Source organism: Streptomyces sp. SD15 (assembly GCF_054462255.1).
On sequence record NZ_JBTLMO010000007.1, the window covers coordinates 55,480 to 112,160 of the forward strand.

The 56,681-nt window shown below is 71.1% G+C and carries 51 protein-coding genes, 1 tRNA gene and 2 pseudogenes (1 of these 54 running past the window's edge); 31 read left to right on the forward strand and 23 right to left on the reverse strand.

Going from position 1 to position 56,681, the window contains the following annotated elements; translation table 11 throughout:
* From ACX28W_RS09250 to ACX28W_RS09260, 3 genes are all read left to right on the forward strand, one after another.
* Positions 1-429: the 3' end of a hypothetical protein gene (locus ACX28W_RS09250; protein WP_458998280.1), read on the forward strand. 1,050 nt of this gene lie to the left of the window's left edge; the window shows 429 of its 1,479 coding nt (coding positions 1,051-1,479); the start codon falls outside the window, past its left edge; the stop codon is at positions 427-429.
* Between the two features lie 14 nt (positions 430-443).
* Positions 444-1,457, forward strand: coding sequence for a glutamate ABC transporter substrate-binding protein (locus ACX28W_RS09255; RefSeq protein ID WP_458998281.1), 1,014 nt, complete (start codon positions 444-446; stop codon positions 1,455-1,457).
* A gap of 115 nt (positions 1,458-1,572) precedes the next feature.
* Positions 1,573-2,913 carry a zinc ribbon domain-containing protein gene (locus ACX28W_RS09260; protein WP_458998282.1) on the forward strand — a complete coding sequence of 447 codons (1,341 nt, stop codon included), beginning with the start codon at positions 1,573-1,575 and terminating at the stop codon, positions 2,911-2,913.
* Between the two features lie 31 nt (positions 2,914-2,944).
* Here ACX28W_RS09260 and ACX28W_RS09265 read toward each other — a convergent pair whose 3' ends face one another.
* Entirely contained in the window at positions 2,945-3,262 is a 318-nt protein-coding gene (locus ACX28W_RS09265; RefSeq protein ID WP_458998283.1) for a hypothetical protein, read from the reverse strand.
* Positions 3,263-3,305: 43 nt separating this feature from the next.
* Between ACX28W_RS09265 and ACX28W_RS09270 the strand changes: the two genes are divergently transcribed.
* The 4 genes from ACX28W_RS09270 to ACX28W_RS09285 all read left to right on the forward strand — a co-directional run bounded on the left by ACX28W_RS09270 (position 3,306) and on the right by ACX28W_RS09285 (position 10,006).
* Positions 3,306-5,702 carry a serine/threonine-protein kinase gene (locus ACX28W_RS09270; protein WP_458998284.1) on the forward strand — a complete coding sequence of 799 codons (2,397 nt, stop codon included), beginning with the start codon at positions 3,306-3,308 and terminating at the stop codon, positions 5,700-5,702.
* Positions 5,703-7,043 carry a PP2C family serine/threonine-protein phosphatase gene (locus ACX28W_RS09275; protein WP_458998285.1) on the forward strand — a complete coding sequence of 447 codons (1,341 nt, stop codon included), beginning with the start codon at positions 5,703-5,705 and terminating at the stop codon, positions 7,041-7,043.
* 97 nt (positions 7,044-7,140) lie between these two features.
* The gene (locus ACX28W_RS09280) at positions 7,141-8,487 is read left to right on the forward strand and encodes a vWA domain-containing protein (protein ID WP_458998286.1); all 1,347 of its coding nucleotides are present in this window, start codon (positions 7,141-7,143) and stop codon (positions 8,485-8,487) included.
* Between the two features lie 73 nt (positions 8,488-8,560).
* Positions 8,561-10,006: an FHA domain-containing protein gene (locus tag ACX28W_RS09285; protein ID WP_458998287.1), complete on the forward strand. Its 1,446-nt coding sequence runs from the start codon at positions 8,561-8,563 to the stop codon at positions 10,004-10,006.
* Positions 10,007-10,015: 9 nt separating this feature from the next.
* On the opposite strand, the gene ACX28W_RS09290 is transcribed toward ACX28W_RS09285, so the two are convergent.
* A complete protein-coding gene (locus ACX28W_RS09290) occupies positions 10,016-11,005 on the reverse strand; it encodes a methyltransferase domain-containing protein (protein WP_458998288.1) in 990 nt (329 codons plus the stop codon).
* A gap of 498 nt (positions 11,006-11,503) precedes the next feature.
* Between ACX28W_RS09290 and ACX28W_RS09295 the strand changes: the two genes are divergently transcribed.
* From ACX28W_RS09295 to ACX28W_RS09320, 6 genes are all read left to right on the forward strand, one after another.
* Positions 11,504-11,917 carry a globin gene (locus tag ACX28W_RS09295; RefSeq protein WP_458998289.1) on the forward strand — a complete coding sequence of 138 codons (414 nt, stop codon included), beginning with the start codon at positions 11,504-11,506 and terminating at the stop codon, positions 11,915-11,917.
* 261 nt (positions 11,918-12,178) lie between these two features.
* Entirely contained in the window at positions 12,179-12,880 is a 702-nt protein-coding gene (locus ACX28W_RS09300) for a FadR/GntR family transcriptional regulator (RefSeq protein WP_458998290.1), read from the forward strand.
* A gap of 164 nt (positions 12,881-13,044) precedes the next feature.
* Entirely contained in the window at positions 13,045-14,487 is a 1,443-nt protein-coding gene (locus ACX28W_RS09305; RefSeq protein WP_458998291.1) for a four-carbon acid sugar kinase family protein, read from the forward strand.
* The gene (locus tag ACX28W_RS09310; RefSeq protein ID WP_458998292.1) at positions 14,487-15,344 is read left to right on the forward strand and encodes a class II fructose-bisphosphate aldolase; all 858 of its coding nucleotides are present in this window, start codon (positions 14,487-14,489) and stop codon (positions 15,342-15,344) included. The genes ACX28W_RS09305 and ACX28W_RS09310 overlap by 1 nt, the downstream gene beginning before the upstream one ends.
* A gap of 181 nt (positions 15,345-15,525) precedes the next feature.
* Positions 15,526-16,470 (forward strand): NAD(P)-dependent oxidoreductase, encoded by a 945-nt coding sequence (locus ACX28W_RS09315; protein WP_458998293.1) that lies wholly within the window; start codon positions 15,526-15,528, stop codon positions 16,468-16,470.
* Entirely contained in the window at positions 16,467-17,930 is a 1,464-nt protein-coding gene (locus ACX28W_RS09320) for a GntT/GntP/DsdX family permease (protein WP_458998294.1), read from the forward strand. Before ACX28W_RS09315 ends, ACX28W_RS09320 begins: the two co-directional genes overlap by 4 nt.
* 51 nt (positions 17,931-17,981) lie before the next feature.
* Here the strand turns inward: ACX28W_RS09320 and ACX28W_RS09325 are convergent, their stop codons facing one another.
* From ACX28W_RS09325 to ettA, 3 genes are read right to left on the reverse strand one after another with little or no spacing between them, the layout of a single operon-like run.
* The gene (locus tag ACX28W_RS09325; protein ID WP_458998295.1) at positions 17,982-18,671 is read right to left on the reverse strand and encodes a hypothetical protein; all 690 of its coding nucleotides are present in this window, start codon (positions 18,669-18,671) and stop codon (positions 17,982-17,984) included.
* Positions 18,668-19,078: an acyl-CoA thioesterase gene (locus ACX28W_RS09330; protein WP_458998296.1), complete on the reverse strand. Its 411-nt coding sequence runs from the start codon at positions 19,076-19,078 to the stop codon at positions 18,668-18,670. The genes ACX28W_RS09325 and ACX28W_RS09330 overlap by 4 nt, the downstream gene beginning before the upstream one ends.
* Before the next feature lie 2 nt (positions 19,079-19,080).
* Entirely contained in the window at positions 19,081-20,745 is a 1,665-nt protein-coding gene (ettA, locus tag ACX28W_RS09335) for an energy-dependent translational throttle protein EttA (protein ID WP_458998297.1), read from the reverse strand.
* 381 nt (positions 20,746-21,126) lie between these two features.
* Here ettA and ACX28W_RS09340 point away from each other — a divergent pair, with 381 nt between their 5' ends.
* Both ACX28W_RS09340 and ACX28W_RS09345 read left to right on the forward strand, forming a co-directional pair.
* Entirely contained in the window at positions 21,127-21,450 is a 324-nt protein-coding gene (locus ACX28W_RS09340) for a DUF1876 domain-containing protein (RefSeq protein ID WP_458998298.1), read from the forward strand.
* A gap of 119 nt (positions 21,451-21,569) precedes the next feature.
* On the forward strand, positions 21,570-22,256 hold the full coding sequence (locus ACX28W_RS09345; protein WP_458998299.1) for an SDR family oxidoreductase: 687 nt from the start codon (positions 21,570-21,572) through the stop codon (positions 22,254-22,256).
* Between the two features lie 58 nt (positions 22,257-22,314).
* On the opposite strand, the gene ACX28W_RS09350 is transcribed toward ACX28W_RS09345, so the two are convergent.
* Positions 22,315-23,163, reverse strand: a complete 849-nt coding sequence (locus ACX28W_RS09350; RefSeq protein WP_458998300.1) for a helix-turn-helix transcriptional regulator — start codon at positions 23,161-23,163, stop codon at positions 22,315-22,317.
* Between the two features lie 115 nt (positions 23,164-23,278).
* Positions 23,279-23,354: transfer RNA gene (locus ACX28W_RS09355), tRNA-Arg, on the reverse strand.
* 310 nt (positions 23,355-23,664) lie between these two features.
* Here ACX28W_RS09355 and ACX28W_RS09360 point away from each other — a divergent pair.
* From ACX28W_RS09360 to ACX28W_RS09375, 4 genes are all read left to right on the forward strand, one after another.
* The gene (locus tag ACX28W_RS09360; RefSeq protein WP_458998301.1) at positions 23,665-25,272 is read left to right on the forward strand and encodes a dynamin family protein; all 1,608 of its coding nucleotides are present in this window, start codon (positions 23,665-23,667) and stop codon (positions 25,270-25,272) included.
* Entirely contained in the window at positions 25,269-27,374 is a 2,106-nt protein-coding gene (locus ACX28W_RS09365; protein WP_458998302.1) for a YfjP family GTPase, read from the forward strand. Before ACX28W_RS09360 ends, ACX28W_RS09365 begins: the two co-directional genes overlap by 4 nt.
* Before the next feature lie 272 nt (positions 27,375-27,646).
* Positions 27,647-28,114, forward strand: coding sequence for a single-stranded DNA-binding protein (locus tag ACX28W_RS09370; protein ID WP_458998303.1), 468 nt, complete (start codon positions 27,647-27,649; stop codon positions 28,112-28,114).
* A 274-nt stretch (positions 28,115-28,388) separates the two neighbouring features.
* Positions 28,389-29,798 (forward strand): Cys-Gln thioester bond-forming surface protein, encoded by a 1,410-nt coding sequence (locus ACX28W_RS09375; protein ID WP_458998304.1) that lies wholly within the window; start codon positions 28,389-28,391, stop codon positions 29,796-29,798.
* Positions 29,799-29,926: 128 nt separating this feature from the next.
* Here ACX28W_RS09375 and ACX28W_RS09380 read toward each other — a convergent pair whose 3' ends face one another.
* The 4 genes from ACX28W_RS09380 to ACX28W_RS09395 all read right to left on the reverse strand — a co-directional run bounded on the left by ACX28W_RS09380 (position 29,927) and on the right by ACX28W_RS09395 (position 33,033).
* A complete protein-coding gene (locus ACX28W_RS09380; protein ID WP_458998305.1) occupies positions 29,927-30,541 on the reverse strand; it encodes a sigma-70 family RNA polymerase sigma factor in 615 nt (204 codons plus the stop codon).
* Positions 30,542-30,656: 115 nt separating this feature from the next.
* Positions 30,657-31,427: a hypothetical protein gene (locus ACX28W_RS09385; RefSeq protein WP_458998306.1), complete on the reverse strand. Its 771-nt coding sequence runs from the start codon at positions 31,425-31,427 to the stop codon at positions 30,657-30,659.
* A gap of 247 nt (positions 31,428-31,674) precedes the next feature.
* A complete protein-coding gene (locus tag ACX28W_RS09390; protein ID WP_458998307.1) occupies positions 31,675-32,415 on the reverse strand; it encodes a YcnI family copper-binding membrane protein in 741 nt (246 codons plus the stop codon).
* 30 nt (positions 32,416-32,445) lie between these two features.
* Positions 32,446-33,033, reverse strand: coding sequence for a hypothetical protein (locus ACX28W_RS09395; protein ID WP_458998308.1), 588 nt, complete (start codon positions 33,031-33,033; stop codon positions 32,446-32,448).
* A 128-nt stretch (positions 33,034-33,161) separates the two neighbouring features.
* Between ACX28W_RS09395 and ACX28W_RS09400 the strand changes: the two are divergent.
* Positions 33,162-33,715 (forward strand): annotated as a pseudogene (locus ACX28W_RS09400) (Rossmann-fold NAD(P)-binding domain-containing protein).
* 46 nt (positions 33,716-33,761) lie between these two features.
* Here the strand turns inward: ACX28W_RS09400 and ACX28W_RS09405 are convergent.
* The 10 genes from ACX28W_RS09405 to ACX28W_RS09450 all read right to left on the reverse strand — a co-directional run bounded on the left by ACX28W_RS09405 (position 33,762) and on the right by ACX28W_RS09450 (position 40,476).
* Complete coding sequence (locus ACX28W_RS09405) at positions 33,762-34,391, reverse strand: vitamin K epoxide reductase family protein (RefSeq protein WP_458998309.1); 630 nt, start codon at positions 34,389-34,391, stop codon at positions 33,762-33,764.
* Positions 34,391-34,888 (reverse strand): DUF5949 family protein, encoded by a 498-nt coding sequence (locus ACX28W_RS09410; RefSeq protein WP_458998310.1) that lies wholly within the window; start codon positions 34,886-34,888, stop codon positions 34,391-34,393. The genes ACX28W_RS09405 and ACX28W_RS09410 overlap by 1 nt, the downstream gene beginning before the upstream one ends.
* Positions 34,889-35,255: 367 nt before the next feature.
* A complete protein-coding gene (locus ACX28W_RS09415) occupies positions 35,256-35,531 on the reverse strand; it encodes a hypothetical protein (RefSeq protein ID WP_458998311.1) in 276 nt (91 codons plus the stop codon).
* 142 nt (positions 35,532-35,673) lie between these two features.
* Positions 35,674-35,958: a hypothetical protein gene (locus ACX28W_RS09420; protein ID WP_458998312.1), complete on the reverse strand. Its 285-nt coding sequence runs from the start codon at positions 35,956-35,958 to the stop codon at positions 35,674-35,676.
* A 477-nt stretch (positions 35,959-36,435) separates the two neighbouring features.
* Entirely contained in the window at positions 36,436-36,702 is a 267-nt protein-coding gene (locus tag ACX28W_RS09425) for a hypothetical protein (protein ID WP_458998313.1), read from the reverse strand.
* A gap of 446 nt (positions 36,703-37,148) precedes the next feature.
* Positions 37,149-37,415, reverse strand: coding sequence for a hypothetical protein (locus ACX28W_RS09430; protein WP_458998314.1), 267 nt, complete (start codon positions 37,413-37,415; stop codon positions 37,149-37,151).
* Between the two features lie 431 nt (positions 37,416-37,846).
* Positions 37,847-38,113 (reverse strand): hypothetical protein, encoded by a 267-nt coding sequence (locus ACX28W_RS09435; RefSeq protein WP_458998315.1) that lies wholly within the window; start codon positions 38,111-38,113, stop codon positions 37,847-37,849.
* Between the two features lie 673 nt (positions 38,114-38,786).
* The gene (locus tag ACX28W_RS09440) at positions 38,787-39,653 is read right to left on the reverse strand and encodes a tyrosinase family protein (RefSeq protein ID WP_458998316.1); all 867 of its coding nucleotides are present in this window, start codon (positions 39,651-39,653) and stop codon (positions 38,787-38,789) included.
* Positions 39,637-40,140 (reverse strand): tyrosinase family oxidase copper chaperone, encoded by a 504-nt coding sequence (locus tag ACX28W_RS09445; RefSeq protein WP_458998317.1) that lies wholly within the window; start codon positions 40,138-40,140, stop codon positions 39,637-39,639. The genes ACX28W_RS09440 and ACX28W_RS09445 overlap by 17 nt, the downstream gene beginning before the upstream one ends.
* Positions 40,141-40,353: 213 nt before the next feature.
* A complete protein-coding gene (locus tag ACX28W_RS09450; protein WP_362086001.1) occupies positions 40,354-40,476 on the reverse strand; it encodes a hypothetical protein in 123 nt (40 codons plus the stop codon).
* Between the two features lie 797 nt (positions 40,477-41,273).
* Here ACX28W_RS09450 and ACX28W_RS09455 point away from each other — a divergent pair.
* Positions 41,274-41,947: pseudogene (locus ACX28W_RS09455) on the forward strand (IS110 family transposase); the annotation flags it as partial.
* 10 nt (positions 41,948-41,957) lie between these two features.
* On the opposite strand, the gene ACX28W_RS09460 reads toward ACX28W_RS09455, so the two are convergent.
* Positions 41,958-42,635 carry a hypothetical protein gene (locus tag ACX28W_RS09460; protein ID WP_458998318.1) on the reverse strand — a complete coding sequence of 226 codons (678 nt, stop codon included), beginning with the start codon at positions 42,633-42,635 and terminating at the stop codon, positions 41,958-41,960.
* A gap of 360 nt (positions 42,636-42,995) precedes the next feature.
* On the opposite strand from ACX28W_RS09460, the gene ACX28W_RS09465 reads away from it, so the two are divergent.
* From ACX28W_RS09465 to ACX28W_RS09500, 8 genes are read left to right on the forward strand one after another with little or no spacing between them, the layout of a single operon-like run.
* Complete coding sequence (locus ACX28W_RS09465; protein ID WP_458998319.1) at positions 42,996-44,072, forward strand: DUF3344 domain-containing protein; 1,077 nt, start codon at positions 42,996-42,998, stop codon at positions 44,070-44,072.
* Positions 44,073-44,122: 50 nt separating this feature from the next.
* Complete coding sequence (locus ACX28W_RS09470; protein WP_458998320.1) at positions 44,123-45,448, forward strand: glycosyltransferase family 4 protein; 1,326 nt, start codon at positions 44,123-44,125, stop codon at positions 45,446-45,448.
* A complete protein-coding gene (locus tag ACX28W_RS09475; RefSeq protein ID WP_458998321.1) occupies positions 45,445-46,872 on the forward strand; it encodes an exopolysaccharide biosynthesis polyprenyl glycosylphosphotransferase in 1,428 nt (475 codons plus the stop codon). Before ACX28W_RS09470 ends, ACX28W_RS09475 begins: the two co-directional genes overlap by 4 nt.
* Positions 46,873-46,877: 5 nt before the next feature.
* Positions 46,878-48,212, forward strand: coding sequence for an O-antigen ligase family protein (locus ACX28W_RS09480; protein WP_458998322.1), 1,335 nt, complete (start codon positions 46,878-46,880; stop codon positions 48,210-48,212).
* Complete coding sequence (gene murJ, locus ACX28W_RS09485) at positions 48,209-49,897, forward strand: murein biosynthesis integral membrane protein MurJ (protein WP_458998323.1); 1,689 nt, start codon at positions 48,209-48,211, stop codon at positions 49,895-49,897. Before ACX28W_RS09480 ends, murJ begins: the two co-directional genes overlap by 4 nt.
* Positions 49,881-50,645 carry a polysaccharide deacetylase family protein gene (locus ACX28W_RS09490; protein ID WP_458998324.1) on the forward strand — a complete coding sequence of 255 codons (765 nt, stop codon included), beginning with the start codon at positions 49,881-49,883 and terminating at the stop codon, positions 50,643-50,645. Before murJ ends, ACX28W_RS09490 begins: the two co-directional genes overlap by 17 nt.
* A 1-nt stretch (position 50,646) precedes the next feature.
* Positions 50,647-51,801 carry a glycosyltransferase gene (locus ACX28W_RS09495; RefSeq protein WP_458998325.1) on the forward strand — a complete coding sequence of 385 codons (1,155 nt, stop codon included), beginning with the start codon at positions 50,647-50,649 and terminating at the stop codon, positions 51,799-51,801.
* The gene (locus ACX28W_RS09500) at positions 51,798-52,454 is read left to right on the forward strand and encodes a YveK family protein (protein WP_458998326.1); all 657 of its coding nucleotides are present in this window, start codon (positions 51,798-51,800) and stop codon (positions 52,452-52,454) included. Before ACX28W_RS09495 ends, ACX28W_RS09500 begins: the two co-directional genes overlap by 4 nt.
* A 149-nt stretch (positions 52,455-52,603) precedes the next feature.
* Here the strand turns inward: ACX28W_RS09500 and ACX28W_RS09505 are convergent, their stop codons facing one another.
* Entirely contained in the window at positions 52,604-53,791 is a 1,188-nt protein-coding gene (locus ACX28W_RS09505) for a glycoside hydrolase family 26 protein (protein WP_458998327.1), read from the reverse strand.
* 168 nt (positions 53,792-53,959) lie between these two features.
* Here ACX28W_RS09505 and ACX28W_RS09510 point away from each other — a divergent pair, with 168 nt between their 5' ends.
* Both ACX28W_RS09510 and ACX28W_RS09515 read left to right on the forward strand, forming a co-directional pair.
* Positions 53,960-55,213, forward strand: a complete 1,254-nt coding sequence (locus ACX28W_RS09510; RefSeq protein WP_458998328.1) for a carboxylate--amine ligase — start codon at positions 53,960-53,962, stop codon at positions 55,211-55,213.
* A gap of 2 nt (positions 55,214-55,215) precedes the next feature.
* On the forward strand, positions 55,216-56,481 hold the full coding sequence (locus ACX28W_RS09515) for an NAD(P)-binding domain-containing protein (protein ID WP_458998329.1): 1,266 nt from the start codon (positions 55,216-55,218) through the stop codon (positions 56,479-56,481).
* The last annotated feature ends 200 nt before the right edge of the window (positions 56,482-56,681 follow it).

Sequence of the window (56,681 nt, forward strand, 5' to 3'; positions counted from 1 at the left end):
GAGACCGAGGTCATGGACCTCTACGACTACGACTACCAGCAGGACATGAAGACGCTGACCAAGGGCCTGGCCCTGGCGGCGGACCTCGCCGACGACAAGGCGGGCGAGCAGGCCGTGACGGCGGCGACCGGCAACATGAAGGTCTGGAAGACCCGTCACCTGGAGGCTCGCGAGGCCGACGACGACGGCGACTACCAGGGTGCGTTGGACAAGGTGATCGGTGCCAAGGGCGCGACGGGCGAGTGCTTCGACGGCGTCGACACGAACCTGGCGGCGGCGCTGACGCACGAGGAGAGCGAGTTCAAGCAGGCGGCGACCGACGGCCGGGACGCGATGACCGGCCTCACGGTGGGCGCGGCGGTCCTCGCGGTGCTGGCCGCCGCGGGCGCACTGCTGGGCATCGGGCGCAGGCTTTCGGAGTACCGGTGAAAGGGGGATGGGCGATGAGCGCACGACGTCTGAGGGCGAGCCTGCGGGGCTGGGGCGGCGTGGGAGCGATGGGCGTCGTCCTGGCCGTCACCGCGGTGTTCGCCCTGCTGCTGCCGCTGTACACCGTCCAGGAGGACGGCAGTACGGGCATCGGCGGCCAGGGAGTCGCCCAGGGCACGCAGGCGAAGGCCGACGACACGTGCACCGCCCCGCAGGACCAGAGCCCCGCCCCGTCCGGTGACGAGAGCGGCAGGACGATCACGGCCATCAAGGAGCGCGGCTATCTGTCGGTCGGCGTCGACCAGAACAGTTATCGCTGGGGCTACCGCGATCCGAACAACACCGAGAAGAGCAGCGACCTCGAGGGCTTCGACATCGATCTCGCGCACGAGATCGCGAAGGAGATCCTCGGCGACCCGGCCGCCGTGCGGTTCCACGCCATCCCCACCAACCAGCGCATCCCCGCGATCAAAGCCGGCCAGGTCGACATGGTGGTGCGCACCATGACGATCACCTGTGCCCGCCTCGAGGAAGTCGCGTTCTCCGCCCCCTACTTCCGGACCGGACAGCAGGTGCTGGCCCCCAAGACCTCGGACATCGAGGGGTACGACGGGACGCTGGCGAAGAAGAAGATCTGCTCGGCGTCGGGTTCCACCGCCTACGACAAGCTGGACGCCGACAAGAAGGCGGGCACGCTCGCCGCCTCCGCCGACATCTCCACCACGGTGCCCAACCAACTCGACTGCCTGGTGCGGCTCCAGCTGGGTCAGGTCGACGCGGTGGTGACGGACGGCGCACTCGCCGCGAGCCAGGCCGCGCAGGACCCGACGGTCGAGCTGAAGGGCAAGACCTTCACGACCGAGTACTACGGCGTGGCGATGAAGTTGGGCGCCGACGATCTGGTACGCCGGGTCAACCAGGTGCTCGTGGACTACCGCCAGAGCGGCGGCTGGCAGGCCTCGTACGACGAGTGGCTGTCCGCCACGCTGGGCGCGGACTCGCCGTCGTCGAAGCCGCCCACGACCTAGGACGAGCAGAGCGGCGGAAGCGGCCGACCTGATACGACTGGCTTGACACGACTGGAGTGTTACCCCGGCGCACCGGACAGGAGCGCGGGGAACGACCGAGAGCGAGAGGTGATCGATGGGCGTCACGGGACCCCCCGGGCCGGTGATGGACCGGGACGAGGTGGACCGTGCGCTGGCGCGGCTCGGCGCGGAGCACGAGGCCATCGAGTCCTCGCTCCTCGCCCTGCAGGACCACGCGGGCCGCAGACTCCTCGAAGGCGCCGAGCTCACGGGTACGACCAAGGAGCGCTGGACGACCGCGGACGCGTCGATCACGCTGCTGTGGGCGTACTTCGACGCGTACACGGACGCCCTGCGCAGCGCCCGCGACATCCGTTCGCGCCGGCGCTGGTCGAGCCGTGAGGACCTGGTCGAGCTGACCGAGCTGCTGCGCGGCGCGAGCATCACGGTCGCCGGCTCGACCACCGCCGCGGCGAACGCGCCGACGCTCACCGGCACCGGCAGGCTCAGCGAGCAGTTCTCGCTGTCCGCGCTGGTGGAGCGGATGAACGAGCTGTACGCGTCCTCGCTGGACATGGTCGTCGTCGCGGACGCCGTCTGGTCCGCGCTGCCCGCCCGGATCGATTTACTGGCCGCGGAGCTCCAGCGCACCCGTCGGCTCGCGCACTCCGTCGGTGTCCGCCCCGGTGAGCACCCGGCGGGCGACGACCTGGAGCGGATCACCCGGACGCTGACGACGCTGCGCGAGCGCGTGGTGTCCGACCCACTGGCCTTCTGGGTGCCCGCGCAGGGGAGTTCGGCCCCTGGCGGCGGGCGCCCGGACACGACGACGTACGACCGCGAGGCGCGCGCCCTGGAGGACGTACGCCGGGAGATCGACGCGGTGCTGACCGTGCGGCAGGACGCGGAGGCGCGGCTCGTCGCACTGCGGGACGTGCTGAGCCGCGCGGACCGCACGCTCGCGGAGGCGCGGAGCGCCCGCGGTGAGGTGCTGGCGAAGATCGCCGCGTCGGAGGTGCCGGCCGTCAGCGGCCCGCCGACGGCGTTGCAGGAGCAGTTGGCGACGGCCGCGGAGTACCGCAGACACGCCCAGTGGCACCGCCTGTCGCCGCTCCTGGAGGCGCTGGAGGAGAAGGCCGAGGACGAACTGCTGCGCGCCCGCGACTCGTTGACCGCGGTCACCCAGCCCCTGGCGGTCCGCGCGGAGCTGCGCGGCCGCCTCGACGCGTACAAGGCGAAAGTCGCCCGGCACGGCCTCGCGGAGGACCCGCTCCTCATCGAGCGCTACGACGCGGCGCGGCGCATGTTGTGGAGCGCGCCCTGCGATCTACGGGTCGCGGAGGAGGCGGTGCTGCGCTATCAGCGGGCGGTCGCCGACCTGCTGAACCCGCGGGTGCCTGAGCAGGGCGGGCCCCGTGATCGTGTGGACCGGACGGACCGGAGGGGGGAATCGTGAGTCAGCAGCCTGTGGGTCAGCAGCAGAACTGTCAGCGGCCCGGTTGCTCGGGGTCGTACGAGGACGTGGGCGACGGCGAGCTGTACTGCGACACGTGCGGCCTGGCGCCGGTCGTCTCGGCGAGCGGCGCGTTGAGCTCGCCCCCGACGGGGATCACTGCGGGCGGCAGAGGCTCACGCGGGTCCAGCAGCAGTAGCGTCCGCAGCAGTTCCCGCGCGAGTTCCCGTACGTCGTCGCGCTCCTCGCAGTCGCGGCGCTCGGTCTCCGGGCGCCTCTCGCGCTCGCTGTCGGGCACGTCGACCGGCCGCTCGGTGTCGGTGCGCAGCTCCGGTTCGGCGGCCGGTTCCACCGGGCGCGGCCGGCTCGGTGCCGGTCTGGTGGAGGTGCCGGACGTGCCGCGGCCCGACCCGCGCGCGATGGTGCTGGAGAACCCGGAGGTGCCCGAGCGCAAGCGGTTCTGCTCGCGCTCCGACTGCGGGGCTCCGGTGGGGCGTTCGCGCGGTGAGCGGACCGGTCGCACCGAGGGGTTCTGCACGAAGTGCGGCCACCCGTACTCGTTCGTGCCGAAGCTCGCCGCGGGCGACATCGTGCACGGTCAGTACGAGGTGGTGGGCTGCCTCGCGCACGGCGGCCTCGGCTGGGTCTACCTCGCCGTGGACCGCGCGGTCTCCGACCGCTGGGTGGTCCTCAAGGGCCTGCTCGACACCGGTGACCAGGACGCGATGGCGGCCGCGATCTCCGAGCGGCGCTTCCTCGCGGAGATCGAGCACGCCAACATCGTGCGGATCTACAACTTCGTGGAGCACCTGGACCAGCGGACGGGTTCGCTTGACGGGTACATCGTCATGGAGTACGTCGGCGGCAAGTCGCTGAAGGAGATCGCCAACGAGCGCCGGACGGCGGACGGGACGCGCGACCCGCTGCCGGTCGAGCAGGCCTGCGCGTACGGCATCGAGGCGCTGGAGGCCCTCGGGCATCTGCACAGCCGCAATCTGTTGTACTGCGACTTCAAGGTCGACAACGCCATCCAGACCGAGGACCAGCTCAAGCTGATCGACATGGGCGCGGTGCGCAGGATGGACGACGAGGAGTCGGCCATCTACGGCACGGTGGGCTACCAGGCGCCGGAGGTGGCCGAGGTCGGCCCGTCGGTGGCGAGCGACCTCTACACGGTCGCCCGCACGCTGGCCGTCCTCACCTTCGACTTCCAGGGCTACACGAACATCTTCGTGGACTCCCTGCCCGACCCCGACAACATCGAGGTCTTCCGCCAGTACGAGTCCTTCTACCGGCTCCTGGTCCGCGCCACCGACCCCGACCCCGCCCGCCGTTTCGCCTCCGCCCAGGAGATGGCGGAGCAGCTCACCGGCGTGCTGCGCGAGGTCGTCTCGCTGCAGACGGGGCGGGCCCGACCGGCCCTGTCCACCCTGTTCGGACCCGAACTCAAGGTCGTGGACACGGAGCTGTTCGGGGAGCTGGACGGGGATGTGTCGCGGTGGGGGGCGCGGAGTGTTCCGGCGGCGGTAGGGCGGCGACGCAGGGGCCTGTCCAGGGCCCCCGCGTCCAGGGCCCCCGGGTCCGCGTCCGGCGCCCGTGAGGCCCTGCACGGAGCCAACGGGTCCGCCTCCGGCGCCGTCGGGCCTGGGACCGGGGCCCAGGGCGGCACCGGGGCCCAGGGCGGCGGACTCGCCGTTTCTTCCGGCGCCGGAGGCGGCGCGTTGCCGGGCGGCGGAGCCGCGAGTGGGCTGGGCGGCGGAGCCGCTGGTGCCGTGGCCGGCGGAGCCGGGATTGCGGGCGCCGGAGGCGGCGCGGTGCCCGGCGGAGCCGGTCGCTTCGCGGGGTTGGTCAAGCCTGTTCAGGCGGCCGGTACGGCGCTCGCGCTGCCCGTCCCCCACGTGGATCCGGGCGACCCCAACGCCGGCTTCCTCGCGGGGCTCATGGCGTCCGCGCCCGCGGAGCTGATCACCGCGTTGCACGCGGCGCCCACCGGCTCCCTGGAGCTGCGGCTGCGCGAGCTGCGGGCCCGTCTGGAGATGGGTGAGCTGGACAGTGCGGCCAGAGCGCTCGCGGCCCTGGAGGCGGACCATCCCGACGACTGGCGGGTGGTCTGGTACCGGGGCGTGGCGGCCCTCGCCACCGGGGAGCACGAGATCGCGGCGCTGTCCTTCGACGCGATCTACGACGCCTTCCCCGGCGAGCCCGCGCCGAAGCTGGCGCTCGGCCTGTGCGCCGAGGTGCTCGGACAGCTGGACAACGCCGCCGAGTACTACCGCCTGGTGTGGACGACCGACCCCAGCCATGTGAGCTCGGCGTTCGGCCTGGCGCGCGTCCAGCTCGCGGCGGGCGACCGCCGTGGCGCCGTACGCACACTGGAATCCGTACCGGAGGCGTCGATCCACTACACCGCGGCGCGCGTCGCCGCCGTGCGGGCGCGGTTGCGGCGGCGGTCGGCCGAGGAGTCGGCCGCCGCGCCGTTCCTGGACGATCTGACAGCGGCTGCCGCCCAGGTCGAGGCCCTCGACGGCTATGGTCTGGACGCGGTCCGGCGAGGAGAATTGTCCACAGAGGTCCTTGGCTGCGCCCTGGACTGGGTACTCTCCGGTAGCCAGGGTTCCGCCCCGCAATCCGGGGGCGGACAGGTGCTGCTCGGCAGTGAGCTGGACGAGCGCGGTCTCCGCTTCGGTCTGGAGCGCTCGTACCGCACGCTGGCCCGGCTCGCCCAGGGCGGCGAGGAGAGGATCGACCTGGTGGAACGTGCCAACCGTTACCGCCCCCGGACGTGGGTGTGATTGATGTCCCAGATGCCCCAGCCGACGGCCCTTTCGCGGTGCCCCAGTTGCGAGGAGCCGCTGGAGGCGGGTGACCGTTTCTGCGGTGCGTGCGGGTATGACCTGTCGGCGGTGCCCGCACCGCCCCAGGACCAGCCGACGATCACCATGAACGGCGCATCGGCGCGCCCTCCTTCGGCCGCCGCGCCCGTGGACTGGCCCGTCGCACCGGAGCCGGCGAGCTCCGACACGCCCGCGCCGGTGCACCGGGCCACGGACATCCGGGGCACGGACTCGGGCGGCACCGAGCTCCCGCACGCCCCGGGCGAGTCCGCGGGCGTACGGTTCGACCGGCCTTCGGAGCCGGACGAGTACCCGCTCGCTCCCCCGGCCGGCCACCCCCCGACCGATCCCCGCACCGCCGAACTCGACGCGCCGGCCGCGGGCGGTCCGTTGTGCGTCGCCTGCCGTTCGGGCAGCGTCGACAGCGACGGTTACTGCGAGAACTGCGGGCACGCGCAGCCACGCGAGCGCGACCACATGGAGCAGGAGTTGGGCGCGGTCGCCGCGGTCAGCGACCGGGGCCTGCGGCACCATCGCAACGAGGACGCGTTCGCCATCTCCTCGACCGCGCTGCCCGACGGCTCGCCCGCGGTCGTCGCGATCGTCTGTGACGGTGTCTCCTCGGCGACCCGCCCGGACGAGGCCTCGCTCGCCGCGTCCCGGGCCGCCGGCGAGTCGCTGCTGGCGGCGCTGCCGCTCGGCACGCACCCGCAGCAGGCCATGCACGAGGCGATCGTCGCGGCCGCCGAGGCCGTCAACTCGCTGGCCGAGGCGCCCCCCGCGCAGGAGGATCACGCCCCGCACCAGAACGCACCCGCCTGCACCCTCGTCGGCGCCGTCGTCACCCCCAGCCTGCTGGTCGTCGGCTGGGTCGGCGACAGCCGTGCCTATTGGGTGCCCGTGGATCGCGGCACGCCGTCGGCCCGGCTCACCGAGGACGACTCGTGGGCCGCGCAGATGGTCGCCGCGGGCCTGATGAGCGAGGCGCAGGCGTACGCCGACGAGCGCGCCCACGCCATCACGGGCTGGCTCGGCGCGGACGCGTACGAACTGGAGCCGCACACCGCTTCCTTCAAGCCGGACCGGCCGGGTGTAGTGGTGGTGTGCACCGACGGGCTGTGGAACTACGCGGAGGCGGCCGAGGACATGGCCGAGGTCGTGCCCCTGGACGCCGCCGCGCGACCGCTGCACAGCGCCCAGGTGTTGGTCGGCCACGCCCTGGACGGCGGGGGCCACGACAACGTAACAGTGGCCGTCGTGCCGTTCCCGGCCCCGTCGCAGGGGGCAGGATCCGCCTGAGGCCGCGCGACGGGGACGGCCTCGGGCCGGAGGGGACCGGTCCGGTTACTGTCATCACCCCCGTGGAACCGGGGGCCTTGAGGGGGACGAAGAAGGCATGGCCAATTTCTCGAAGTCGAACGTGCCGCAGTTCTCGGTCGACGTGTACCAGAACCAGTACCTGCCCGAGGGCGGCCGTGAGGTCAGCGCGATCGTCACGGTGAGCGCCACCGGCGGCGGGACCATCGGGAGCGCGGTCGGCGCGCCCCACCTGTACTCGGCGGGGCAGAGCCCGGACGCGGCCGTCGCGATCATGGTCGACTGCTCCGGCTCGATGGACTACCCGCCGACCAAGATGCGCAACGCCCGCGACGCGACGGCGGCGGCGATCGACACCCTCCGTGACGGCGTGCACTTCGCGGTGATCGGCGGCACGCACGTCGCCAAGGAGGTCTACCCGGGTGGCGGACGGCTCGCGGTCGCCGACGCGGCGACCCGTGACCAGGCCAAGCAGGCCCTGCGCAAGCTGAGCGCGGGCGGCGGTACGGCGATCGGCACCTGGCTGCGCCTCGCCGACCGGCTGCTGTCCTCGGCGGAGGTGTCGATCCGGCACGGCATCCTGCTCACCGACGGCCGCAACGAACACGAGTCGCCCGAGGACCTGAAGGCCGCTCTCGACTCCTGCGCCGGGCGTTTCACCTGTGACGCGCGCGGTGTCGGCACGGACTGGGAGGTCAAGGAGGTCACCGGGATCGCCTCGGCGCTGCTCGGCACCGCCGACATCGTCGCCGATCCGGCCGCCCTGTCCGCCGACTTCACACAGATGATGGAGACGGCCATGGGCAAGGAGGTCGCGGACGTCGCCCTCAGGCTGTGGACGCCCGTCGGCACGGAGATCAAGTTCGTCAAGCAAGTGGCCCCCACGGTCGAGGAACTGACCGACCGCCGCACCGAGGCGGGACCGCGCGCCGGCGACTACCCCACCGGATCCTGGGGCGACGAGTCCCGCGACTACCACGTGTGCGTCGAGGTCCCCACGGGCTCCGTCGGCCAGGAGATGCTGGCCGCCCGGGTCTCGCTGGTGATCCCGCAGGGCGACGGAAGCACGCACAACCTCGGCGCCCAGGGTCTTGTGCGAGCGGTGTGGACCGACGACATGGCGGCCTCGACGCGGATCAACGCGCAGGTCGCGCACTACACGGGCCAGGCGGAACTGGCGCAGGTCATCCAACAGGGTCTTGACCTGCGCAAATCGGGAGATGCCGACGGGGCAACGGCCAAGCTTGGCCGCGCCGTTCAGCTCGCCAGCGCGTCGGGCAACGCCGATACTGCGAAACTGCTTGCCAAGGTGGTGGACGTGGTCGACGCCGCGACAGGTACTGTGCGATTGAAGGCGAGGGTCGAAGAAGCTGATGAGATGACCCTCGAAACACGCTCCACAAAGACTGTTCGTGTAAAGAAGTAGCGAGCCCGGTTCCCACGAGGAGCCGGATAAACCCGGTCACAACGGCCGGAAAGGGAGAGGGAGAAGCGCCGACATGCCGACCTGCCCGAACGGACACCAGTCGGGTTCCGACGACTGGTGCGAGGTCTGCGGTCACCGCATGGCCGGTGCCGTGCCTCCGCCCCCTCCGCCGCCCCCGCCCGGCGGTTACGGCTATCCGCCGCCCGGCTCGCCCCCGCCGCCGCCCGGCCCCGGGGGGCGCCCGCATCTGTCCGCCGCGCCCAACGCAGAGCCGGAGCTCTGCCCGCAGTGCCGTACGCCCCGTGAGGGCGGTGCGCCGTTCTGCGAGGAGTGCCGGTGGAACTTCCTGACGAACACGGCGACCTCGTACACCCCGGCGGCCCCGCGTCCGCCGGCGCCCGGACCCGGCGGTCCTGGTGGGCCTGGTGGGCCTGGGGCTCCTGGTGGTCCTCATCCGGCGCAGCGGTTCCAGCAGCCTCCGCCGGGGCAGCCCACCGGCCCCGGGCGCGACCCGTTCGAGTACCAGGGCTCGCGACCCTCGCAGATGAACCGGCCCGCGGAACCGATTCCGCCGTACGGGCAGGACCCCTCGGGCTTCGGCGGCGACCCGTCGCGCCCCGGGGGCCCCTCTGGCCCTTCCGGCTTCGGCGGAGATCCGTCGCGTCCGGGGCCGCCCGGCACACCCGGCCCCTCCGGCTTCGGCGGCGACCCGTCGCGCCCCGGGGGCCCCTCTGGCCCCTCCGGCTTCGGCGGAGATCCGTCGCGCCCCGGGGGCCCCTCTGGCCCTTCCGGCTTCGGCGGAGATCCGTCGCGTCCGGTTCCGCCGCCGCCCGGGCCCACGCCCGGCGCCCCGCAGGCCTTCATGCAGCAGCCGGCCGCGCCCGCGTTCCCCGCACAGGGCCCGCCGCAGCCCGGCGGCCCACAGCGCGGAGGTCCGTCCTTCGGCGGCGGTGACGACGACTGGGTGATCTCCCCGCCGGCCGGTACACCCGGCGGCCCGGGCGGTACCGCCGGCGGCCCCGGCGCAGGTCAGGGCGGCGGCTACGGCTACCCGCAGCCCGGCTCGACCCAGGCCCCGCCCGGCCCCGGCCCCGCCTATCAGCGGCAGCAGTCGCTGTCCTGGACGGCGACGATCGCCCCCGACCGCGAGTACTTCCTGGCAATGATGCAGCGCTCCGGCCCGGAGGCCGCGGGCCTGAACCTGCCCGCGTACTCCCCGGAGCAGCAGCGCCCGCTCACCGGCAACCAGATGACCATCGGCCGCCGCCGGCACTCCACCGGCGACACCCCGGACATCGACCTCTCGGTGCCCCCGGAGGACCCGGGCGTCTCGCACCAGCACGCGATGCTGGTCCAGCAGCCGGACGGCAGCTGGGCGGTCGTCGACCAGAACTCCACGAACGGCACGACGGTCAACGGCGGGGAGGATCCCATCCAGCCCTTCGTGCCGGTGCCGCTCCAGGACGGCGACCGGGTGCACGTGGGCGCCTGGACGACGATCACGATCCGACGAGGCTGACCTCGGGGGTCACGGCAGCGGCCAGGCGTACGGCCCCTCGGGGTCGTCCAGCCACGCCCAGGCGTCCGCGCCGCTGACCGTGACCCCGTACCGCTCGCGCACCGGTCGGTTCTCGCGCTCCCACAGCGCGTACGCCTCGAACGGATCGACGCTGTCCACCGTCAGGGCCAGCAGGAAGCGGAACAGCTCGTGGCCGCGTGCCCGGCGCGGCAGCGACCCCAGGTACGGCAGCTCCGGTTCGGGCCGGGTGTCGCCGCGCAGCGGCACGAAATAGGCAGGCGTGTGCAGGAAGCGCCCCTCGGCGTGCCCGGTGTCCCGGACGTGCAGCGCGATCAGGCCGGTGGCCATGGGCGCCAGGATGCGGGCGCCCGGGCGGCACTGGGGCAGCCAGGGGCGCGGTATCGAGGGCAGCTGGCAGGTCGCGATGATCCGGTCGAAGGGGGCGCGCTCGGGGACCCCCCGGGCGCCGTCCCCGGTGACGACGGCCGGGTGGTAACCGGCGGTGGCCAGATGCTGCCGCGCGGACTCGGTGATCTCCGGGTCGAGGTCGACCGTGGTCACCAGGTCGTCGCCGAGGCGGTGGGCGAGCAGCGCCGCGTTGTAGCCGGTCCCGGCGCCGATCTCCAGGACGGCGTCCCCGTCCCGTACCTCCAGCTCGGTGAGCATCTTCGCCATCAGCGACGGCTGGCTGCTGGAGGAGACCAACTCGCCGTCGCGCACCCGGGTGGCCAGCGGGGCGTCCACATAGGCGCCGCGCAGCCAGCGCTCCCGCTGCCCCGGGTCGGGGTCCTGGCCCCACACGCGCTCGAAGCCTCCCATGACGCCGACGTAGTAGTACGGCACGAAGAGGTGGCGTGGGACCGCCTCGAACGCCTCCCGCCAGGCCGGATCGGCGTCCCAGGCCCCGCTCGCCTCGATCTCGCGCACCAGCGCGGCCCGCGCCGAGGTGGCGAGGTCGTCCCCGTGGTTGTCGCTCTTGTCGAGAGCGTGCGCGCCCATACCTCCACTGTGCTGCCGGACGGGCCGCGAGGCGAGTGCCGATGCGGCCGATCGTGTCGGTACCGGTGGCGTACCCGGTGGGTGTACCGGCAGTGGTCCTGAGCGTCTCTGGAACTCTTGAGGATCCTGAGTTGTCGCGTGGCCCCGAGGGGTGGAAGCGGTAACGAGCGCGGACGAGTCCGGGCCGATCCTTGGGTAGAGCCCGTATGCGGCGTCACTGGCGGTGACGCGATGCCGACGTCTGGACTACCCCCGGCTCTTTCGAGCGGGCGCACCCTGGGATCGCCGCCCCGCCGGACGCTGAACCGGTCACCGCAGGAGAACCACGGTGCCGGTGGCGGGGACCGCGCGCATTTCAAGCACGCGGCGGGTATCAGGTAAAACGACAGACGGTCCATAGGGTTACGGCCGGGCCCGGATTCAGCATCCCGCAGCGTCCCGAAGGCAATCGCCGCACAGTTGGAGACCCTTGAGTCCTCGGCCGCCCGGTCTGAGACCATGGGCACTGTGAAAGAGATTCGGCGCGGCACGCTTCAGGAGCAGACCTTCTACGAGCAGGTCGGCGGCGAGGAGACCTTCCGCCGCCTCGTGCACCGTTTCTACGAGGGTGTCGCCGAGGACCCGCTGCTGCGGGCCATGTATCCCGAAGAGGACCTTGGCCCGGCCGAGGAGCGCTTCACGCTGTTCCTGATCCAGTACTGGGGCGGCCCGACGACGTACAGCGAGAACCGCGGCCACCCCCGGCTGCGGATGCGCCACGCCCCCTTCGCCGTGGACCAGGCGGCGCACGACGCCTGGCTGAAGCACATGCGCGTCGCCGTCGACGAGCTCGAGCTCTCCGAGGAGCACGAGCACACGCTGTGGAACTACCTGACGTACGCGGCGGCTTCGATGGTGAACACGGCCGGCTGACGCCTGTCGGCCGCCGCATCGGCACCTTGCCGGACGGCAGAACCGCCGGCCGATCCACCGAAAGATCACTTCTCGTAACCGAACAGTAATCCGGCAAGGGTATTGACGCACCCCGACCCCGGTGTCATGGTTACCCGCATCGAGACATCAGATGTCTGACGTCAGATGTCGAGGAGCCTCCCCGGCCCCCCGCATCGGACACCCCGGCCGTCAGCGTACGGTCATCCCGCCCGACCCGTTCCCGCCTGCGGAGGCCCAACGATGTCGCTCTCCGAAGACCTCGCCGAACGTCTCCTCAGCGAGATCATCGACGGCACGTACCCGCCGGACGCCGTCCTCCCCCCGGAGGCCGAGCTCGCCGAGCGCTCGTCCGTAAGCCGTCTGACTGTCCGCGAGGCGGTGAAGCAGCTGCGCGCGCAGAACGTCGTACGGGTGGTCCGCGGCCGCGGCACGTACGTGAACCCGCCGGACCGCTGGACCGCGCTGGATGCCGTGGTGCGCGCCGCGTCCCGCTCCTCCCGCACCTCGCTCTCCGAGCGGCTCATCGAGGCCCGCCGCCTGATCGAGAACGGCGCGGCCGAGCTCGCCGCCGTCCGCCGGAGCGACACCGACCTCACCGAGCTGCGCGAGCACCTCGCCGCGATGCGGGTCGCCGCCGACGCGGGCGACACGGAACAGTTCGTGCAGGCCGACATCGACTTCCACGACACGGTGATGCGCGCGACGGGCAATCTCTTCGTCCCGCTCCTCTTCGAGCCCTTCGGCCCCCTCCTGGCCGAGGGCCGCCGCGAGACCTCCGCGGTCCCCCAGATCCGCGTCAACGCCATCGCGCATCACGAGGCGGTCCTCTCCGCCCTGGAGTCCGGCATCCCGGACCAGGCCCGCCGCGCCATGGACACCCACATGAACCAGACAGCGGACGACTACCGCACGCACGTGGTGAAGGACACAGGGCACAGCTGACACCGGCCACGACCGGCACCGGCAGCCCCCCGCCGACAAGCACAGCTGTGGGCAGGCGTCCCGCCGGGCGCGGGCTCGCCGTCCCCCCACCACGCCGACCTCACTGTCGGGTCACCCCCCCCCGACCTCAGCCCCCTTACGTACCCCCATCACCAGGAACCGCCATGTCTCTACCCCGCCATGCCCTCCCCGAGTCAGAGGTCCTCGCCGGCCTCCCGCCCGTCAGAGCAGTGGCAGCCACCGAGGTCGCCGCCCGCACAGCAACCGCCCCCCGCCTGGTCGTCCTCGACGACGACCCCACCGGCACCCAGACGGTCGCCGGCATCCCGGTCCTCACCACCTGGACCACGGAAGACCTCCGCTGGGCCCTCCGCCAGGAGAGCACCGCCTTCTTCGTGCTCACCAACACCCGCAGCCTCTCCCCCGAAGACGCCGCCACCCGCAACCGCGACATCGTCCGCGCCCTGCACGAGGCCTCCCTGGCCGAGGGCATCCCGTACGCCATCGCCTCCCGCGGCGACTCCACCCTCCGCGGTCACTTCCCCCTCGAAACCGACGTACTGGCCGAGGAGTTGACGAGCGTGGGCGCGGGCGCCCCCGACGGAGTCGTCCTCGTTCCCGCGTACATCGAGGCGGGCCGTCTGACCATCGACTCGGTCCACTGGATGCGCACCCCCGACGGTCTCCTCCCCGTCGGCGAGAGCGAGTTCGCGAAGGACGCCACCTTCGGCTACACCTCGTCCGCCCTCCCGGACTGGGTCGAGGAGAAGACAGGCGGCCGCATCCCCGCCGACAAGGTCGTCCGCATCACCCTCAGCGACCTGCGCACCGGTGGTCCCGCCCACGTCGCCGAACAGCTCACCGCCCTCCGCGACGGCGCCACCGCCGTGGTCGACGCCCTCTGCGACGACGACCTCCGCGTCCTCGCACTGGCCCTCGCCGAGGCCGAAGAGCAGGGCGCCCGCCTCCTCTACCGCGTGGGCCCTTCCTTCGTACGAGCCCGAGCGGGCCAGTCCGCCCATCCCCCGCTCACGGCCGCCGAACTCCGTCCCCTGCGCGCCGACGCCCCCCACGGCCTGATCGTGGTCGGCTCCCATGTCTCCCTGACCACCCGCCAGCTGAACCACCTGCGTGAACAGCACGGCGATCTCGCGGAGTTCGAACTCGACGTGGCCCAGCTCCTCGACGCCACCCGCCGCGACGCTCACCTCGACGAGATCGCCACGGCCGCGGCCGCCGCCCTGGAGAGCGCGGACACCGTCATCCGCACCACCCGCACGGTGGTCACCGCCGACGACCCCGAGGAGAGCCTCGCCATCTCACGCGGCGTCTCCGCCGCACTCGTCGAAGCGGTACGCCGCATCAACGCGACCCGCCGCCCGGCCTTCGTCATCGCGAAGGGCGGCATCACCTCCAGCGACACCGCCACCCACGGCCTGGAGATCCGCCGCGCCTGGGCCCGCGGCACCCTGCTGCCGGGCATCGTCTCGCTGTGGCAGCCCGTCGACGGCCCGGCCGCCGGTATCCCGTACATCGTCTTCGCGGGGAACGTCGGCGGCGATCACGCCCTCGCCGACGCCCTCGCCCTGCTGAGGAGCGCCGCCTGATGCTGCTGACCGGAACCGAGGGCCTGAAGGCCCTGACGACGGCATACGAGAACGGGCACGCGCTCGCCGGCTTCGTCGCGTACAACCTGGAAACGGTGCAGGGCATCGTCGCCGCTGCGGAAGCCCGCCCGGACCGCCCGGTCCTGATCCAGGCCGGCTCCAGCCCCTTCAAGCACGCGGGCCGCGAACCCCTGATGCGCCTGGCCCTGGACGCCGCGGCCCACTCCGAGGCTCCCCTGGGCGTCCACCTCGATCACAGCCGCGACCTCGACGAGATCACCGCCTGCCTGGAAGCGGGCTACACCTCGGTCATGGTCGACGGCTCCCACCTCCCCTTCGCCGACAACATCGCCCTGACCCGCGAGGCCGTACGCCGGGCCCGCGACCACGGGGCCTGGGTGGAGGCGGAGCTGGGTGCGCTGGCGGGCGACGAGGACGTCTCGACGAACGCGGACGCGTCCGCCGCCGCGATGACGGACCCGTCCCAGGCAGCCGAGTTCGTCGCCGAGACCGGCGTGGACGCCCTGGCGGTGGCGGTCGGCAACGTCCACGGCTTCACGGCGAACCCGGTCCACCTGGACCTGGACCGCCTGTCCGCCATCCACTCCGCCGTCCCGATCCCACTGGTCCTGCACGGCGCCAGCGGCCTCCCCGAGCACCAACTCCTCGGTGCCCTCGCCCGAGGCGTGGCCAAGGTCAACGTCAACGCCGAACTCCGCCGCGCCTACCTCCAGGCGGTGAGTGCCCACCTCCCCACGGCACTCCCGGGTTCGGACGTGGTCAGCGTCTGGTCGGCGGGCCGCGCCGCGGTGACGGAGGCGGCAACGCGCATCATCACCCAACTCACGCCCTCGTAGCCGCGGGTTCTTCGCCCCCGCCGCCCCCCAGCCGGAAGCCCCCGGGCATCCCCACCTCCAGCCGGACGCCCCCCCGGCATCCCTACCCCCAGCCGGACGCCCCCCCCGGCACTCCCCACCCCCGGGCTCCCCACCCGGAACCACCCGCAAAGAACCCGCTCGCCCCAAGGAGCGCACCCGCATGTCACCCTCAGCCGCACCCCAGCCCCTTCCCCGTCCCCACACGGCAGTGATCGGCCTCGGCGCCATGGGCCTCCCCATGGCCCGCCACCTGGCCGCCCACCTCCCGCTCTCCGTCTACGACATAGCCGCCGAGCGCCGCGCCCTGATCGCCTCCGCGGGCGGCACGGACGCGTCCTCCCCCGCCGAGGCCGCCCGGAACGCCGACGTCGTCCTCCTCGCCGTACGCGACCAGTCCCAGGTCGACGGCGCCCTCTTCGGCGAGAACGGCGCCGCCGAAACTCTCCGCGCCGGCAGCACCGTCATTCTGACCAGCACGGTCGGCCCGGACGCGGCCCGTGCCACCGCCGAGCGCCTGGCCGAGCGCGGCGTCCTCACCGTGGACGCACCGGTCAGCGGCGGCCCGGTCCGCGCGGGCAACGGCGACCTGCTGATCGTCGTCGGCGCCGAGGACAAGGCGCTGGACCTCGCCCGCCCGGTCCTGGACCTGCTCGCCTCCACGCTCACGATCGTCGGCCCCCGCCCGGGCGACGGCCAGGCCCTCAAGGCGATCAACCAGCTCCTCGCCGGCGTCCACATCGCCGCCGCCGCGGAGGCGATCGCGCTGGCCCGTGGACTGGGCCTCGACCCGGCCACGGTCGTGGAGAGCCTGCGGCACGGCGCCGCCGGTTCGTTCATGTTCGGCGACCGCGGCCCGCGCATGGTCGAGACGTACGAGAGCGACGTCGCCCCCGAGGTGAAGTCACGCCTCGACATCTTCGTGAAGGACATGGGCATCGTCACCGGCATCGCCAGGGACGCCCACGTCCCCGTTCCCCTCGCGGCCGCCGCCGGACAGCTCTACCTCCTCGGTGAACGCGCCGGCCTCGCCGCCCACGACGACTCGTCCGTGGTGACGGTTCTCTCCCCCAAGTCCGCCACCTCCCCAGAGGGAGAGGTCCGATGAGCCACACCGCCCTCCTCCTGATCGCCGTCGGCGGCGTCGCCACGCTCCTTCTGCTCATCCTCCGCGGCAAGGTCCAGCCCTTCGTGGCCCTGGTCGTCGTCTCCATCGCCGTCGCACTCGCCGCCGGCATCCCGGCCGCCGACCTGGTGAAGACCATCGAGGACGGCATGGGCTCCACGCTCGGCCACATCGCGACGATCATCGCCCTGGGCGCGATGATCGGCCGGATCATCGAACTCTCCGGTGGCGCCCAGGCGTTCGCGCACTCCCTCATCGACCGCTTCGGCTCCAAGCGCACCCCGCTCGCCCTCACCGTCGCCGGGTTCGTCCTCGGCATCCCGGTGTTCTTCGAGGTCGGCCTGATCATCCTGATGCCGATCGCGTACGGCGTCGCCCGCGCCTCCCGCAAGCCGCTCCTGGTGTACGCGCTGCCGATGGGCGCCGCCATGCTCACCGTGCACGCCTTCCTGCCCCCGCACCCGGGCGCGGTCGCCGTCACCGAGGCGATCGGCGCCGACCAGGGCATGGTCCTCCTCTTCGGCATCCCCCTCACCGCGGTCGTGATCCTGCTCGGCTACCTGGTCTCGCGTCGCATCACCCGTCGCGAGTACCCGATGGACCCGGCGCTGTACGCGGAGGTGTACGGCGAGGACGAGCCGCCCACCGGCGGAACGGCCCCCGCCGGCGGAACGGCCCCCGACGCGTCGGCCCCCGACGGACACGGCACCGCCGTACTCACCAAGTCCGCCCCCGCCCCCGCGGCGGTGGACGTGGACGGCGGCGTCGCCCCGCCCTCCTTCGCCATGGTCCTCACCCTGATCGTCACCCCGATCCTGTTGATCCTGGTCGGCACGCTCGGGCAGAACCTCCTCGCCGACGGCTCCACCCTCCGCGCTGTCCTGACGGTCGTCGGCGCCCCGATGGTGGCCCTGCTGATCGACCTGGCCCTGTGCGCGTACTTCCTCGGCGCCCGTCGCGGCTGGGACCGGACCCACATCGCGAACGTCATGACCTCGGCCCTCCCGCCCGTGGCCATGGTGATCCTGGTCGCCGGCGCGGGCGGTGTCTTCGGCAAGGTGCTGGTGGCGAGCGGCATCGGCGACGCGATCGCCGACGTACTGGACCGGACGGGTCTGCCCGCACTGTTCCTGGCATTCCTGATGGCCCTTGCACTGCGCGCGGCCCAGGGTTCGACGACGGTGGCTCTGATCACCACGGCGGGCATCCTCGCCCCGCTGCTGGAGCGCGCCCACCTGTCCACGGGCCAGCTCTCCCTGGTCGCGCTGGCGATGGGCGCGGGCGGACTCTCCGTCTCGCACATCAATGACGCGGGCTACTGGATGTTCACCAAGCTCGCGGGTCTGGACGTGGCGACGGGCCTGCGCACCTGGACGGTCCTCACCACGACGATGGGCGTGATGGGCTTCGGCCTGACAGCCGCCCTCTGGACCGTGGTGTAGACGCGGGCCGCGCTGTACGGCGCAGCCCGCACCCTCCTCGGCCGCTGGGCGTCAGCGAACGCTCACGTCCAGCGCTCCGAGTCCCGCCCTGCGTACGGCGATCGAGCCATAGGGCGTACGCAGCCGCAGCCACGCACCGGACGCGTACAGCCCCAACAGGCCCTCGTCCGGGGTGACTTGACGCGCCGGACGCAGGAACCCGAGCGACTGTGCCGCGTGCGCGGCCCGCACCGGCAGGCCGGTGTCACCGATCGGCCGGGACCAGATCTCCCGCCCGATACGGTCGAGTTCGGCACGGGTACGCCGCTCAGGCGCCAACTCCTGTGTACGGGACCGGAATTCGGCCACCGCGGCGGCGACCATCGCGCGCACGGCGTCCGGCGTCGGCAGCCCCGGCTCCTGCTGCCAGCCGCCGCGGGGAGGCAGAACTCCCGCCCAGGGCGGCCCGGTGACGGCCTCGGGAACGGCGACCGTGGCCGCCGGCTCGTCGATCGACTCCAGGAACTCACCGGCGGAGACGGTCACGTCGAGGGTGACGTCGAGCCCGTTCTCGTACGGCTTGGCGAGCCGTGCCGTACGGATCGCGAGGACCTCGAACGACGGCGGCCGCCCGAAGACCGCGAGCGCGGTGCCGGACGCCTGGAGGCGTACGGCGGCCGCGCGGTCGTAGTGGATCAGCCGGGCGAGGAAGGCGGCGAGGTCCGCCGCCTCCCCTTCGTCGGCGAGGTGCAGCGCGGTCATGCCGCGACGGCCTCGTCCGCGTCGTCCCGGTACTCCTCCAGGAACTCGCGCTCCTCGGTGGTGATCCGGCGCGGCCGCTGCTCGGCGAAGTCGAACGGCACTATCACCGTCGAGGCCGTGACGTAGATCTGGTCAGGGTCCTTGACCTCGTAGGCGATCGTGAACGACGCCGCCCTTACCTGCGTCACCCACAGCTCGATGTCCACCGGCGTGTGCCGGTGGACCAGCTGCCGCTTGTAGTCGATCTCATGGCGTGCCACCACGGACCCCTGCTTGAAGTCCTTCTCCGGGCGGAACAGGAAGTCGATACGGGCTTCCTCCAGGTACCGGAGGAAGACCACGTTGTTGACGTGGCCGTACGCGTCCATGTCCGCCCAGCGCAGCGGGCAGCGGTAGATGTGCCGCAAGATCAGCCCCGGGTCAGCTTCTTGTAGGTCGCGCGGTGCGGGCGAGCCGCGTCCGCACCGAGTCGCTCGACCTTGTTCTTCTCGTACGACTCGAAGTTGCCCTCGAACCAGAACCACTTGGATTCGCCCTCGTACGCGAGGATGTGCGTCGCGACCCGGTCCAGGAACCAGCGGTCGTGGGAGACGACCACAGCGGCGCCCGGGAACTCGAGCAGCGCGTTCTCGAGGCTCGACAGGGTCTCGACGTCGAGGTCGTTGGTCGGCTCGTCGAGGAGCAGCAGGTTGCCGCCCTGCTTGAGGGTCAGCGCCAGGTTGAGCCGGTTGCGCTCACCGCCGGAGAGGACACCGGCCGGCTTCTGCTGGTCGGGACCCTTGAAGCCGAAGGCGGAGACGTACGCGCGGGAGGGCATCTCGACCTGGCCTACGTTGATGTAGTCCAGCTCGTCCGAGACCACGGCCCACAGCGACTTCTTCGGGTCGATGTTCTCGCGGCTCTGGTCGACGTAACTGATCTTGACGGTCTCGCCGACCTTGATCGTGCCGGAGTCCGGCGTCTCCAGACCCTGGATCATCTTGAAGAGCGTGGTCTTGCCGGCACCGTTCGGGCCGATGACACCGACGATCCCGTTACGCGGCAGCGTAAAGCTCAGATCATCGATGAGAACCTTCTCCCCGAAGGCCTTGGAGAGGTTGTTGACCTCGACGACGATGGAGCCCAGGCGGGGGCCCGGCGGGATCTGGATCTCCTCGAAGTCCAGCTTCCGCATCTTGTCGGCCTCGGCCGCCATCTCCTCGTAGCGGGACAGACGCGCCTTGGACTTGGCCTGGCGCCCCTTGGCGTTGGACCGCACCCACTCGAGCTCTTCCTTGAGCCGCTTGGCGCGCTTGGCGTCCTTCTGGCCCTCGACCTTGAGGCGGGAGGCCTTGTTGTCGAGGTACGTGGAGTAGTTGCCCTCGTAGGGGATCGCGCGACCGCGGTCGAGCTCGAGGATCCACTGCGCGACGTTGTCGAGGAAGTACCGGTCGTGGGTGACGGCGACGACGGTGCCCGCGTACTTCGCGAGGTGCTGCTCCAGCCACTGCACGGACTCGGCGTCCAGGTGGTTGGTGGGCTCGTCGAGGAGGAGGAGGTCAGGGGCCTCGATCAGCAGCTTGCAGAGCGCGACGCGGCGGCGCTCACCACCGGAGAGGTTGGTGACCGGCCAGTCACCGGGCGGGCAGCCCAGCGCGTCCATGGCCTGCTCCAGCTGGGCGTCGAGATCCCAGGCGTTGGCGTGGTCCAGGTCGTCCTGGAGCTTGCCCATCTCCTCCATCAGCGCGTCCGAGTAGTCGGTCGCCATCAGCTCGGCGACCTCGTTGAAACGCTTGAGCTTGCCCATGATCTCGGCGGCGCCGTCCTGGACGTTCTCCAGAACGGTCTTGGACTCGTCGAGCGGCGGCTCCTGGAGCAGCATGCCGACGCTGTAACCGGGCGACAGGTACGCGTCACCGTTGGAGGGCTGCTCGAGCCCCGCCATGATCTTGAGGACGGTGGACTTACCGGCACCGTTCGGACCGACCACACCGATCTTCGCACCCGGCAGGAAGTTGAGGGTGACGTCGTCGAGAATCACCTTGTCGCCGTGCGCCTTGCGCGTCTTGCGCATGGTGTAAATGAACTCAGCCAAGAGAAACCGTCCGGACGCTTGAAATCGGCAGTGGGCAGATACACCCCATCTTGCCTGACGGCTACCCCTCGAAGGAAACCCGTTCGACGGAGGGGCCGTGACCTGGGGTTCCGACTCTGTAGTGGGTCTGTCACTGGTTGTCGCCTTTGCGTGCCTTCGGGCGCTTTCGCGCGGACCGAGGACACCCCGGAGGCGCCCAGCAACCCGCCCGTACTCGGGTGCGTCAACTGACCTGACCGGCGCGGGTGCACGGACTCTGCGCACCCGCGCGACCACTCCATGTCCGCATCGGCCGCCACCCCGTGCGGAGTCGGGTGAAGGAGCCCACTCTGGTAGTAGGGCCGTAGCAGGGACTGGGGGCCCGCCCCGGAGGTGATCACAATGACGCAGACGACACACACGCAGTCGGCTCAACCGCAAACGACTGAGTCGAAGGCACGGACCGCCGTCGGCTGGCACGTCGAGCTGGAATTCGAGGAGGACGACCACCGCACCCGCGCCGCCGCCCTCCTCAGACTCTCCGACGGCAACGAAGTACGCGCCCACGGGTACGCCAGCCGCCACCCCTCCGACGCCAACCAGCCGAGGGTCGGCGAGGAGGTGGCCGGAGCCAGAGCACTCAACGAACTGGCGATGAAGCTCCTGACCAAGGCCCACAACGAGATCGACGAGGCATCGGGCAGGACCTCGCATCCCCTGAGGTGAACCGGGGTGTCGCCGGTATCTGACTGGTAGCGATGCCACCAGCACAACGCGCATCTGGATGGTTCCTGCTTGCCCCACCAGGATCGATGGGGCAAGCAGTGAACGACGGGAGGCAACTGATGCGTGTTGTGATCATGGGTGGAACGTCCGGCATCGGCCTGGCGGCGGCGGAGAAACTGACGGCGACCGGCGCTGAGGTGATCGTCACCGGGCGCGACGCGGAAAAGCTGGCCGCGGTGAAGGACCGCGTTGCCGGCGCCGAGCAGGTGGACGGCACCGACGAGAATGCCGTGGCCCAGTTCTTCGAGCGGGTCGGCCCCTTCGACCATCTGGTGCTCGCCTTCAGCCCGGGCGCGCTCGGTCTCGGCCCACTGGCCGGAGTAAGGGCCGCAGACATCAGGAGCGCGTTCGACGGCAAGCTCTTCGCCTACCTGCACGCCATTCAGAAGGCGCAGGTCACCGAGTCCGTCACGGTGGTGTCCGCCGCCACCGCGCGCGCGGCCGCCCCCGGCACCGTGACGCTCGCCGCGGTCAACGGCGCGATCGAGCGCGCCGTGTCGCCGCTGGCGGCCGAGCTGTCGCCGGTGCGCGTCAACGCCGTGGCACCGGGCGCCGTGGACACGCCCTGGTGGTCGTTCCTGCCCGAGGAGACGCGCGAGGCTCAGTTCGCCGCGATGGCACAGGATCTGCCGATCAAGCGGGTCGCGAAGCCCGGCGAGGTGGCGGACGCGATCACGTACCTCATCGGCGCGACGTATGTGACCGGCACGATCCTCCCGGTCGACGGCGGCTTCACCGTCGCCTGACCACGTCTCGCCCTGAGAGCCGGGCCGATCCGCCGACAGCCCTTCCGGAGGTCGCGCATCACGGACCGGAAGGGGTGCGTTCGCGCTCCTCGATCAGTTCCCCCAGGCGCTGTTCGAGGTCCGACCCGGGCTTCACCAGATACGACACGAGCGTCTTGTCATCGCCCGCGACATGCATCTTGATGTACTCGAATTCGATCACGCCGAGCCGCGGATGGTTGACCGTGCGTGCTTTCGGGACGAACGGCGCCACCTCCTTGAGCTGCCACAACCGGGCGAAGTCCGCGCTGGACTCCTCCAGTTCCTTGAGGAGCGCGACGATCTCGGGAGCCAGAACGCCCTCACCCACCTGGGTGCGGAAGAGCGCGAGAGCGTACGAGGCCTCCTCCTCCCAGTTCTGGGACATGGCCTTCACCTCGGGGGAGGTGAACGTGAGCCACAGGACGTTGCGGCGCTGAGGGGACACAGATCCCAGGTCGCCGTAGAGCAGCTCGCATCCCCGGTTCCAGGCCAGGATGTCGAAGCGCCGGTTCACGATGAATGTGGGGTTCGGATCCAGATGCGTGAGCAAGAGTTCGTACTGCTGCGGGAGTTCGGAGCTCGACGGCGCGTCCCCGGGTGGTACCTCACCCGCGAGCCGGAACAGGTGATCGCGCTCGACCGGATCGAGTCCCAGCGCCTTGGCGAGACTGCCGAGCACTTGCCGTGAGACCCGGATCTCCCGAGCCTGCTCCAGCCACGTGTACCAGGTGATGCTGAGGCCGGCGAGAATGGCGACCTCTTCGCGCCGCAGTCCTGGCGTGCGCCGATGTCCGACGACGGACAGCCCCGCGTCCTCGGGCTTTCGCCGCTCACGCCGACTCCGGATGAACTGGGCGAGCTCCCCCCGCTGTTCCTGAGCAGTCACCTGATCCCCTCTTCTTCGGCAACCGCCGACCAGCCTAAACGGCACGTCTGCCGGCGTCGGCGTGACGGGGGACGAGGAACCCAGCAAAAAGCCCTCCCAAAGGGAGGGCGGGGAGTGGCGCCCCCGGCAGGACTCGAACCTGCGGCCAAGCGCTTAGAAGGCGCCTGCTCTATCCACTGAGCTACGGGGGCCGGGTGTGGTGGCCTGTGTCGTGGTGCCCGGGTGTGGGCCGATCCGTGACCTTGCCGGGGACAAGGATAGAGCTCCCGGATCCTTGTCCCTGATGCTTCGTCTCCGTGGCTTGATGTGGAGGTTCGGTGAAGCGGTCCTGATAATCGCAGGCAGGTACGAATCGTGCACCGCTTTTGACGTCTCACGCACCGGGTGTTGTGCACTCGTTATGCCTGCGCCCCAGTCGTCCCTTCCGCCCCGTGTGTCCTGTCGGCGCGCAGACATGCCCATATGCTTCAGAAAGCCTCCAAAATTGGGCATTCTTCGCATGTGGTGACCTTGGACGTACGGCCTCAGCTGCTCGACGCACTCTCCGCCCTGCGCGACCGTGTCGCCGCCGCACGCTTTCCGCTGCCCCTGACGGGGGCTCCACGCGCGCGTGCCAACCGCGACGAACTGCTCGCACAGCTCGATGACTATTTGGTGCCCCGGTTGAGAGAACCCGAAGCACCACTTCTCGCCGTGATCGGTGGGTCGACCGGGGCGGGCAAGTCGACCCTCGTCAACTCGCTCGTGGGCCGCCGGGTCAGCGAAGCGGGCGTATTGCGGCCGACGACCCGTACACCGGTACTGGTGTGCCACCCGGAGGACCACCACTGGTTCAGCGGAATGCGGGTTCTTCCCGACCTCACGCGCGTGTGGGTGCCCCATCAGGATCCCGGCGACGACCTGCACGCCCTCGTCGAGCGCGGGGAACGCGTGCTGCGGATCGAGACCGCCGACACCCTCCCCCGCGGCCTCGCCCTCCTCGACGCGCCCGACATCGACTCCCTCGTCGCCGACAACCGCGTAGTGGCCGCCGAACTGATCTGCGCGGCCGACATCTGGGTCATGGTGACCACGGCCGCGCGGTACGCCGACGCCGTCCCCTGGCATCTGCTGCGTACCGCCAAGGAGCACAAGGCGACCCTGGTCACGGTGCTCGACCGGGTGCCCCACCAGGTGGTGTCCGAGGTCTCACGGCAGTACGGCGCCCTGCTCACCAAGGCCGGGCTCGGCGAGGTGCCCCGCTTCACCGTGCCGGAGCTGCCCGAGTCCGCGTGGGGCGGCGGCCTGCTGCCGGCCACCGCCGTGGCGCCGCTGCGTACGTGGCTGGTGCACCAGGCGCAGGAACCGGGAGCCCGGCATCAGTCGATGGCTCGCACGGCCCACGGAGTCCTCGACTCGCTGAAGACCCGGATGCCGGAGCTGGCCAGCGCGGCCGCCGCGCAGTACGCCGCCGCGCTGCGGCTCACCGCGGCCGTGGACGGGGCGTACGACAGCGAGCACGCACGCGTGAAGGCGCGTCTGCAGGCCGGTGCCGTGCTCTCCGGAGACGCGCTCAAGCGGTGGCGCGCCTACCCACTGGACTGCACCGCCGACGAACTGCTCGACGCGCTCGTCGAAAGCCTGGGCGCACTCCTGCTGTGCTCCGTCACGGCCGCCGACGAACGCGTGGACGAGGCCTGGCGGCGCGAACCGGCCGCGGGCGCTCCGGGACTGACGGACCGCGATCCGACGCTGGAGAGCGCCGAGCACCGGATCGGGATGGCCGTACGGCGTTGGCGGCGAGTCCTCGAGGAGTACGTCGAGGAAGAAGTCGGTCACCTCGACAAGAGCGTCGCACCGGACGCCGAGGTCGTCGCCGCGCTGGTCGCCACCGCACTCCTGGGCGGGCGCAGGGCGCGGGCCGTCGGCGAGGGGCTCGCCGAGCGGATCGGCGCGCACGGCGCCCTGCGGCTGCGCGACCGGGGCGGGCGCCTCCTCACCCAATACGTCGACAGGGCGGTGTACACCGAACGCGAGCGGCGTCTGGCACCGCTCGACGCCCTCGACGTACATCCAGAGCCCCAGGCCGAACTCATCGCCGCGCTGTCCGTACTGCAGAAGGAGAGGTGACCGCGGTGACTGCCGTCACAGATCACACGGATCACGCCGACCACCCCGGAGACGAGCCCTCCGAAGACGGCACGTGCACTTCCGACCACGGCTCCTGCGAAAAGGGTCCCTCCGAGGAATCTCGCTCCGAGGGCTCTCGCTCCGGAGACTCTCGCTCCGAGGACTCTCGCTCCGAGGGCGCGACTCCGGAGGGGGACCTCGAGGAAACCGCGGACGGCGAACGTGCCGGAGGGGACTCCGAGAGGCCTGGGGAGCCCTCTGAGGAGCCGGAAGAGGCCAAGGCGGAAATCTCCCCCGTGGCCCCTCCTCTGGACGGGCACGCGCGCGTGGAGCGCGTCGCCGAGCACACGCGCGTGCCGGACGACGACGCATCCGCGCGTACCGAGCCGGAAACCGCCTGGGACGACGGACTGATCGCCCGTCGCGTGTCCGAGACAGCCGCCGGCCAGGAGGCTCCGGTACTTCCGGTACTGGTCAGCAAGGCTGCCGTACAGGCCCCGCCGCCCCCTCTCGCGTACGACGGGCCCCTGAGGTCTCGGCTCGACGCGCTGCGCGAGCTCGTGGGACTGTCGCGCACCCGGCTCGACAGCAGGACGCTCGCCGAGGCCAGCCGGGTCCTCGACGAGGCGGCGGCACGCCGCAGGCTCTCCGGGGAGCACACCGTCGTCGCCATCGCCGGGGCGACCGGCAGCGGCAAGTCGCAGCTCTTCAACGCACTCGCCGGGGTGGCCATTTCGGAGACCGGGGTACGCAGGCCCACCACGGCGGCCCCCATCGCGTGCAGTTGGAGCGACGGCGCGGCGACGCTCATCGACCGGCTCGGCATCCCCGGGCGGCTGCGCCGCCGTCCGCTGCAGAGCCCGGAGGCGGAGGCGCAACTACGCGGCCTCGTCCTGATCGACCTGCCCGACCACGACTCCGCGGCCGTCGAGCACCGCGAACAGGTGGACCGCATCCTGGCACTCGTCGACGCGGTCATCTGGGTCGTGGACCCCGAGAAGTACGCGGACGCCGTCCTCCATGAGCGCTATCTGCGGCCCATGGCGGGGCACGCGGAGGTCACCTTCGTCATCCTCAACCAGGTGGACCGGCTGCCCGGTGAGGCCACCGACCAGGTTCTCGACGATCTGCGGCGGCTGCTCGACGAGGACGGGATCGCGCTGGGCGAGTACGGCGAACCGGGCGCGACCGTGCTCGCGCTGTCCGCGCTCACCGGGGACGGTGTCGGCGAACTGCGCGAGTCCCTGGGTCAGTTCGTGGCCGAGCGCGGCGCCGCCGCACGTCGAATTTCAGCCGATCTCGACGGGGCCGCCGCGAGGCTGCGACCCGTCTACGCGACCGGGCGGCGGACCGGGCTCAGCGAGGAGGCACGCGACGAGTTCGCGAACCGGCTCGCGGACGCGGTGGGTGCCACCGCGGCCGGCCAGGCGGCCGAGCGCGCGTGGCGCCGCAACGCCAACCGCGCCTGCGGCACGCCCTGGCTGCGGCTGTGGCGCTGGTGTCAGGGCCGGGGCGCGGCACCGACCGGACGGCTGGCGGTGCCGACCCCCGCGGACGAGGAGGCCACGGCCCGCCAGCGCGTCGAGCAGGCCGTGCGAACGGTGGCGGACCGGGCGGTCCGCGGCCTGCCCGCCCCCTGGGCGCAGGCGGTGCGCGAGGCGGCCGTACGCGGTGCGCAGGGGCTGTCGGAGGCGCTGGACGAGATGGTGGTGGGCGCCACGACACCGGTGGGGCGTCCGCCGCGTCCGGGCTGGTGGCCGGTCGCCGTGCTCGCGCAGGCGTTGATGACGATCGTCCAGGTCGTCGGCGGGCTCTGGCTGTTGGGGCAGGTCATCGGGTTCATGGCACCGAATCTCGGGGTGCCGGCGCTGCTGATGGTGGCGGGCATCATCGGCGGTCCGGCCGTCGAGTGGAGCAGCAGGATGGCGGCGCGCGGACCGGCCCGCCGGTACGGGCTCGAAGCCGAACGGCGATTGCGGGAGGCCGCCGCCGGGTGCGGGAGGGCACGGGTCCTGGATCCGGTGGCGGCGGAGTTGCTGCGGTACCGGGAGGTACGGGAGCAGTACGTGCGGGTCACGGGGGCGTCGACGCCGGTCGGGTGACTGGTGATGGGACCCGCGAGGGGGACCTGTTGACGGAGAAGACCTGTTGACGGGGAGCTGTGATGGGGACCTGTGATGGGGACATCTTCCCTGGTCGATGACGTGGCCGCACCCCTTCGGGTGGCGCCGTTGTCCACAACCGGCCGGTTGTGCACAGCGCTCAGCGGGCTCGGCCCGACGGAGGCAATCTGAACTCGCGGCGATCGCAGCGCATGCAACCGCACAGCATGCGATCGCCGCGTCAGACGCACCGACGGGAGAGGGGTTCGAGCATGAACGAGACGATGGTCTGCGCGGTGGGCAACGTGGCGACGCAGCCGGTGTATCGAGAGCTGGCGAACGGAGCTTCGGCCAGGTTCCGCCTGGCGGTGACGGCGCGGTACTGGGACCGCGAGAAGAGCGCGTGGACCGACGGACACACCAACTTCTTCACCGTGTGGGCCAATCGAGCGCTCGCCACCAACGTGGGGGCGTCGGTGTCGGTGGGCGATCCCGTCGTCGTGCAGGGCAGGTTGAAGGTACGTACCGAGGTGCGCGAGGGGCAGAGCTGGACCTCGGCGGACATCGACGCGGTGGCGATCGGCCACGACCTTTCCCGCGGCACGTCCGCTTTCCGGCGCCCGAACAAGGAAGGGGACACGGCTTTGGCGCCCCGTCCCGAGCCGAGCTGGGCGACGGACCCGGGCAGCCCCTCCGAGGCCGGGCCTCAACGGCAGCCGGAACCAGCCGGAGTGACGTGATGTCAGGGATGGGTACGACCTGAACGAACGTTCCGTGCAGAACTGCGGCTTATCGGCGGATTCTTTCCGGGCACTCCCCATGGATTTGTCGATAAGCGCAGCTCACAGGCTTGCCGACCGATAACGATTCCGATTCGGATCGGTTATCCCACGGCCTGACCGGGGAGGGCGGTGCGCCGCGTCCTTACGATGCCGGATATAGCTCACGGGGCTTCTGATTCTGCTGGCGGGACCGTCCCCCCATGTCAACGGGTCCTGCTCGAAGGGGAATTCTGTGTTTTCTTCGTTCTCTGCGTTGCTCGCGCGCAGGCGAGGGGCCGCTCGCCTCGCCGCCGCGGCGTTGGTGTCGGGGCTCGTCGGCGTGGGGGCGATGGCCACCGCCGGTGCCGCCGTCGCCGAGGAGGCCCCGCAGAGCCAGGGCGGCGCGACCGCCACCCTGGGTGGCCTGAAGACGTACGGGTCCGCGGTGATCCACGACAACGGCGTGGACCAGCAGGTGTCCGCGGGGCTGTTCGAGATGTCCGTCGACGGCGGCGGCATGCTGCAGACCTACTGCGTCGACCTCCACAACCCGACGCAGCGGGACGCCAAGTACCAGGAGACCTCCTGGAGCGGCACGTCGTTGAACGGCAACAAGGACGCGGGCAAGATCCGCTGGATCCTGCAGAACTCCTACCCGCAGGTGAACGACCTCGCCGCCCTGGCCGAGAAGGCCGACGCGAGTGGCCTCACCGAGCAGGACGCGGCGGCCGGCACGCAGGTGGCCATCTGGCGGTACTCGGACGGCGCGGATGTGGACGCGGTGGACCCGCAGGCGGAGAAGCTCGCGGACTATCTGCAAAAGAGCGCCCGGAGCGTGGCGGAGCCGAAGGCCTCACTGACCCTGGACCCGCCGGCGGTCTCCGGTCACGCCGGCGAGAGGCTCGGTCCGGTCACGGTGCGCACCAACGCGGACAGCGTGACGGTGACGCCGCCCGCGGACGCCTTCGCCGGCGGGGTGCAGGTCGTCGACGAGAACGGCGAGGCGATCACCTCTGCGGCGGACGGCAGCCGGCTCTACTTCGACGTGCCGAAGGACGGCACGGACGGTTCGACGGCACTGACCGTGCAGGCGTCCACGACCGTGCCGGTAGGCCGTGCCTTCGCCTCGGAGACCCGCAGCCAGACGCAGATCCTCGCGGGCTCCAGCGAGTCCACGGTCTCCGCGACGGCCACCGCGAACTGGGCCAAGGTGGGCGCGATACCCGCGCTGTCCGCCGAGAAGAACTGCGCCAAGGACGGCGTGGACGTCACAGCGGTCAACGAGGGCGACGCGCCGTTCACCTTCGAGCTGATGGGGGTCGAGCGCACCATCGCGGCGGGCGAGTCCGAGACGGTGACGGTCCCGCTGCCGGAGGACCAGGCGTACGACTTCACGATCACGGGTTCGAACGGCTTCGAGAAGCGGTTCACCGGCATGCTCGACTGCAAGACACAGGGCAGCGCGAGCGACATCACGACGCAGACGGTCGGTGAGCCGAGCCCGGCGGTGACGGGCGACGCCTCCGCCTCGGACACCAACCTCGCCGAGACCGGCAGCTCCGGCGCGACCCCGATCATCGCGGGCGTAGCCATCGCCCTGGTCGTGGTCGGCGGTGCGGCGTTGCTCCTCGTCGGCAAGAAGCAGGCACCGACGCAGGACTGACAGGACTGAACAGAAACCGCACCTTGGCAACTCAACAGTGAGTGACCGCCGCACGGTGACTCAGTGAGCCCGCGGCCCCGGCCCGCCCACCAGGCGTCCGGGGCCGCGTTTCTTCTCGGCCGCGCCGGTCAGGCCATCGCATCGACCAGTCCGCAGCGCTCGGCGTCGTCCAGCGACGCGATCAGGGCGGTACGGGCGCGGGCCACGCGTGAGCGGACCGTGCCGACGGGGCAGTCGCTCACCAGGGCCGCCTCCGCGTACGGCAGTCCCAGGAGCTGGGTCAGCACGAAGGCCTCGCGGCGTTCCTCGGGCAGTTCGGCCAGCAGCTCGTCGAGCGCGATGCCCTCGTCGAATCCGGGCAGACCGCGCGGCTGGGCGCGTTCGGCGGCCAGCCGCCAGTCGTCGCAATCCGTCAGGCGGGGCCGGGCCGCCGCGTGCCGGAAGCTGTCGATCACGGCGCGGCGTGCGATGGCCAGCAGCCAGGTACGGGCCGAGGAGCGGCCCTCGAAGCGGTGCAGGCTGCCGAGGGCGCGCAGGAAGGTGTCCTGGGCGAGGTCGTCGGCGATCTGTGGGTCCGCGCCCAGGTAGGTGACGTAGCGGCGTACGTCGCGTTGGAGGGCGCGCACGAAGTGGTCGACGGCGACGGGGTCGCCGCCACGGGCGGCCAGCGCCCAGGACGTCAGCGATTCGTCACGTGAGGTGGGCAGGGCAGGAGTGGTCACCTGGTGTCCTTCTCGGGTCATCCGGGATCCGAACCGGGCGCGCGAGGGCCGAGGGTCCGTCAGGGGATATGGCCGCACGACTACGTACGGCCGAGGCCCGGGCACGCGGAGAACGCCCCGGGGAACCGGCTGTCTTTCAGACGACAGCGGTCCCGGCGGGCGGACCCCGAGAAGTGATCGCGTGGACGAGAAGGAGCCGGCGCGGCGCGCGGACCGAACGGTTGCGGCGGACACGAAGGCGCGGGCGGTGCGCCGGCGCGGGCAGCGCGAGCAGCAGCCGCAGCGGGGCGGCCAGCCGACTGGCGAGGACGCGCAGGATACGGAAGGCGGCGCGCTCTCCGTGCGCGAGCCAGAGGCCGCAGAGCAGAGCGGCCAGCAGGTGGGCGGCGAGCATCCCGAGCGAGGACGAGCTGCCGCCCGCTGTATGCCCCATGGGATCCATCGATCCCATGTCCATGGCGCCCATGCCCATGGATCCCGTGTGCGTTGAGCCCACGTGCGCGGCACCCATATGTGCCGAGTCCATGTGCGCCGCACCCATGGACATCGAGCTCACTCCGTGGCCCGTGAACCCCATGAGCAGGGACCGCAAGGACAGGGTGTCCGCGCCGGTGAAGACCGAGACTGCCGCGCCCCATGCCCCCGAGGACCCCGACGATTGCGCGAGTGAGAACGCCGAGTGGAGTGCCACCTGGGCGGCGACCACGGAGGACACGATCAGGGGAAGTCCACGCTCCCGGCCGGCCAGGCACCAGCCCATGCCGCCGATCACCGCGCCCGAGCCGCCCAGGGCCCACCAGGGCACCACGCCGCCGGACATCGTCACGTGCCCCAGGGCGGCGAGCAGCACACAGACGACCGCGAACACCGCGGCCCGTACCGTGCGAGAACACCACCCTGCAGTCATGGCGGGCTCATCCTCGCATCCGGGTGCCGTCGTCACGGGTGGGTACGCAAATTTCTCACGCCTCACTCAGGCAGCAGCCCGGGAGCGGAGGCCAAGCCGCCGGCCCACGTGCGTACGTGCCCGGGTTCACCGATGGTCGTCCGGGCCGCCGCCGTGGCGTACTGGCGGCTGGTCAAGGTCGAGCAGCGGTGGGCGGTCCGCCCCGCCGACGGGAGTTGACACCGGCGGGACGGCAGCCGCGCATCGGCTAGGACCGGGCGCTCCGGCCACGTGCGAGGGCGAATCCGGCCGCGATCAGGCCGAGGACCCCGACGACCAGGCCGGCAATGCCCAGGCCGCGAGCGGTCGAGTCACTGCTCTTGCCGCTCGCGGTAGAGGTCTTGGCGTCCGATGCCGACGACGAGGCCGTGGTGGAGGATGCATCGGAGGAGTCCTCCCCCGCGGCCTTGGCGGTGAGCTTGAGAACCGGTGCCGGGTTCTCCGGCTCCTCGCCGCCCTCCGGCGTCTCCTCGATCCAGCGGACGACATTGCCGTCCGAGTAGGTCTGCAGTGTCTTGAAGCTCAACTGGTCAGTGGTGTCAGGCAGTTGACCGAAGGCGACGTTGAAGTCCTGGTACTCGCCGTGCCGGATCCTGCCACCGGTCCAGGTGATTTCGGAGACGGCGTCGGTGATGGTGCCGTCGTCCGTCTTGACGGGCGTCTTGAGCTTGGTGGTCGTCACCTCCGCGGTCCAGCCCACTTGCGGAGTGACCAGGACCCCCAGGACCGGGTGGTCGGTGGGCAGGAAGAGCTGCACCTTCGTGGTGCTGGCGGTGTCCTCCTCGTTGGGGACACGGAAGGTCAGCACGCCGTCCGTGTCGCCCTTGGCGTAGCTCTCGGGGTGGACCGTCACATGAGCGAAGGCCGCGCCGGCGGCGGTCAGGACTCCGGCCGTGCTCAGGGCGGCGACGAGGCCGGCCCGGCGCAGGGTGGTGCGTATCGGGGACATCAGTGGAACTCCGTACTGGTGTGGATGCGGTCAGGGCGTGTACGCGAGCCCCGCCGGCGGTCCCCGACGGGAGACGGCGTGCCGCAGCAGCACCTGCCGAAGCGGCCGCGGCTCCGTCCAGTTCCGGCGTACGACGTCCCTGTGGACCTGTACGTGCGACGGTCCGGTGCGCACCCGCCACCACGCCGCGAGCCCCGGCACAAGCGCCACGGCCCAGCGCAACAGGGACCACAGAGCGGCCTCGCCACGCCGCAGCCACCAGGTTGCGAGCAGGGCGGCGGCCACGTGCGCGGCCGTGGCATGGGGCGTCATGGCGTGGGTGTGCGCGTGCGTCATGTGCGCCCCGTGCATGTTCATCGCCATGTGCGGTCGAGCGGCTTCGAACCCGAGGTGGAGTCCAGCCTGCGCGGCCAGCATTCCGCCGCCGATCCCGAGCAGGGACCGCTCCCGGCCGCCCAGCAGACAGCCCACCGCGAAGACGGCGAGGAACCCGGCACCGTCCGCCCAGAGCGGTGGCGCCTGCCCCGTCGCCAGCCCGTGCCCCCCGGCCGCCAGCAGCACGCACAGCACGGCGAACACCGCCGCGCGCAAGCTCCGTAATGCCAGGGACGCACTCATGGAGCACAGATATTGCCACGGGGGGCGAACGGCCGTCGCGGTTTCCGGAGGAGCCGCCTCCTCCGGGGCCGCCCGGGCGCCCTGTCGTCGCTCGGGTAGGGTCCGGCTGAGCCTGGAAAGGACCTGACATGCAACTTCGCTGTGCCGTGCTGGACGACTTCCAGGGCGTGGCGACCGAGATCGCCGACTGGTCGCCGATCGCGGACAAGGTGGAGGTCGTCAGCTTCACCGAGCACTTCCCCGACGAGGACACGCTGGCCGCCGAGCTCGCGGACTTCGACATCGTCGTCACGTTGCGCGAGCGGGTGCCCTTCCCGGCATCGCTGCTGTCACGGCTCCCCGCCTGAAGCTGCTGATCGCCTCCGGGATGCGCAACACGGTGATCGACTACACGGCCGCCGAGACGCACGACGTGACGGTGTGCGGCACGCCCAGTACCTCGACGCCCCCGGTCGAACTGACCTGGGCGCTGCTGCTCGGCCTCGCACGGGGCATCGTCACGGAGAACAACGCGCTGCGGGCGGGCGGCCCCTGGCAGAGCACGATGCGCTCGGCCCCGCGCCTGCTCGCCAGCCCGCACCTCGGCTATGTGTCGCGGGCCAACTACGAGACGTACTACGGCGCGGCGGTCGAGGACATCGAGGCGTTTCTGGCGGGCACGCCGGTACGGCTCCTCGGCTGAGCGGCTGCGCGACCGGGCACCAGGCGCGCCCAGCCCGTCCGGATATTCAGCCGGTCCAGAAGTCCCACCACCGGGTCAGAATCAGCATCCCGATGATGCCGATGTGCAGCACCGGCAGGACCCAGGTGAACTCGCCGAAGAAGCTCTTCAGCCAGACCGGCGCGGGCAGGAATTCATTGCGCACATTGAACGAGGTCACGTACCAGAACATGATGATGGTCGCGACCCAGGCCAGACAGCACCACAGGCACAGCGAATTGATTTGGTAAAGCGACTCGTATTGCAGCCAGGTGCAGAATCCGACGCCGAAGAAAGTGCCCGCGTCGAAGGTCAGCCAGTACCAGCGCGCGAAGGCGCCCCGGGCGAGCAGGCTCATGCCCACGCAGATCACGATGCCGTACGCGACGAGACCCAGCATCGGGTTGGGGAACCCGAAGGCCGAGGCCTGGTCGCTCGTCATGATGTTGCCGCAGGAGACGACCGGGTTCAGGCTGCACCCGGGCACGAAGTCCGGGTCCTCCAGCAGCTTGAACTTGTCGATCGTGATGACCCACGAGGCCAGCAGACCGGCCGCACCGGTGATCACCAGCAGCAGGGCGAACGCGCGGCTGCCGCCCGCGGTCCGCACGAACGTACCGCTGCCGCCGCTCGCCCCTCGTTCCGCGGTGGACGTCATCAGCCGCGCAGCCTGCGCACGGGCGGAAGCACCTGCGCCGCGCTGAGCAGGGTCTCCTCGTCACCCACGGAGGCCGTCAGGCTCTCCGGCTCGAGGGGCTCGCCGGGGTGGGCCTCGGGCCAGGCGCGGCGGGCGAACGGGAAGTGGGCGTAGCCGCGTTCGCCGACCGCTTCGAGCCACGCCGGCGGCGCGGCGCGCTGGGCGTTGGGGTGCGGCATCGTGACGACGGCCTGGTCGGCCTCGACGAGCAGCGTCAGCGGCAGGCTCGGCCGCCGGGAACCGTCGAGGAGCGTTTCGCCTACGGGCAGACCGTTGTCGCGCAGCAGCTGCTCGATGGCCGCCGAGGTGCCCTCCGGCCCGACTTCGCCGTCGCCCAGGGAGCAGGCGAGGAGATAGGGCATGTCGCCGTCGGGCGCTTCACCGCTGAAGGCCATGACGGCGAGCGTGCCGAGATCGGCGCCCCGGAAAGGGCGCGTTTCACTTGAGGTTGAGGTCACCGTGGAACCTTATCGACGTGCTCGAACGGACCCGGTCGTCTCCTCACCCGCCCGGGCGAATGACCGAGCGACCGACCACACGAACGAGGGACGCGGTCGTTGACGCAGACGTTGCCAGACGGGACCGAGTGGCGGGCCTGAGTGGCCACCAGGGAAAGTTGCGGGGTGACCGCCCCTGCTCAGAGAGCAGTGACCGCGGACTCTTCGAGGCGATTCCCAGGGGGCCAGTGATTGACTTCAAGGGCCAGGAGACAAAACAGGGATGGCCGGGACCCGATACCGGGTTCCGGCCCTCCTCTGCTGCACGGGTGGCCTTACGCGACGGGCGCCGACGACAAATGGGCGCCTCGGCCGTCTCGGTCGGACGTCAGGAGTTCTTGCCGGCGACGCCGAAGCTGCTGACGCAGTTGATCTGACCGCCCGAAGCCGGGCAGCTCTGCGTCGAGTCGTTGACGAAGGTGACGTTTCCGCGCTTGTCGGTGGTGACCTGCCGGTACTCCCTCACCTGCGAGCAGCTCGTGTAACCGTCGCCGACGCACATGCCAGAGCCATTAACGGCGAAGGCCTGGACAGCACCGGCACCGATCAGAGCAAAGCTCCCCAGGACGCCCATTGCCGCTGCGATCTTCTTTGAATTGAGCATCTGCCTTTTCCTTTACAGTTGGCCCCCGGGACTGGACCGCGGAGTCGTTCCGGACGCTTGGACCGGCAACGAAGCCAGGCGGCAAGCTCCGGGGCTCGGACGCCTGATCGAGCCTCGATGGCCGCCGACACCTGATAAGTGATTACTGGGCGGCGGGGGCGGCGGGGGCAGCGGCCTGAGTGCACTGCACCGTCTTGCGCTTGCTCTGGTCGACGACCTGCAAACCGAGGGCGTTGACCGAGAGATTGACGTCGCCGATGTTGATAAGCGTCCAATTCTTCTCGTCCGCAGAGCACTTCTGGTTCTGCTGGGGCTTGTCGGCCTCGACCTTCGGGTCCCCGCCCGCAGCGTGGCCGACGCCACCGCCCAGCAAGCTGATGCTGCCGAGCATGGCCGCGGCCACTACTGCCTTCTGGTACTTGCGCATTACTTCTCCGTTCTCGAGTTGACACAGCTCGTAACGGGCTGGCCACCGACAGTTGCCGACTGTAGGCGATGTTTGCGACTTTTGCTGGACGAAACGCCCCAACCGGGTAAGTTTCTTAAAAAAAGCCATAATCCGGCATTTACGTACATGCGATGCGTGGGCCGAATCCGGATGGCCACGTCGGGTCAACTGCCGTTCGGGCAGCCGCTTCCACAGCGAGTGGGCGCGCTCTTCACCGACAGAGGGCCGTCACCGTCACCCGCCACGACAGGACATCACGCCTTCGGAGGCGTGTTGGAGTGCCTCGCAGGACACGCCGACCATGCCCCCTCAATGCCACTGACGCAGGTGACCTGGCTCTGCAAAGGCGAACACGCACCCCAGCGCATGGACCGGCAAGGACGCCAAAACAGCAGGCCCCGGGGCTCGAACACCTGGTTCGAGCCCCGGGACCTGCCTAGATCACCTGATCGGTGATTACTTGCCGATGGTGAAGAGCTGAGCGCAGTTCACCGACGTGCGCTCGCTCTGGTCGACGAGCTGGAAGCCGGCAGCGTTGGTCGGAGCGAAGGCGGCGCCCGTCGAGGTGCCCGTGAAGTTGACTTCGTCCGCCGAGCACTCCTGGCTCTGCTTGTTGTCGAGCTTGACCTTCCCGCCGTCGTCAGCGTGGCCGACGCCGGCGCCCAGGAAACTGACGCTGCCGAGCATGGCCATGACGACTGCGGCCTTCTTGTACTTGCGCATTACCTCTCCGTTTCTCGTGTCGACACAGTCCGTTACGGTCTGGTGACTGACAGTCTTCAATCTAGGCGAACTTTCCGGCTTTTGCTGCAAGAAACGCCCAATAGCTCACATAGAGGGCAAAAAATGCACCCGTTGCGTCGCTGCCATGCATGTATCGGGTGGCCAAATCCGGGTAGCCACGTCCACGTCCGACCACCGCCGTGCGAACAGCCGCTGGTCACAGCGAGGGGCATCCCCTTCAGCCACCCCGCCCGAATACCCCCACAGAGCGCCCGGACCTTGCTGCGGGCCGCCGCACGCGGTCTACGAGCCGACCGGGCCCGCACCGACTGGGCGGCGGAGTCGTGCCCCAGTACGTGGACCGGCAAGGACGCCAAAACGGCAGGTCCCGGGGCTCGAACACCTGGTTCGAGCCCCGGGACCTGCCTAGATCACCTGATCGGTGATTACTTGCCGATCGTGAAGAGCTGAGCGCAGTCCACCGACGTGCGCTTGCTCTGGTCGACGACCTGGAAGCCGGCAGCGTTGATCGGAGCGAAGGCGTCGACCGCCTCGGTACCCTTGAAGTAGGTTCCGTTCGCCGAGCACTGCTGGCTCTGCTTGTTGTCCAGCTTGACCTTCGGGTCCGCGTCGGCGTGGCCGACGCCAGCGCCCAGGAAACCGACGCTGCCGAGCATGGCCACGACGACTGCAGCCTTCTGGTACTTGCGCATTACCTCTCCGTTCCTCGTGTCGACACAGCCCGTAATGGCCTGGTCACCAACAGTTGCCAACCGTAGGTGACGTTGCGTTCTTTTAGGGCGCGAAACGCCCAAGCATGTAAATGTCTCGAAAAAGAGCACAATCTGGCACGGCTGTGCGCGTATCGGGCGGCCACATCCGGGTAGTCACGTGGTCGGCGCGCAGGGTCGCCCTCGCCAAGGCGTCAGGAGTTCTTGCCGCGGACGACGACGCCACTGACTCAGGTGACCTGGCTCCGTGAAGGTGGACAGGTCTGCGTTGACTCGTTGACGGGGTCGCCCCCGCGACTGGGCGGCGGAGTCATCCCCCATGCATGGACTGGCAAGGACGTCAAAACAGCAGGCCCCGGAGCTCGGACACCTGGTTCAAGCCCAGGGGCCTGCCTAGATCACCTGGTCGGTGATCACCTACCAATCGTGAAGAGCTGAGTGCAGTTCACCGACGTGCGCTCGCTCTGGTCAATGAGCTGGGTGCCGGCAGCGTTGGTCGGAGCGAAAGCGCCGACCGTCCCCCCGGCGTCGAAGTTGACTTCGTCCGCCGAGCACTGCTGGTTCTGCTTGTTGTCGAGGCTGAACTTCCCGTCCTCGCCGGCGTGGCCGACGCCGGCGCCCAGGAAACCGACGCTGCCGAGCATGGCCATGACGACTGCAGCCTTCTGGTACTTGCGCATTACCTCTCCGTTTCTCGTGTCGACACAGTCCGTGATGGTCTGGTCACTGAGGGTCTTCAACATAGAAGATCTTTCTTACTTTTTCCACGAGAAACGCCCATAGCGAATATCTTCTGACAAAAACATGCCTCGGCACTGCTGCGCACACAGCGGGTGGCCGCGTCCCGGCAGGCACGTCCGGCCAACTGCCGTTCGGACACGGCGCACCGCACCCCTTGAGGCAGCTGGCTATCGGGGCCCCGGCTCCGTGGCGTACGCCAGGGCCAACACGTTTCCGCATACGCGGGGCGACACTGCGGCCACCGCACCCGGTCGAGAACCGTGCCGCCGAGGGCGACCGCGCGCACCTCCACGAGCCGACCGGGCCCGCACCGGCCGGCGGAAGGGGACCACCTTCGCCGCAGCGCCTGGTCCGGGGGGCGCGAAACCCTGCCGGACGGCGATGTCCAGCGATCCGCGCCAGTCAACGTGGGCGGAAACACCGTCACATCGTGATCGGCGGGCTCAACCCGGCCATGGGTAACGCCTGCAAGAACGACAACGGCGAGGAAACCGGCACGAAGAACGGCAAGAAGGCCCGCCGCGGCCGCTGACGACCGTTGACGTCTGCCGTCCTGACCTGAGAGCCCCGGCACACTCAAGCGCCGGGGCTCTTCCCATGAACCGCGTCATCTCAGGCGTACCGGTAGATCCGGCTGACGTCCTCGAGCTCGTCCGGCGTCACGTCCCACGGCGGCAGCTTCTCGTGCCGTGCCACCATCCGTTTGTGCTGCGCGTCCGCAGGGCGCGGCGGTTTCGCGGGCAGGTAGCGGGCTCCGCGGTGCCGGCGCTGCCAGCGTTGCCACTGCAGGTCGATGAAGGCGTGGTGCAACCAGAAGACGGGGTCGTTGACGGAGGCGGCGCCGAGCATGGCCCCGCCGACCCAGCGGTGCACGCGGTTGTGGTTGCGCCAGGAGGCGGCGCCCCGACCGGTGCTCCAGCCCTCCAGCTTGTTGCGGAAACCTCGCGTGACCGTCGAGTCCCAGGGCGACACGTCGTAGGCGGGGTCCTTCAGCGCCCACTCCAGATCGCTCTTCGTGGGCAGGTCGATCGGGGCGCGGGGTCGGCCGAAGTCCCGGGTGAGGAACGCCGCGTCGGTCACGCTCTCCTTGATGGTCCAGTGGCCCTTCTGATAGGCGAACGGACCGGTCATCACCTGGTGGTCGGAGCGGCGCCCGTTGCCGCCGAGGAGGTCCGCCGTCCAGGGTGCGGAGGTCGTCCTGCGGTCGCGCGTCCAGTCCCAGTACGGCACGGTCACCGACGAGTCGACTCGGCGTAGCGCGCGCTCCAGATCGAGCAGGAAGCGGCGGTGCCAGGGCAGGAACGAGGGCGCCATGTGGGCGGTGCGCCGTTCGTGCTCGCCGTCGGGGGAGAAGTACGCGATGTGCATCCGCACGAACTCGTCGTACTCTCCACGCCGTTTGACCTCCAGCAGCGCCTTGACGAACCGGCGCTTCTCGGCCCCCGTGAGCGTGCCGACGTTCTTACGCACGTACGTCATGCTGGTGCCCCATGTGCAGGTGTCCCCCGTCTGCCGGTCCCGGAGCCAGGAGGCGCAGCCGCTGACCGGGGCCGAGTTCGTCGATGGCGGCGCGGGCGGCCTCGAGCGGTGTCCGGTACGAGCAGTAGTGGTCGACCATGCTCAGCCAGGTGCCGTCCGCGCGGCGCATCAGATACAGAGGGCGGTCGTCCACGGTGACATGCCACCGGCCGTCCTCAGCTGCGTTGGACGCTGGGATCCACACACCTCGGATGCGGCGGCCGCGGTAGGTCTGGTCGAAGACGGTGTCGCCCGGGGCGTTTTCGGGTCCGGCTCCGGGGAGCCGAGGCCGGGAGGCGGCGACCACCGAGGCCAGGGCGGCGCCGAGCACGCAGGCGCGCAGGCCGCGCACCAGATCCCGCCGTGTTCTGCCTGCCGGTCCGGGCCGCGCCGGGCCCGGTGCTCCGTCCTCGGCACCTACCGGTACTCCGCCGACGCTGACGACCATGGTTCACTCCTCGTCCGGTTCGGTTGTCCGTAGCGGTAACCGCCGAACGCCCCGCACGGTAACCGCCGCGGGGCCAGGAAAGTGATCAATGGTGGCCGTTCGGGTGCCCCCCGGTCTGTTGTCCGGTCACAGCCCGGGACGCCGGCTCCGTGCCCACGGAGGGACGGCCCTCGAACTCCACCGAGGGCCGACTCCGTACGGCAGGGCTCAGACCTACAGCCACAGATTGCCGCGCACCGGCTTGACCTCGTTCAGCGCGGCCGCGGCCTGGTTCGCCGTGGGGATCAGCCCGCCCTTGCCCTCCGCGGTCGCGCCGAGGGGGACCCTGGTGGTCACGCCGCCGGTGAGGTCGCTGGACGCCAGGTCGGGACCACTCTGGGCAGCCGGAGCCTGGGGAGCACTCGGAGCGGCCGGAGCCTGGGGAGCACTCTGGGGAGCCGGAGCCTGGGGAGCACTCTGGGCAGCAGGCGCCTGGTACGGAGCACTCTGAGCGGCCGGAGCCTGGGGAGCCGGAGCCTGGGGAGCCGGAGCCTGCGGAGCACTCTGGGCAGCAGGCGCCTGGTACGGAGCACTCTGGGCAGCCGGAGCCTGGGGAGCACTCTGAGCGGCCGGAGCCTGGTACGGAGCACTCTGGGCAGCCGGAGCCTGGGGAGCACTCTGAGCGGCCGGAGCCTGGTACGGAGCACTCTGGGCAGCCGGAGCCTGGGGAGCACTCTGAGCGGCCGGAGCCTGGTACGGAGCACTCTGGCCGGCGGGCGCCTGGTCGGGAGCACTCAGGGTGGTGGGAGCCTGGGAAGGAGCACTCTGGGCTGGGGCGTTGTGGGCGAACGCGGGTGTAGCGGAACCGGCGGCGATCAAAGACCCGGCAACGATGGCGGCAGCCTTCAGAGACTTCATCGTGTTCCTTTCGTCGGCAACGTAAGTCGCCGGAGGGGATTCTGTCGCCGTGCCTAACGAGCCCTGACCGGGGCGGAAACCGGAAATGCCCAAGATTGCCAATACCTCATATGAGAGGGGCGGGAAGAACAACATTTGTGACGCCCCCCGTTGTGTTCTTCGCGGACCTACAAGAGGACCGCCGTCCTCCGGTCCCGGCATGACTGTTCCCCCGGAGCCCTGCCCCTCACGGTCGCCAGGACGCCGCGGTGATCGCGGACGCCGCCCGCACCATGCCGCACACCCTGCGCTCGCTGGAACCGACCGACGAGATCACCGCCGAACTGACCGTGCTGGTGGGCTTCGACCAGGACCTGGCGGCCGAGGCCACCCGTACCTCCAACCGGATACGCGGCCTGCTCACCCGGTTCCACCCCGGCCGGGAACGCGTCCTCGGGCCGCGCCTGGACCACAGCGCCGTGACCTGGCTGCTGGAACGCTCCGGATCTCCGGCCGCCCTGCGCAAAGCCGGACGCCACAAGCTGGTTGAGGCGATCCGGCCCAAGGAGGCCCCGCGCATGGCCCAGCGGCTGATCGACGACGTCTTCGACGCGCTCGACGAACAGACCGTCATCGTTCCCGGGACCGGCACCCTCGACGCCGCGATCCCGTCCCTGGCCCGCTCGCCGCCGTCCACGAACAGCGACGAGCTCTGGAATCCCAGATCAAGGCCTTGCCGGAGGAACACCCCCCTTTCCCCGGTCCTGGCCTCGATACCGGGGGCACGGTCAGGACCGCCGCCACCCTGCTGGTGACCGTCGGCGACGGCACCACCTTCCCCACCGCCGCCCACCTCGCCTCCTACGACATGCTGTTCGCGATGCTCCGCGACGGCACCGTCTACGAACCCAGAACCCCACGCCTCCCTTGACGCACGACGCTCACGGGGCCAGCACCAGCACCGGTGTCAGCGACGTGATGGCGGGGAGCGTGACGGTCGGCTCGAGAGGCACCGACGTCGACAGCGAGGTGCTGGTCAGCGACGACACAGTGGGTGGGGTCGTCTCCGGCAGGTCACCGTCGAGCAGTTCGTCGAGGAGGTCTTCCACCTCGGCCAGCAGGTCGTCGACCAGCGAAAGCACGTCGTCGAGGTCATCCGAGATCGAGTCCAGGAGGTCGTCGATGGCGTCCTCCACGTCGTCCAGCTCGTCATTCAGCGCGTCGTCCAGCTCGTCGTCCAGCTCGTCGTCCGCGAGGTCAGCGGCGCGCCGCTCGAGCACCCTTTGCTCGGCGCCCGTCGCCGGAGCCTTGTCGGCCGCCTTGTCCAGGGCGCGCTTCGCTGCGGCTCCCAGTTTCCTGGTCTCGGCGGCGGGCAGTTGGCCGTTGTCCGCCTTGGCCACGGCCTTCAGCAGGTCGGCGACCGGAGCAAGCTCGCCCCTGTTGTAGGTCCTTACCTGTGCGATCAGCACTTCCGCACCGCGGAGTCGCGCCTCGGGCGCCAGCACATAGCTGTGCTCGCGGGTCGAGTCGGCCGCCATGGCGGCGGGGCCGGTGATCCCGACCAGGAGGGCGGCGCACAGTGCGCTGGTCGCGATACGCCGTGCGGGCAGAGCACGCATGGGAGTTCCTTTCGAGGGGCGTTGGATCTTGAGCCCATCCTCAAAGCGTCCGTGACTCCCCGCAACCGTTCATACGCTTTTCGTGATCTCGCGCGCATCCGGTTGCCGCACCTGCCTGCTCAGACGGTACGTCAGGTCGATGGGCGCGCCACACGCCGAGGCTTGCGCCGCCCACGGAGAGAAACCGGGAAGGTGACTGGTTTCACAATTCCGACACGCTTGTCAGATTTCATCGCATTTCAGCGCTTCTGTCCCGTTGATGACTAGAGTTGCGACCCGCGACGCACTCCTCAGCGCGGACACTTCGCACCCCGTGCCGCTGCTGCCAACGCCACCTGTTGCGAAAGGGCAACGACGGTCATGCGCCATTCCCTGGGTCCGCTGGTCCGCTGTAAGACCGTCGGCGTCCTCGCCCTTGCCCTTGCGGCGATGTGGGCACCCGGCGGCTCCCCGGCCGCAGCGCCCGCACCGGAGGCGGACAGCCTCACATTCGCCCAGCGGTACCGCGCGCACCAACACGGCGGCATCGTGCGCGCGGCCAACTCCTCCATCAGCTGCGTGCAGACCACGGCACCTTCGTGCCCGGACGTGCGGGCAGGCGGGCGCGGGGTGAACGGCGACTTCGACATGTTCTACATCGACGTCGACCACGACCCGAACACCTACAACTCCTCCCGCGCGGAGGTCCGCCTGCCCACCGGCTCCCGAGTGTCGTACGCGCGCCTGTACTGGGGCGGCAACCTGCACGTGGGCGAACAGAAGCCGCCGGAGGACAACGAGAAGGTGCTGATCTCCGAACCCGGCGGGGAGTACAAGACTCTCCTCGCGGACACGGTCGTCGGACACCGCGTGGCAGACGGTGTGGACGCCTTCCAGGCGTCGGCGGACCTCACGCAGCTGGTCCGGGAGGGCGGGTCGGGCCTGTACACCGTGGCGCAGGTCAACGTGGCCATGGGCAAATCGGCGGCCGGGGCATGGGGCGGCTGGACGCTGGTGGTGGCGTACGAGAACTCCACGGAGCCGCTGCGGCACCTCGCGCTCTGGGACGGCTTCACCTCGCTGAAGTCCGGCTCGGGACAAGAGATCCGGCTGCAGGACGTGGGCTTTGCCGCGGGCGCGGGGGGCCGGGCGGGCCTGGTGGCGTACAACGGCGACCGCGGCACCACGGGCGACTCGCTCACCCTGACGACCGGGTCCGCCTCCACCGCCCTCAGCGACTCCGCCAACCCCCAGGACGACATCCTGAACTCCACCATCAGCGGAGCGGCTGGGGCGCGTGTGCCTGAATACGCCAACACCCTCGGCTACGACTCGGACGTGTTCGATCTCGGAAGTGGCCTGCAGAACGCCGGTGACCAGTTGACCTTCCGGCTCCGTTCCGAGCAGGACTCGGCGTGGGCCGGTGTGCTCTTCGCCGCCGTCGACGCCCAGCGGTGAGCCCGTTGCCGCACGCCCCGAGCGCTTTCGTGAGCGAGGAAACCGCGTATATGCACCTGTCACCCACCGGTCCTCGGCCGCGGGTCCTTCACCTCACCCAACCGGTGGACGGCGGGGTCGCACGCGTCGTGACGGACCTGGTCCGGGCACAGCTGGCGTACGGCCTGGACGTCACCGTGGCCTGCCCCGACAGCGCACTCACCGCGCAACTGCGGGCGCTCGGCGCGAAGGTACGGCACTGGCCCGCGACGCGGTCGCCGGGTCCGTCGCTCGTGCGGGAAGTACGGCACCTGGCACGGATGATCGACGAGGTACGCCCCGATCTGGTGCACGCGCACAGCGCGAAGGCCGGGCTCGCCGGGCGGCTCGCGGTGCGCGGGCGGATTCCGACGGTCTTCCAGCCGCACGCCTGGTCGTTCGAGGCGGTCGACGGGGGCACCGCGGCCCTGGCGCTCAAGTGGGAGCGATGGGGGGCGCGTTGGGCCGCGCGGGTGGTGTGTGTGAGCGAGGCGGAGCGCGCGACCGGCGTGCGCGCCAGGATCACCGGCCGATGGACCGTCGTACCCAACGGCATCGATCCCGAGCGCTTCCACCCTGCCGCCGCCGACTCCGTGCGGGCCGGGCTCGCACCGCTCGCCGACATCCACCCGGCAGCGCCGCTCGCGGTCTGTGTGGGGCGGCTGTGCCGGCAGAAGGGGCAGGACGTCCTGCTACGAGCGTGGGACGCCGTCGTCCACAAGGTGCCCGACGCCCGCCTCGTCCTGGTCGGCGACGGTCCGGACCACGACCGGCTTCGCGAAGGCGCCCCGGAGTCCGTGCTGTTCACGGGAGCCGTCACCGACGCCTCCCCCTGGTACCAGGCCGCCGATCTCGTCGTCCTGCCCTCCCGCTGGGAGGGCATGGCGCTGGCCCCGTTGGAGGCGATGGCCTGCGGGCGGCCCGTGGTGGTCACCGACGTCGACGGCGCCCGCGAGAGCCTGCCGCCCTCCTTCGCCGCCCGGTGCCTGGTCCCGCCAGAGCAACCGGCGGTGCTGGCCGAGTCCGTCACCGAGCTGCTGCTCGACCCGCTCCTGCGCGAGTCGCTCGGCCACCGTGGCCGCCGGCACGTGCTGTCCACCCACGACGTGCGGCACACCGCCGAGGCGGTCACGGACATCTACCGCGACCTGCTCGGCACATGGCCCGCCACCGAAAGAACGCGCCCGTCCCGAGCGGGCATGGGGGTCCCCCCGCTCGCGCGAAGCGGAGCGGGGGGGAGCACCAAGGCCCGCAGCGCTGAGCACAGTCAGCCGCTCGACACAGGCTCTGGCGCCGAGGCGAACCAGACAACACAGCGCGTCGAGCCCCCCGAGCACAGGGAGTCGATCCACTCGTGACCGCCGAACATACCGTCCCCTCCCCCGGCGTACAGCCAAGGGACCACGGATTCTCAGCAGTCTCGGTCATGCCGCCGCGCGGCACCGCCACCAGTTCCCGGTTCCCCGCCCCGCGGCGTCCGGCCCGGTCGGCTTCACCGGTCCCGCTGCTCGTCGCGGACGGCGTCGCCGCCCTGTTGGGCACGCTTGCGCTCACCGAGGCCCAGCGCCAGCCGCTGCTCGTCACCCTGCTGATCGTCGCATCGCTGCTGCCGCGCCCGCACGACGGCCGGCCACCGGTGCCGGGGCTGCTGGAGGAACTGCCCGCCCTGTGCGGCCGCATCACGGTGGCCTGGCTGGCGCTCTCGGCACTCTTGGCGGCGTACCGGCCGGATCACGCGCTGTCCGTCGGCACCGTGCTGACGGGCCTCGCCCTGCAGGGGGCGGCGGTCTGTGTGCTCCGCGGAGCCGTGCACGGGCGGCGGCGCGCCGCACTGCTGCGCCACCCGCACACCGCGCTCGTCGTCGGCCCGGTGGCGACCGCGCAGCGCGTGGCCACCGCCGTGCTGCGCCATCCGCAGTGCGGCGTGCGGCCGGTGGGGATCGTCGCCGAGCAGCAGGACGGCTCCGAGGGCCTGCCGGTGCTGACGAGCAGCGAGGAGGTCGAGCGTGCGGTCATCCAGAACGGGGTGCGGGCTGTGCTGGCCGTTCACCCCTCCGTACGCGCCGAACAGGGGCCGCTGCTGCGGGCGCTGGCCGAATCGGGTTGCGAGGTCTGGGAGGTCGACGCCGACTCCCCGTCGTACATGACGAAGGAGCGGCTGGCCGGGTTCTCCTGCCGGCGTCTGGCCATGTCCCCGGCGCACCGCGGCAGCGCGGGCAAGCGAACGCTCGACATTCTTGTGTCGGGGACGCTGTTGCTGCTGGTCAGCCCTCTGCTCCTGGCGTGCGCGCTGGCGCTGCGGATCAGCGACGGGCCGGGCGTGGTGTTCCGGCAGGAGCGCATCGGCAAGAACGGAAAGCCGTTCACGCTGCTGAAGTTCCGTACTCACCGCCCGGTCGACGCGCACGAGTCGGCGACCCGGTGGAGCGTGGCGAACGAGAACGAGATGCGCTGGTTCTGCCGTATGTTGCGGCGCACCTCGCTCGACGAGTTGCTCCAGCTGTGGAACGTGCTTCGGGGCGACATGAGCCTGATCGGGCCGCGGCCCGAACGCCCCTACTTCGTCGGGCAGTTCAGCCAGACCTACCCCGGTTACGCGGCCCGCCACCGCATGCGGACCGGCATCACCGGCCTCGCCCAGATCCAGGGGCTGCGCGGCGACACCTCGATCGAGGACCGCTGCCGGTTCGACAACGCCTACATCGACGACTGGTCGCTGTGGCAGGACATCTGCATCCTGCTGCGCACCGCGGGCAGCCTGGTGCGTCCGACGGGGAGCTGAGAGACGTGAGCCACGCCCTGCCATCGCTCCCGCGCCGGGCCGCCGCGCTGACGCCGGTCCTGCCCGTGGTGGCCGTGCCCGCCCTGCTGGCCCTGCCGTTGACGCCGGACGGCGCGGGGCCCGCCGATGTGGTCTCAGGGCTGGCGGTGGTGTACTGCGCGATCCGTCTGCTGCGCGAACGGCGGCGCCCGCTGTCGCCCGCCGCGGCCGTCGTGCTGGCCCTGCCGGTCGTGGGGCTCGCGCTCGCCGCCGTGGGGGCGTCCTCGCCGGAGGCCGGGCTCACCGGCCTGGGCCGCTATCTGCAGATCTTCGTGCTCGTCCCGGCGGCCGTGCTGCTGTTGATCCGCGACCGGGCCGACTTTCGGCTGCTGGCCTGGTCGTTCGTAGGGCTCGCTCTGTGCCAGGGGGCCGTCGGCGTTCACCAGTACGTCACCCGGACCGGCGCCTCCTACCAGGGCGAGTACATCCGGGCGGTCGGCACCTTCGGGCCGCATGACGTGATGGGCATGGCGACGGTGGTCTCTCTCGGCCTGGTGTGCGCGGTCGGAATGGCGCTGGGCCCGGCGTCCGTACGGCAGCGGGCAACCGCCGCCGGGTGCGCTCTGGCACTGCTGCCGCCGCTCGCGCTGTCCTTCAGCCGGGGCGCCTGGATCGCGACCGCCCTGACGTGCGCCGTGCAGCTGGGGCTGACCGGGCTGCGGCGAGCGCTCAAGGTGGCGGCGGCCGCGGCCGCCGCGGGCGTGATCCTGGTGGGCGGGTTCGGCGTCGGCACGGCGATGCTGCAGCAGCGGATCGGCAGCATCGCGCAGGTCACCGACACCCCCGACCAGTCCGTCGTCGACCGGTACACCCTGTGGGCGTCCGCCACCGGCATCTGGCGCCAACATCCGCTGACCGGCGTCGGGTTGAAGAGCTTTCCCGAGTACCGGGACGGGCACGCCACCCTGGCGCTGTCGTCGGCCAGTGACATCAACGGCGCGGGAGTGACGTACGAGAGGCAGCCGCTGTTGTCACCGCACAACATGTACCTGCTGGTGCTGAGCGAGCAGGGTCTGATCGGGCTGCTCGCGCTCGCCGGGAGCTGGCTGGCGCTCCTGGTGTGCGGGCTGCGGAGGCTGCTGCGCGACCGGGGCCCGGGACTCGACTGCGCGCTCGTCGCCTGCGGGCTGCTGGTCTGGCTGCTGACCGACTTCGTGTACGGAGACATCGGCGGCCCCTCGACCGTGCTGACCGCCGTGGCTCTGGGGCTCGCGGCGTGGTGGGCGCTGGCCCGTGACGAGCGGGTGGACGTGCCGCAGGGCGGGGTGCGGGAGCGCGTCGAGGAGGCCCTGGCGCGATGACGGTGGTGCCTTCGCAACCCCCCCGATCCGAAACAGACAGCGCGGTGACCGTACCCGCGGCGCGTGCCGCCACCATGGCCGGGGACAGGGCCGACCCGACCTCGGCCTCCGGGGGGTTCCTCGCCAAAGCCGCGCTCGTCACGGCGTCGCTGTCCATCGCCGGCTCACTGCTCGGCCTGGTGCGCGATCAGGCGCTGGCTCAGCTGTTCGGCGCCGGGAGCGACACGGACGCCTTCCTGGTCGCGTGGACCGTGCCGGAGTTCGCCGCCACGCTGCTCATCGAGGACGGGCTGGCGATCGTGCTGATCCCGGCGTTCAGCATGGCGCTGGCCCGCCGCGCCCGGGGCGCCCCGGGCGACCCGGTCCGCGCCCTGGTCGTCGCCACCCTGCCCCGCCTGTGCCTCGCCTTGGCCGCGGTGGCCGCGCTGGTCGTCGGCACGGCTCCCTACCTGGTCCAGGCCCTCGCGCCCGGCCTGCCCGATCCCCGCCTCGCCGCCGACTGCACTCGGATCACGGCGATCTGCGTGCTGACCTTCGGGCTCGCCGGGTACTGCAGCGCCGCCCTGCGGGCCCACCGCCGCTTCCTCGCGCCCGCGGCGATCTACGTCGCCTACAACACCGGCATCGTCGCCGCGATGTTCCTGCTCGGCGAACGCTGGGGCGTGCGCTCCGCTGCGGTCGGGGTCGCGGCGGGCGGCTGCCTGATGGTGGCGGTGCAACTGCCGTCGCTGTGGCGTCAACTGGTGTCGCGTACGCCGACCCTCGGCAGGCCCGGGGCCGTCGCCGCGGAGCGGCCGATGCAACTCGCCCTGGTCGCCGCCGTACTCCTCTTCGCCCTGTGCCGCCAGTCGCAGGTCCTCGTCGAACGCTTCCTCGCCTCCACCCTGCCCTCCGGGGCCATCTCTCACCTGAACTACGCGCAGAAGGTCGCCCAGATCCCGATGACGCTGTCGCTGATGGTGTGCACCGTCACCTTCCCGGTGGTGGCGCGGGCACTCGCGGACGGCGACACCGAACGGGCGCGCCGCCGCGTGGAGCGGGATCTGGCGCTGGCCTCCTGTCTGCTGCTGCTGGGCATGTGCGCGGTGATCGCCTGTGCCCCGCAGATGATCGAGCTGCTCTTCCAGCGGGGCGAGTTCACCGCCGGCGATACCGAGGCGACGGCGGACGTCATGCGCGTGTACGCCCTCGGGCTGCTGAGCCAAACCCTGGTGGGCACCCTGGTCCGCTCGTACTTCTCCGCGGGCCGGCCCACCTGGTATCCCGTCGGCGCGATGACCGCCGGCATCGCCGTGACGTCCGCGATCGGCGCCGCAACCGTGCACGCCTGGGGCGTGGCGGGGATCGCCGCCGCCAACGCCTTCGGCATCACCGTCACGGCCGCCCTGCTGCTCGTCGGCCTGCGAACGGCGCGGAAGAACAGCCCCTGCGGCGTCTCGATCCGCATCCGGCAGGTACTGGCCGAGCTGAGCAGGCTTGTGTGCGCCGCGGTCGTCGCCACCGTCGCCGGGGCGTTCGTCACCGGCCTGACCGAGTCCCCGGTGGCGGGTCTCGCGGCCGGCTGCCTGACCGTGACCGCCGTCTTCGTCCCGCTCACCTGGGCCCTGGGCGCCCAGGGCTTCGCATCCGCACCGCGCTCTGTACGCGCCCTCACCCGAAAGCTCACACATGGCCGCCTCCGTTGATTCCACCGACACCGACAGACTGCCCGCCCCGCGCCCGAGCCCTGCCCCATGGGTGGCGATGTACCACTCGGTGGGCGACTGCTCGAACGACCCGTACCGCATCACGGTCACGCCCGAGCGGCTCGACCGGCAGCTGGCCTGGCTGCGTCGGCGCGGGCTGCGGGGCGTGTCCGTGGCCGAGCTGCTCGCCGCTCGCGCCCGGGGCCAGGGGCGGGGCCTGGTCGGGCTCACCTTCGACGACGGGTACGCCGACTTCGTCACCCACGCCCTGCCACTCCTGCGCCGTTGGGACTGCCGGGCCACTCTCTTCGTACTGCCCGCACGACTCGGCCGCGACAACGCCTGGGACCCGCTCGGCCCGCGCAAGCCGCTGCTGACCGCTGACGGCATCCGGCGCGCGGCCGCCGAGGGCGTGGAGATCGGCTCGCACGGGCTGAGCCACATCGACCTCACCCGGGCGGACGCCCTCACCCTCAAGGCCGAGGTCGCCGAGAGCCGCACCTTGCTCACGGAGTTGACCGGCACCCGGGTCGACGGCTTCTGCTACCCGTACGGCACGGTCGACGTCGGCGCCGTCGAGGCCGTACGGGAAGCGGGATACGCCTATGCCTGCGCCATCGACCCCGGCCCGCTGACCGGGCCACACGCCCTGCCGCGCGTGCACGTCGGCCAGAACGACACGGCCTGGCGCCTGCACCTCAAGCACCGTCTGCACCGGCTGCGCCGGCGCGCGGTGGAGGGGCTGTGAGATGAAGGCTCTGCACATCATCACCGGCCTCGGCGTCGGCGGGGCCGAGCAGCAACTGCGCCTGCTGCTGCGCCACCTGCCCGTCGACTGCGACGTCGTGACACTCACCAACCCCGGTGCGGTCGCCGAGGGCCTCGCCGCCGACGGCGTCCGCGTCGTACATCTCGGCATGAGCGGCAACCGCGACCTGGCCGCGCTCCCGCGCCTGGTTCGGTTGATCCGCGCCGGCAGCTACGACCTGGTGCACACACACTTGTACCGGGCCTGCGTCTACGGCCGGCCCGCCGCACGCATCGCCGGGGTCCGCGCTGTCGTCGCCACCGAACACTCCCTGGGCGACTCCCAGATGGAGGGCCGCAGGCTGACGGCAGGGGTGCGCGCGCTGTACCTCGCCAGCGAGCGCCTCGGTTCGGCGACGGTCGCCGTCTCCTCAGCAGTGGCCGACCGCCTCAAGCACTGGGGCGTGCCCGCGCCCCGCATCGAGGTCGTCCCTAACGGCATCGACCTGGACCGCTTCCGCTTCGACCAGGAGCGGCGCGAGCGCACCCGCCGACGCCTCGGCCTGCCGAAGGGCGCGTGCGTCATCGGGGGCGTCGGCCGACTCGCCCCGGGCAAGCGGTTCGACGTCCTCGTCCACGCGCTCACCCGGCTCCCGGACGACCACTGGCTGCTGCTGGTGGGCGGCGGCCCCGAGGAGCACGTACTGCGCCGCACGGCCCACGAGGCCGGCGTGGCCGACCGCGTCCTGTTCACCGGCGAACGTCCCTACATCCCCGACGGCTCCCCCGGCCCCGACCTGCCCTCGCTCACCTCGGCGATGGACCTCCTCGCGTCGCCGTCCGCGGAGGAGGCCTTCGGCCTGGCGGTCGTGGAGGCGCTGGCGTCCGGCCTGCCCGTGCTCTACGCCTCCTGCCCGGCGATCGAGGACCTGCCGCCGTCGGTCGCCGCCGGCGCCCGACGCGTGCGCGGCGGGCCCGAGGCGTACGCCCGCGCGATCGCCGAGGTCCGCGCGGCGGGCCCCCGGCCGCGCACGGCCCCGGAAATCGCCCACCGCTACAGCATCACCCGCAGCGCAGCCCGCCTCATGGACGTGTATGCGGCAGCGGTCTCCAGTTCGTCGTCGTCCCTCTCACCTCTGGGAGCCAGCCCGTCATGACCGACACTCCGCCCCGTCCGCACAGCCTGCTCCTGGCCCGTGTCAGGAGGCTGCCGTCCTGGTCCCTGCTCGCGGCCGGGACCCTCGTCGGGGGCCTGCTGGGCGGCGCGTACGGCAAGCTCACACCCCCTACGTACACGGCCACCAGCTACGTCATCGCCGTACCGACCGAGAAGTCCAACCCGGACTCCGCCCTCGGTTTCGCGCAGGCATACGGCCGAGTCGCCACACAGCTCGCGGTGCTCGGGGACGCGCAGGTGTGGGCGGGCGTGCCGGTGCAGACACTGCAGCACAGCGTGCGCACGGCGACCTCGCCGGACGCGCCGATGGTCGCCGTCTCGGCCACCTCCTCGCGCCCCGGCCTCGCCATCGACATGGCCAACGCGGTCTCCCGCGCGCTGACCCGGCACGCGGACGACACCAGCGGCAGCACCCAGGTCCGACTCGTGCAGTTCTCGCGGGCGGTGAAGCCGACCGAGCCGACGTCCGCGTCGCCGGCGGTGACCGCTCTGGTGGGCGCGAGCGCGGGCGGGCTGCTGGGCGGCCTGGCCCTCCTGGCGCGGCCGAGGAAGACCGGCCAGGACGACGACCCCCTTCCCGGCCCCTCGGTGCCCGGCCCAGCCGCCGCCACCGATATGCGCGGACAGCGGTGACGACGGTGGACCCGACCGAACGCGTCACCGGCGAACGCACCCTCGCCGAGCCGGCCCCGGACGGGGAACGGCTGTACGGGCGGTGCCCGACGGTGGCGGCGGATCCTGAGGCGGGTCGGCCGCCACCGGCCGGTGCGTCGGCAGGTGGGCTACCACCAGTCGAAGCGGAAGCAGAGCTTCCCGCCGAGCCAGTACTCCACCCAGCTGCCCAGGTCCAGCGGCGTGCACTCCTCCGGGGGCGGCGTGGTGGTGGGTGCGGTGGGCGTGGTCGGCGTCGGCGTGGGTGCGGGGGTCGGGGTCGCCTCGTCGGCACGGCCGGACAGGACGGACCGGTAGAGGTGGGACGACCTCGGGTTGGCCCTGCACCGCCACACACCGTGCGGGCAGTAGTCGGTCAGCGTGTGGTAGAGCGGCCTGTGTTCGTCGAACCACGCGAGCATGCGCCCCATGTACTCGGTATTGTCGCCGTTGCGGAAGAGTCCCCATTCGGGATACGAGATCGGTTTGCCGTGGGCCTTCGCGAAATCCACATGAGCCTGAAGCCCGTAGGGCTCTGTCACCTGCTCGTCGAACGACATCCCGGTCGGCTGGTCGTAGGAATCCATGCCGATGATGTCGACCGTGCCGTCCCCCGGATAGCACTTTGTCCAGGGCACGGCGTCCAGGCCGCGGGCCGGCGTGAAATCGAACTGGAATTTCTGGCCCGGCACCGAACGCATGGTGGTGACGATCCTTTTCCAGTACTTCTTCCATGCCTCCGGATCCGGCCCGCAGCGATGGGTGTACGTGGTGCCGTTCATCTCCCAGCCGAGCACGAGGACCGTGTCCGGCACCCCCAGCTCAACCAGCCGCTCGGCGAGGGCGCGGAAGTGGTGATCGAACTTCCCGGCCGCGCCCTGCTGCAACAGCTGCCGGACTTCGGGGTCGGAGACACCCTCCTCGTTGCGCTCCTGCAGGGGGACGTTGAGGACGAGCATCCGGTCGGCCTCCTGTTTGCGCCAGCGCGCCCAAGCGTCGAGGAAGCCGGGGGCACCCTCGATGTCTCGCCAGCGGTTGCCGGGCAGATAGGTGTGGCCGACGCGAAGCTCGGTACCACCCAGCCACCGGCTGAACAGCGGCATGCGGGCCACGCCACGGGCGTCGGAGCCGAGGAAGGCACCGAAGGCCGGGACCTCCTTGCCCCGTACCTGGGTGGTCGGCGCCGGAGGGCGAGGATCATCGGCTCCCAGCACCCCCACCTCCGCCGGATGACCGGACGCCAGGGCGACCGCCGCGGCGACTGTCGCCGCGCCCGCAGCCAGCCAGCGAACCCGGACCCGCTTGCGCTGTGGAGCCATGCCTGCTCCTTTCTTCGCTCTCATCCGACCTTCCGCCTCAGTTCTCCTTATTGACGAGCAGTCACATGTAGTCAGGCACAGGAAAGCCAAGGGCGCCATTGCCGTTGCGGCTTTCGAGTGCCGTGCTCGCCCGTGTGGGTGAGCCGATCCGAAAGAAAGAGAGAATTCGTGTCGTTTCTCGACACCCGCGTCCCCGCCGTAGTGCTGCGGATCGACCAGAATCCCTTTCATCACGGAACGCTGGGGGCCGTGCGTTCCCTCGGCAGGGCGGGAGTGGAGGTGCATGTCGTCGCCGATTCAGCGAAAAGTCCCATCCACACGTCGCGTTACGTACGTCAGATGCATCCCCCGCCGCTCCCGGGAGCATCCCCGGACGACATCCTCGTCGTGCTGCGCCGTGTGGCCGACCGGATCGCGCGTCCTGCCGTCCTGGTCCCGATGGACGACGCGAGCGCGATCGCCGTGGGACGGATGCGGGACGAACTCGCACCCGCCTACCTGCTGCCGACCATGCCGTCCACGCTGCCCGAACGCGTCGCCGACAAGGCGGAACTGGCCGCCGTGTGCGCGTCCGCGGGCGTCCCGCACCCGGTGACGCTGGTCCCGGACAGTCCGGCGCGGGTCGCCGACGACGCGCGGCAGCTCGGGCTGCCTCTGGTGGCGAAGTGGAGCCGACCCTGGCTGTTGCCCGCCGACAGCGGACTGCGCAGCACGGCGCTGGTCCGCTCCATGCAGCAGGCCCGGGAGCTGTACCTGCGCACCGAGGAGGCGGGCAGCCCGCTGCTGCTGCAGGCGTACCTGCCGCCGGGACCGGACCGGGACTGGTTCTTCCATGGCTACGCCGACCACGCGGGCACCGTGCGCGCGGGCGGGCCGGGCCGCAAACAGTTGGCCTGGCCGCGTGGAGCGGGGCTGACCGCGGTGGGTTGCTGGACGCCCAACCCACAAGTGCAGGCGCTGGCCGAGCGACTCACCGGCGAGCTGGGCTACCGCGGCATCTTCGACCTCGACTTCCGCCTCTGCGGCATGACGGGCAGCTATCACCTGCTCGACTTCAACCCGCGCCCCGGCGCCCAGTTCCGGCTCTTCGCGGACAGCGCGGGGCTGGACGTCGTACGCGCCTTGCACCTGGATCTGACGGGCCGTTCGCTACCGGACGGGGCCCCGATGGCCGGGCGGGCGTTCGTGGTGGAGAACTACGCGCCGCTCGCCGCGCTGCGTGCGGCGCCGGGCGGGCGCGAACTGGCTTGGTACGCCCGGGACGACCGTGTTCCCGGATGGGCGATGTGGGCCCTGTGGTGCCGTCATGTGTCCCGCCGACTGCGTGAGCGGCTGGGCGCGAAGGCTGCGGCACCAACGCCACGGCGGATCCCCCGGGCGGTCTCGCCCTCCCTTACCGACAACGAGAAAGCGAGCAGTTGATTATGTACGACCTTTTGGTGGTGGGCGCAGGCCCGTACGGTCTGTCGATCGCGTCCCACGCCGCGGCCGCCGGGCTGAACCTGCGCGTGTTCGGCCGACCCATGGCGTCGTGGCGGGACAACATGCCCAGCGGCATGTTCCTGAAGTCGGAGCCGTGGGCGTCCAACCTCTCCGATCCGGCTGGGCGTTGGCACCTGGGCGCCTACTGCGCGGAGCAGGGCCTGACCGCACGTCACGCGAAGCCGATCCCGGTCGAGGCGTTCGCGGCGTACGGCCTGTGGTTCGCGCGCCATGCCGTGCCGGACGTGGACGAGCGCACGGTGACCCGCGTGGCATCCTGCCCCGACGGCTTCACCGCGGTCACCGAGGACGGGGAGGAGTTGCACGCGCGGGCGGTGGCGCTGGCGGTCGGTGTGATGCCGTTCGTCGAGGTACCGCCGGCACTGCGCGGACTGCACCCCGCCCTGGTGACGCACAGCAGCCACCACAGCGAGCTCGACCGCTTCCGCGGCAAGGACGTCACTGTCATCGGTGGCGGCCAGGCGGCCCTGGAGACCGCGGCGCTGCTCGCCGAACAGGGCACGCGCGTACGGGTGCTGGCACGGGCGGAGCGGCTGTGCTGGAACGATGTGCCGCCGCCCTGGGAGCGCCCCTGGTGGCAGTCGCTTCGCTCCCCGCACAGCGGCCTCGGCCCCGGCTGGCGTAACTGGTTCTACTCCGAGCGCCCCGGCCTTTTCCGGCGTCTGTCGGAGCCGACCCGGACACGCATCGCGACCACGGCGCTGGGGCCGGCGGGCGCGTGGTGGGTGCGGGAACGGGTGGAGCGCGCGGTGGAGGTGCTGCCGGGTCACGAGGTCGCCGCAGCCTGTGCGGTGCCGGGCGGCGTACGGCTGGACACGGTGAGCCGCGGGGGCACCCCGTGCACCGTGGAGACCGAACACGTCATCGCCGCCACGGGTTTCCGGCCGCGCTGCGACCGGCTCGGACTGCTCTCCACCGAGCTGCGCGGGACGCTGGCGGCCCTGCCCGACGGCTCCCCGGCGGTCGGGCGCGACTTCGAGTCCTCCCACCCCGGCCTGTTCCTCGCGGGCCTGGTGACCGCCTCCGGCTTCGGTCCGGCCATGCGCTTCGTCCACGGCGCGACCTTCACGGCGTCGACACTCGTCCGAGGGGTACGCCGCCGACTCAGGACGACCCCGACGGGCGGGACGGTCCCCGTACCGGGGGGCAGCAGCCGAAGTGGGTCGCCGTCGCCGGTCCGCCACTGACGGAGGACCCTGCGCGGACGCCTCGGGCCGCTGACGGAGAGAGTCGTCAGCGGCCCGAGGCGTCGGCGACGGGTCGACCCGGGCCTGGCGGGCGGTGAGGGCGACGAGGCTCGCTGCCGATCCGGCCCATTGCGGCGGTTCGTCCCCCGGACCGGCTTGGGCTGCCTCGTCTGGTGGCTCGCGTCGGTCCGGGGGGTGCG

What these genes read in the sequence shown, in the direction of transcription:
- ACX28W_RS09255 (WP_458998281.1), top strand. Translation starts at nt 444, where the DNA reads ATGAGCGCACGACGTCTGAGGGCGAGCCTGCGGGGCTGGGGCGGCGTG.
- ACX28W_RS09260 (WP_458998282.1), top strand. Translation starts at nt 1,573, where the DNA reads ATGGGCGTCACGGGACCCCCCGGGCCGGTGATGGACCGGGACGAGGTG.
- ACX28W_RS09280 (WP_458998286.1), top strand. Translation starts at nt 7,141, where the DNA reads ATGGCCAATTTCTCGAAGTCGAACGTGCCGCAGTTCTCGGTCGACGTG.
- ACX28W_RS09285 (WP_458998287.1), top strand. Translation starts at nt 8,561, where the DNA reads ATGCCGACCTGCCCGAACGGACACCAGTCGGGTTCCGACGACTGGTGC.
- ACX28W_RS09290 (WP_458998288.1), bottom strand. Translation starts at nt 11,005, where the DNA reads ATGGGCGCGCACGCTCTCGACAAGAGCGACAACCACGGGGACGACCTC.
- ACX28W_RS09295 (WP_458998289.1), top strand. Translation starts at nt 11,504, where the DNA reads ATGGGCACTGTGAAAGAGATTCGGCGCGGCACGCTTCAGGAGCAGACC.
- ACX28W_RS09300 (WP_458998290.1), top strand. Translation starts at nt 12,179, where the DNA reads ATGTCGCTCTCCGAAGACCTCGCCGAACGTCTCCTCAGCGAGATCATC.
- ACX28W_RS09305 (WP_458998291.1), top strand. Translation starts at nt 13,045, where the DNA reads ATGTCTCTACCCCGCCATGCCCTCCCCGAGTCAGAGGTCCTCGCCGGC.
- ACX28W_RS09310 (WP_458998292.1), top strand. Translation starts at nt 14,487, where the DNA reads ATGCTGCTGACCGGAACCGAGGGCCTGAAGGCCCTGACGACGGCATAC.
- ACX28W_RS09315 (WP_458998293.1), top strand. Translation starts at nt 15,526, where the DNA reads ATGTCACCCTCAGCCGCACCCCAGCCCCTTCCCCGTCCCCACACGGCA.
- ACX28W_RS09320 (WP_458998294.1), top strand. Translation starts at nt 16,467, where the DNA reads ATGAGCCACACCGCCCTCCTCCTGATCGCCGTCGGCGGCGTCGCCACG.
- ACX28W_RS09325 (WP_458998295.1), bottom strand. Translation starts at nt 18,671, where the DNA reads ATGACCGCGCTGCACCTCGCCGACGAAGGGGAGGCGGCGGACCTCGCC.
- ACX28W_RS09340 (WP_458998298.1), top strand. Translation starts at nt 21,127, where the DNA reads ATGACGCAGACGACACACACGCAGTCGGCTCAACCGCAAACGACTGAG.
- ACX28W_RS09345 (WP_458998299.1), top strand. Translation starts at nt 21,570, where the DNA reads ATGCGTGTTGTGATCATGGGTGGAACGTCCGGCATCGGCCTGGCGGCG.
- ACX28W_RS09370 (WP_458998303.1), top strand. Translation starts at nt 27,647, where the DNA reads ATGAACGAGACGATGGTCTGCGCGGTGGGCAACGTGGCGACGCAGCCG.
- ACX28W_RS09380 (WP_458998305.1), bottom strand. Translation starts at nt 30,541, where the DNA reads ATGACCCGAGAAGGACACCAGGTGACCACTCCTGCCCTGCCCACCTCA.
- ACX28W_RS09385 (WP_458998306.1), bottom strand. Translation starts at nt 31,427, where the DNA reads ATGACTGCAGGGTGGTGTTCTCGCACGGTACGGGCCGCGGTGTTCGCG.
- ACX28W_RS09390 (WP_458998307.1), bottom strand. Translation starts at nt 32,415, where the DNA reads ATGTCCCCGATACGCACCACCCTGCGCCGGGCCGGCCTCGTCGCCGCC.
- ACX28W_RS09395 (WP_458998308.1), bottom strand. Translation starts at nt 33,033, where the DNA reads ATGAGTGCGTCCCTGGCATTACGGAGCTTGCGCGCGGCGGTGTTCGCC.
- ACX28W_RS09405 (WP_458998309.1), bottom strand. Translation starts at nt 34,391, where the DNA reads ATGACGTCCACCGCGGAACGAGGGGCGAGCGGCGGCAGCGGTACGTTC.
- ACX28W_RS09415 (WP_458998311.1), bottom strand. Translation starts at nt 35,531, where the DNA reads ATGCTCAATTCAAAGAAGATCGCAGCGGCAATGGGCGTCCTGGGGAGC.
- ACX28W_RS09420 (WP_458998312.1), bottom strand. Translation starts at nt 35,958, where the DNA reads ATGCGCAAGTACCAGAAGGCAGTAGTGGCCGCGGCCATGCTCGGCAGC.
- ACX28W_RS09425 (WP_458998313.1), bottom strand. Translation starts at nt 36,702, where the DNA reads ATGCGCAAGTACAAGAAGGCCGCAGTCGTCATGGCCATGCTCGGCAGC.
- ACX28W_RS09430 (WP_458998314.1), bottom strand. Translation starts at nt 37,415, where the DNA reads ATGCGCAAGTACCAGAAGGCTGCAGTCGTCGTGGCCATGCTCGGCAGC.
- ACX28W_RS09435 (WP_458998315.1), bottom strand. Translation starts at nt 38,113, where the DNA reads ATGCGCAAGTACCAGAAGGCTGCAGTCGTCATGGCCATGCTCGGCAGC.
- ACX28W_RS09440 (WP_458998316.1), bottom strand. Translation starts at nt 39,653, where the DNA reads ATGACGTACGTGCGTAAGAACGTCGGCACGCTCACGGGGGCCGAGAAG.
- ACX28W_RS09445 (WP_458998317.1), bottom strand. Translation starts at nt 40,140, where the DNA reads ATGGTCGTCAGCGTCGGCGGAGTACCGGTAGGTGCCGAGGACGGAGCA.
- ACX28W_RS09460 (WP_458998318.1), bottom strand. Translation starts at nt 42,635, where the DNA reads ATGCGTGCTCTGCCCGCACGGCGTATCGCGACCAGCGCACTGTGCGCC.
- ACX28W_RS09465 (WP_458998319.1), top strand. Translation starts at nt 42,996, where the DNA reads ATGCGCCATTCCCTGGGTCCGCTGGTCCGCTGTAAGACCGTCGGCGTC.
- ACX28W_RS09470 (WP_458998320.1), top strand. Translation starts at nt 44,123, where the DNA reads ATGCACCTGTCACCCACCGGTCCTCGGCCGCGGGTCCTTCACCTCACC.
- murJ (WP_458998323.1), top strand. Translation starts at nt 48,209, where the DNA reads ATGACGGTGGTGCCTTCGCAACCCCCCCGATCCGAAACAGACAGCGCG.
- ACX28W_RS09490 (WP_458998324.1), top strand. Translation starts at nt 49,881, where the DNA reads ATGGCCGCCTCCGTTGATTCCACCGACACCGACAGACTGCCCGCCCCG.
- ACX28W_RS09495 (WP_458998325.1), top strand. Translation starts at nt 50,647, where the DNA reads ATGAAGGCTCTGCACATCATCACCGGCCTCGGCGTCGGCGGGGCCGAG.
- ACX28W_RS09500 (WP_458998326.1), top strand. Translation starts at nt 51,798, where the DNA reads ATGACCGACACTCCGCCCCGTCCGCACAGCCTGCTCCTGGCCCGTGTC.
- ACX28W_RS09505 (WP_458998327.1), bottom strand. Translation starts at nt 53,791, where the DNA reads ATGGCTCCACAGCGCAAGCGGGTCCGGGTTCGCTGGCTGGCTGCGGGC.
- ACX28W_RS09515 (WP_458998329.1), top strand. Translation starts at nt 55,216, where the DNA reads ATGTACGACCTTTTGGTGGTGGGCGCAGGCCCGTACGGTCTGTCGATC.